The organism is Gelatiniphilus marinus (assembly GCF_042684345.1).
GTDB lineage: Bacteria > Bacteroidota > Bacteroidia > Flavobacteriales > Flavobacteriaceae > Gelatiniphilus > Gelatiniphilus marinus.
This window is the reverse complement of the sequence record NZ_JBHULK010000004.1, coordinates 230,687-288,357: the sequence shown is the minus strand read 5'-3', so window position 1 is coordinate 288,357 and position 57,671 is coordinate 230,687. Positions and strand designations below refer to the sequence as shown.

51 protein-coding genes and 1 tRNA gene (2 of these 52 running past the window's edge) are annotated in these 57,671 nt (G+C 36.6%); 22 read left to right on the top strand and 30 right to left on the bottom strand.

Annotation, left to right across the window (positions count from 1 at the left end; genetic code table 11):
* The 6 genes from ACFSQS_RS11960 to porU all read right to left on the bottom strand — a co-directional run.
* Positions 1-773, bottom strand: partial view of a M20/M25/M40 family metallo-hydrolase gene (locus ACFSQS_RS11960; protein ID WP_388019054.1) — the 5' portion only. 163 nt of this gene lie to the left of the window's left edge; only the first 773 of its 936 coding nucleotides appear in the window; its start codon is at positions 771-773; its stop codon lies beyond the left edge, outside the window.
* A gap of 100 nt (positions 774-873) precedes the next feature.
* Complete coding sequence (locus ACFSQS_RS11955; protein ID WP_388019051.1) at positions 874-2,496, bottom strand: pyruvate dehydrogenase complex dihydrolipoamide acetyltransferase; 1,623 nt, start codon at positions 2,494-2,496, stop codon at positions 874-876.
* 3 nt (positions 2,497-2,499) lie between these two features.
* Entirely contained in the window at positions 2,500-3,498 is a 999-nt protein-coding gene (gene pdhA, locus ACFSQS_RS11950; RefSeq protein ID WP_388019048.1) for a pyruvate dehydrogenase (acetyl-transferring) E1 component subunit alpha, read from the bottom strand.
* A 156-nt stretch (positions 3,499-3,654) separates the two neighbouring features.
* Entirely contained in the window at positions 3,655-4,137 is a 483-nt protein-coding gene (gene cdd, locus ACFSQS_RS11945; protein ID WP_388019045.1) for a cytidine deaminase, read from the bottom strand.
* A 165-nt stretch (positions 4,138-4,302) separates the two neighbouring features.
* Complete coding sequence (gene porV / locus ACFSQS_RS11940; RefSeq protein WP_388019042.1) at positions 4,303-5,538, bottom strand: type IX secretion system outer membrane channel protein PorV; 1,236 nt, start codon at positions 5,536-5,538, stop codon at positions 4,303-4,305.
* 94 nt (positions 5,539-5,632) lie between these two features.
* The gene (gene porU / locus ACFSQS_RS11935; RefSeq protein WP_388019039.1) at positions 5,633-9,514 is read right to left on the bottom strand and encodes a type IX secretion system sortase PorU; all 3,882 of its coding nucleotides are present in this window, start codon (positions 9,512-9,514) and stop codon (positions 5,633-5,635) included.
* A 263-nt stretch (positions 9,515-9,777) separates the two neighbouring features.
* Here porU and gldJ point away from each other — a divergent pair, with 263 nt between their 5' ends.
* Both gldJ and ACFSQS_RS11925 read left to right on the top strand, forming a co-directional pair.
* Positions 9,778-11,469, top strand: coding sequence for a gliding motility lipoprotein GldJ (gldJ, locus tag ACFSQS_RS11930; protein ID WP_388019036.1), 1,692 nt, complete (start codon positions 9,778-9,780; stop codon positions 11,467-11,469).
* 184 nt (positions 11,470-11,653) lie between these two features.
* Positions 11,654-12,940: a UDP-N-acetylmuramoyl-tripeptide--D-alanyl-D-alanine ligase gene (locus ACFSQS_RS11925; protein ID WP_388019033.1), complete on the top strand. Its 1,287-nt coding sequence runs from the start codon at positions 11,654-11,656 to the stop codon at positions 12,938-12,940.
* A gap of 183 nt (positions 12,941-13,123) precedes the next feature.
* On the opposite strand, the gene ACFSQS_RS11920 is transcribed toward ACFSQS_RS11925, so the two are convergent.
* From ACFSQS_RS11920 to ACFSQS_RS11880, 9 genes are all read right to left on the bottom strand, one after another.
* Entirely contained in the window at positions 13,124-13,894 is a 771-nt protein-coding gene (locus ACFSQS_RS11920; protein WP_388019030.1) for a response regulator transcription factor, read from the bottom strand.
* 112 nt (positions 13,895-14,006) lie between these two features.
* Positions 14,007-14,081: transfer RNA gene (locus ACFSQS_RS11915), tRNA-Val, on the bottom strand.
* Between the two features lie 107 nt (positions 14,082-14,188).
* The gene (locus tag ACFSQS_RS11910; RefSeq protein WP_388019027.1) at positions 14,189-14,929 is read right to left on the bottom strand and encodes a DUF6263 family protein; all 741 of its coding nucleotides are present in this window, start codon (positions 14,927-14,929) and stop codon (positions 14,189-14,191) included.
* A gap of 62 nt (positions 14,930-14,991) precedes the next feature.
* The gene (locus ACFSQS_RS11905; RefSeq protein WP_388019024.1) at positions 14,992-16,209 is read right to left on the bottom strand and encodes a bifunctional folylpolyglutamate synthase/dihydrofolate synthase; all 1,218 of its coding nucleotides are present in this window, start codon (positions 16,207-16,209) and stop codon (positions 14,992-14,994) included.
* On the bottom strand, positions 16,210-17,055 hold the full coding sequence (locus ACFSQS_RS11900; protein ID WP_388019021.1) for an energy transducer TonB: 846 nt from the start codon (positions 17,053-17,055) through the stop codon (positions 16,210-16,212).
* Positions 17,056-17,171: 116 nt separating this feature from the next.
* Positions 17,172-17,564: an ExbD/TolR family protein gene (locus tag ACFSQS_RS11895; RefSeq protein WP_237239051.1), complete on the bottom strand. Its 393-nt coding sequence runs from the start codon at positions 17,562-17,564 to the stop codon at positions 17,172-17,174.
* Between the two features lies 1 nt (position 17,565).
* Positions 17,566-18,264: a MotA/TolQ/ExbB proton channel family protein gene (locus ACFSQS_RS11890; protein WP_388019017.1), complete on the bottom strand. Its 699-nt coding sequence runs from the start codon at positions 18,262-18,264 to the stop codon at positions 17,566-17,568.
* 408 nt (positions 18,265-18,672) lie between these two features.
* Positions 18,673-19,899: a Glu/Leu/Phe/Val dehydrogenase dimerization domain-containing protein gene (locus tag ACFSQS_RS11885; protein ID WP_388019007.1), complete on the bottom strand. Its 1,227-nt coding sequence runs from the start codon at positions 19,897-19,899 to the stop codon at positions 18,673-18,675.
* Positions 19,900-19,982: 83 nt separating this feature from the next.
* Positions 19,983-21,050 (bottom strand): anhydro-N-acetylmuramic acid kinase, encoded by a 1,068-nt coding sequence (locus ACFSQS_RS11880; RefSeq protein ID WP_388019005.1) that lies wholly within the window; start codon positions 21,048-21,050, stop codon positions 19,983-19,985.
* Between the two features lie 130 nt (positions 21,051-21,180).
* Here ACFSQS_RS11880 and ACFSQS_RS11875 point away from each other — a divergent pair, with 130 nt between their 5' ends.
* Complete coding sequence (locus ACFSQS_RS11875) at positions 21,181-22,323, top strand: acyl-CoA dehydrogenase (protein WP_388019002.1); 1,143 nt, start codon at positions 21,181-21,183, stop codon at positions 22,321-22,323.
* Between the two features lie 20 nt (positions 22,324-22,343).
* On the opposite strand, the gene ACFSQS_RS11870 is transcribed toward ACFSQS_RS11875, so the two are convergent.
* Complete coding sequence (locus ACFSQS_RS11870; RefSeq protein WP_388019000.1) at positions 22,344-24,779, bottom strand: helix-turn-helix domain-containing protein; 2,436 nt, start codon at positions 24,777-24,779, stop codon at positions 22,344-22,346.
* Positions 24,780-24,902: 123 nt separating this feature from the next.
* Between ACFSQS_RS11870 and ACFSQS_RS11865 the strand changes: the two genes are divergently transcribed.
* The 9 genes from ACFSQS_RS11865 to ACFSQS_RS11825 all read left to right on the top strand — a co-directional run bounded on the left by ACFSQS_RS11865 (position 24,903) and on the right by ACFSQS_RS11825 (position 33,082).
* Positions 24,903-25,238 (top strand): arsenosugar biosynthesis-associated peroxidase-like protein, encoded by a 336-nt coding sequence (locus ACFSQS_RS11865; RefSeq protein ID WP_388018998.1) that lies wholly within the window; start codon positions 24,903-24,905, stop codon positions 25,236-25,238.
* Positions 25,239-25,669: 431 nt separating this feature from the next.
* On the top strand, positions 25,670-26,734 hold the full coding sequence (gene arsS / locus ACFSQS_RS11860) for an arsenosugar biosynthesis radical SAM (seleno)protein ArsS (protein ID WP_388018995.1): 1,065 nt from the start codon (positions 25,670-25,672) through the stop codon (positions 26,732-26,734).
* A 32-nt stretch (positions 26,735-26,766) separates the two neighbouring features.
* On the top strand, positions 26,767-27,258 hold the full coding sequence (locus tag ACFSQS_RS11855) for a rhodanese-like domain-containing protein (RefSeq protein ID WP_388018992.1): 492 nt from the start codon (positions 26,767-26,769) through the stop codon (positions 27,256-27,258).
* Positions 27,251-27,880, top strand: a complete 630-nt coding sequence (locus ACFSQS_RS11850; protein WP_388018989.1) for a TIGR04282 family arsenosugar biosynthesis glycosyltransferase — start codon at positions 27,251-27,253, stop codon at positions 27,878-27,880. Before ACFSQS_RS11855 ends, ACFSQS_RS11850 begins: the two co-directional genes overlap by 8 nt.
* A 115-nt stretch (positions 27,881-27,995) precedes the next feature.
* Positions 27,996-28,808, top strand: coding sequence for a purine-nucleoside phosphorylase (locus tag ACFSQS_RS11845; protein ID WP_388018986.1), 813 nt, complete (start codon positions 27,996-27,998; stop codon positions 28,806-28,808).
* 85 nt (positions 28,809-28,893) lie between these two features.
* Positions 28,894-29,862 (top strand): arsenosugar biosynthesis arsenite methyltransferase ArsM, encoded by a 969-nt coding sequence (gene arsM / locus ACFSQS_RS11840; protein ID WP_388018983.1) that lies wholly within the window; start codon positions 28,894-28,896, stop codon positions 29,860-29,862.
* Between the two features lie 97 nt (positions 29,863-29,959).
* Positions 29,960-30,646: a DUF547 domain-containing protein gene (locus ACFSQS_RS11835; RefSeq protein ID WP_388018980.1), complete on the top strand. Its 687-nt coding sequence runs from the start codon at positions 29,960-29,962 to the stop codon at positions 30,644-30,646.
* Between the two features lie 66 nt (positions 30,647-30,712).
* Entirely contained in the window at positions 30,713-31,474 is a 762-nt protein-coding gene (locus tag ACFSQS_RS11830) for a TIGR04283 family arsenosugar biosynthesis glycosyltransferase (RefSeq protein WP_388018977.1), read from the top strand.
* A gap of 78 nt (positions 31,475-31,552) precedes the next feature.
* Positions 31,553-33,082 carry a carboxypeptidase-like regulatory domain-containing protein gene (locus ACFSQS_RS11825; RefSeq protein ID WP_388018974.1) on the top strand — a complete coding sequence of 510 codons (1,530 nt, stop codon included), beginning with the start codon at positions 31,553-31,555 and terminating at the stop codon, positions 33,080-33,082.
* A gap of 90 nt (positions 33,083-33,172) precedes the next feature.
* Here ACFSQS_RS11825 and ACFSQS_RS11820 read toward each other — a convergent pair whose 3' ends face one another.
* The 5 genes from ACFSQS_RS11820 to ACFSQS_RS11800 form a co-directional block, all read right to left on the bottom strand.
* Entirely contained in the window at positions 33,173-33,904 is a 732-nt protein-coding gene (locus ACFSQS_RS11820) for a metallophosphoesterase family protein (protein WP_388018971.1), read from the bottom strand.
* A gap of 201 nt (positions 33,905-34,105) precedes the next feature.
* Positions 34,106-35,368: a POTRA domain-containing protein gene (locus ACFSQS_RS11815; protein WP_388018968.1), complete on the bottom strand. Its 1,263-nt coding sequence runs from the start codon at positions 35,366-35,368 to the stop codon at positions 34,106-34,108.
* Positions 35,365-36,096, bottom strand: coding sequence for a hypothetical protein (locus tag ACFSQS_RS11810; protein WP_388018965.1), 732 nt, complete (start codon positions 36,094-36,096; stop codon positions 35,365-35,367). The genes ACFSQS_RS11815 and ACFSQS_RS11810 overlap by 4 nt, the downstream gene beginning before the upstream one ends.
* A gap of 85 nt (positions 36,097-36,181) precedes the next feature.
* Entirely contained in the window at positions 36,182-37,048 is an 867-nt protein-coding gene (locus tag ACFSQS_RS11805) for a transporter (protein WP_388018962.1), read from the bottom strand.
* Between the two features lie 89 nt (positions 37,049-37,137).
* Positions 37,138-37,851 (bottom strand): DUF547 domain-containing protein, encoded by a 714-nt coding sequence (locus ACFSQS_RS11800; RefSeq protein ID WP_388018959.1) that lies wholly within the window; start codon positions 37,849-37,851, stop codon positions 37,138-37,140.
* Positions 37,852-38,055: 204 nt separating this feature from the next.
* Between ACFSQS_RS11800 and ACFSQS_RS11795 the strand changes: the two genes are divergently transcribed.
* From ACFSQS_RS11795 to ACFSQS_RS11770, 6 genes are all read left to right on the top strand, one after another.
* Positions 38,056-39,423, top strand: a complete 1,368-nt coding sequence (locus tag ACFSQS_RS11795) for an NAD(P)/FAD-dependent oxidoreductase (RefSeq protein WP_388018956.1) — start codon at positions 38,056-38,058, stop codon at positions 39,421-39,423.
* Between the two features lie 38 nt (positions 39,424-39,461).
* Positions 39,462-41,042, top strand: a complete 1,581-nt coding sequence (locus ACFSQS_RS11790) for a 4Fe-4S binding protein (RefSeq protein WP_388018953.1) — start codon at positions 39,462-39,464, stop codon at positions 41,040-41,042.
* Positions 41,043-41,187: 145 nt separating this feature from the next.
* On the top strand, positions 41,188-41,538 hold the full coding sequence (locus ACFSQS_RS11785) for a GIY-YIG nuclease family protein (RefSeq protein WP_388018950.1): 351 nt from the start codon (positions 41,188-41,190) through the stop codon (positions 41,536-41,538).
* A gap of 105 nt (positions 41,539-41,643) precedes the next feature.
* Positions 41,644-42,120: a toxin-antitoxin system YwqK family antitoxin gene (locus tag ACFSQS_RS11780; protein WP_388018947.1), complete on the top strand. Its 477-nt coding sequence runs from the start codon at positions 41,644-41,646 to the stop codon at positions 42,118-42,120.
* On the top strand, positions 42,117-42,833 hold the full coding sequence (locus ACFSQS_RS11775) for a glycosyltransferase family 2 protein (RefSeq protein WP_388018944.1): 717 nt from the start codon (positions 42,117-42,119) through the stop codon (positions 42,831-42,833). Before ACFSQS_RS11780 ends, ACFSQS_RS11775 begins: the two co-directional genes overlap by 4 nt.
* Positions 42,830-44,320, top strand: coding sequence for a cellulose synthase family protein (locus tag ACFSQS_RS11770; RefSeq protein ID WP_388018941.1), 1,491 nt, complete (start codon positions 42,830-42,832; stop codon positions 44,318-44,320). Before ACFSQS_RS11775 ends, ACFSQS_RS11770 begins: the two co-directional genes overlap by 4 nt.
* Before the next feature lie 219 nt (positions 44,321-44,539).
* On the opposite strand, the gene ACFSQS_RS11765 is transcribed toward ACFSQS_RS11770, so the two are convergent.
* Together ACFSQS_RS11765 and ACFSQS_RS11760 are read right to left on the bottom strand one after the other, a co-directional pair.
* Entirely contained in the window at positions 44,540-45,967 is a 1,428-nt protein-coding gene (locus ACFSQS_RS11765; protein ID WP_388018938.1) for a sulfatase, read from the bottom strand.
* 47 nt (positions 45,968-46,014) lie between these two features.
* Positions 46,015-47,061 (bottom strand): sugar-transfer associated ATP-grasp domain-containing protein, encoded by a 1,047-nt coding sequence (locus ACFSQS_RS11760; protein WP_388018935.1) that lies wholly within the window; start codon positions 47,059-47,061, stop codon positions 46,015-46,017.
* A gap of 196 nt (positions 47,062-47,257) precedes the next feature.
* On the opposite strand from ACFSQS_RS11760, the gene ACFSQS_RS11755 reads away from it, so the two are divergent.
* The gene (locus ACFSQS_RS11755) at positions 47,258-48,712 is read left to right on the top strand and encodes a mannosyltransferase (protein WP_388018932.1); all 1,455 of its coding nucleotides are present in this window, start codon (positions 47,258-47,260) and stop codon (positions 48,710-48,712) included.
* A 9-nt stretch (positions 48,713-48,721) separates the two neighbouring features.
* On the opposite strand, the gene ACFSQS_RS11750 is transcribed toward ACFSQS_RS11755, so the two are convergent.
* The 7 genes from ACFSQS_RS11750 to ACFSQS_RS11720 form a co-directional block, all read right to left on the bottom strand.
* On the bottom strand, positions 48,722-49,066 hold the full coding sequence (locus ACFSQS_RS11750) for a hypothetical protein (RefSeq protein ID WP_388018929.1): 345 nt from the start codon (positions 49,064-49,066) through the stop codon (positions 48,722-48,724).
* A 192-nt stretch (positions 49,067-49,258) separates the two neighbouring features.
* Positions 49,259-49,639, bottom strand: coding sequence for a hypothetical protein (locus ACFSQS_RS11745; RefSeq protein WP_388018926.1), 381 nt, complete (start codon positions 49,637-49,639; stop codon positions 49,259-49,261).
* A gap of 205 nt (positions 49,640-49,844) precedes the next feature.
* Positions 49,845-50,165, bottom strand: coding sequence for a hypothetical protein (locus tag ACFSQS_RS11740; protein WP_388018923.1), 321 nt, complete (start codon positions 50,163-50,165; stop codon positions 49,845-49,847).
* A 31-nt stretch (positions 50,166-50,196) separates the two neighbouring features.
* The gene (locus ACFSQS_RS11735) at positions 50,197-51,723 is read right to left on the bottom strand and encodes a bifunctional GNAT family N-acetyltransferase/carbon-nitrogen hydrolase family protein (RefSeq protein WP_388018920.1); all 1,527 of its coding nucleotides are present in this window, start codon (positions 51,721-51,723) and stop codon (positions 50,197-50,199) included.
* Positions 51,723-52,697, bottom strand: a complete 975-nt coding sequence (locus tag ACFSQS_RS11730; protein WP_311935084.1) for a deoxyhypusine synthase family protein — start codon at positions 52,695-52,697, stop codon at positions 51,723-51,725. Before ACFSQS_RS11730 ends, ACFSQS_RS11735 begins: the two co-directional genes overlap by 1 nt.
* Positions 52,687-53,625: an agmatinase gene (speB, locus tag ACFSQS_RS11725; RefSeq protein WP_388018917.1), complete on the bottom strand. Its 939-nt coding sequence runs from the start codon at positions 53,623-53,625 to the stop codon at positions 52,687-52,689. The genes ACFSQS_RS11730 and speB overlap by 11 nt, the downstream gene beginning before the upstream one ends.
* A 4-nt stretch (positions 53,626-53,629) precedes the next feature.
* Positions 53,630-55,093 carry an arginine decarboxylase gene (locus ACFSQS_RS11720; protein WP_388018914.1) on the bottom strand — a complete coding sequence of 488 codons (1,464 nt, stop codon included), beginning with the start codon at positions 55,091-55,093 and terminating at the stop codon, positions 53,630-53,632.
* A 488-nt stretch (positions 55,094-55,581) separates the two neighbouring features.
* Between ACFSQS_RS11720 and ACFSQS_RS11715 the strand changes: the two genes are divergently transcribed.
* The 3 genes from ACFSQS_RS11715 to ACFSQS_RS11705 all read left to right on the top strand — a co-directional run.
* Positions 55,582-56,154, top strand: a complete 573-nt coding sequence (locus tag ACFSQS_RS11715; RefSeq protein WP_388018911.1) for a Crp/Fnr family transcriptional regulator — start codon at positions 55,582-55,584, stop codon at positions 56,152-56,154.
* Between the two features lie 115 nt (positions 56,155-56,269).
* Positions 56,270-57,643: a TolC family protein gene (locus tag ACFSQS_RS11710; protein WP_388018907.1), complete on the top strand. Its 1,374-nt coding sequence runs from the start codon at positions 56,270-56,272 to the stop codon at positions 57,641-57,643.
* A 20-nt stretch (positions 57,644-57,663) separates the two neighbouring features.
* Positions 57,664-57,671, top strand: partial view of an HlyD family secretion protein gene (locus ACFSQS_RS11705; RefSeq protein WP_388018904.1) — the start only. 949 nt of this gene lie beyond the right edge of the window; the window shows 8 of its 957 coding nt (coding positions 1-8); its start codon is at positions 57,664-57,666; the stop codon falls past the right edge of the window.

Below are 57,671 nucleotides of genomic sequence, written 5' to 3'. Positions count from 1 at the left end.
ATGGCGTGGGCCGGAACATTGAAAGCTTGGTAAAACGGATAATTATCAGACCTTTTAAATAGCTGAAAACCTTTGGCTTTAGGGAAAAAACCAATAATTTCCTTTTGGGCGTAGTCGTTTAATTTTTTGCCCATACTGGATTTTTCGTAACCTGTAATATATGCCATTATTTCTTCCTCTGCCCTTGGCACACCAACCATTTCTAGATTAATCATGGTATATAAATTTAGGTTTTCTTTTTTTAGTCTTTTAGCCAAATGGCTTGAACCTTTTAACCCCATTTCTTCGGCCGAAAACAGAGTAAAAAGCAGGCTCCGTTTGTTGCTTTTTGCTTTTGAAAAGTATTTTGCCCATTCCATTACCGCTACCGTACCAGAAGCATCATCGTTTGCACCGTTGGCAATACTATCTCCATTAACTTCTTTACCTTTACCAATATGATCGTAATGTGCGCCGAGAATAACAAATTCGTTTTTAAGTTTTGGGTCGTTTCCTTCAATAAAACCAACAACGTTATAACCTACAATATCGTTTAAATTAAAACTATCTCGATAGGTTTTAAAATAAGGTTTTATGTTGTTTTTTTTGAAGTAATCCTCAATAAAAACGGCCGCTTTTTCTATGCCTTTGCTGCCTGTATTTCTACCTTCTAATTCATCTGAAGCTAAATAAGTCAAACTATTTTCAACATCAGAAAGCGTTGCAAGTTGAATTTTAGAAGATTTACATCCTATTACAAGCAATAAACTCAATACCAGTATAATATTTCTCATAAATTTATATTTAATTTTTAAAGATAAAAAAACCGATTTTAATCAATATAAAATCGGTTTTTATCTTATTTAAATAGTTTTTTTCGCTTACGCGGAAGTACTAAACCAACATAGTAACAGGATTCTCAATATACCCTTTTAAGGTTTGTAAAAACATAGCACCTGTTGCACCATCTACCGTTCTGTGGTCGCAGGCTAATGATAACTTCATGGTATGCCCAACCACAATTTGACCGTTTTTAACCACTGGTTTTTCAACAATATTCCCAACAGAAAGAATAGCAGAATTTGGTTGATTGATAATCGACGTAAACGTATCGATACCAAACATACCTAGGTTAGATACCGTAAAGGTACTGCCCTCCATTTCGGCTGGCGTTAATTTTTTGTTTCTTGCTTTTCCTGCAAGCTCTTTAACCGCTGCACCTATTTGTGGTAAGCTTTGCTCGTTAGCAAAACGTACAACAGGCACTACCAATCCATCAGGAACTGCAACAGCTACCCCAATATGTACATGATTATTTAAGCGCATTTTATCTGCAAACCATTGCGAGTTTACTTGCGGATGCTGCTTTAAAGCTAATGCACAAGCCTTAACTACAATATCGTTGTAAGAGATTTTGGTATCTGGAATGGAGTTGAATTGCTCGCGGAAGGCCATGGCATTTTCCATATCGAACTCTACACTTAAATAATAATGTGGTGCAGAGAATTTAGAGTTTGTTAATGCTTTGGCTATGGCTTTGCGCATTTGCGAATTATCAACATCATCAAAATCTTCTTGTCCGCTAGGAACAAATTTACCAACTGATGCTGCTCCCGCTGCAGGTTCGTAATTTTCTATGTCGCGCTTTATTATGCGTCCGTTTTCACCTGTGCCCTGTACTTTTGTTAGGTTAATGCCTTTTTCTTCGGCTAGTTTTTTAGCCAATGGCGACACGAAAACGCGTCCGTTTTCTGTAACTGGTGTTGGTTTTGGTGCTTGTTGTTTTGGTGTAGATTTTTCAGAAGTTGTAGATGTTTGCTTATTGTTTTCAACTTTTGGTGCTGCTTCCTTTTTAGCTGCTGTTGGAGCTGCTGAAAAGTTGGCCGCCACACCGGAAACATCGGTTCCTTCGGGTCCAATAATGGCCAATAACTCATCTACTTTTGCCGATTCTCCTTCTTGCAGACCTATTTCCAATAACGTTCCAGATTGGAAAGATTCGAATTCCATGGTTGCTTTATCGGTTTCTATTTCGGCTAAAATATCGCCTTCTTCAACCGTATCGCCTACTTTTTTCAACCATGTTGCCACAGTGCCTTCTTCCATGGTATCGCTTAAACGGGGCATGGTTACCACTATTACACCTTCTGGTAAACCTGCATTAGTTGAAGCCTCTTCTTTTGATTCTGTTCTAACTGGTGCTTCTTCTTGTTTTTCTTGGTTTTTCGCTTCCGCGGAAGCGTTATTACTTCCATTTAATAACTCCGAAATATCTTCTCCTTCATCGCCTATAATGGCTAAAAGGGCATCTACCTTGGTGGTTTCGCCTTCTTGAACGCCAATATGAAGCAGTGTGCCTTCGTTGAAGGATTCAAATTCCATTGTGGCTTTATCGGTTTCTATTTCGGCCAAAATATCGCCTTCTTCAACCTTGTCTCCTACTTTTTTTAACCAGGTTGCAACAGTCCCTTCTTCCATGGTGTCGCTTAAACGGGGCATATTTACTACTATTGCCATTGCTTATAATTTATGTTGTATAAATGGATAATCTTCTTGTTCGTAAACCACATCGTACATTACGTGCTTTTCCGGGAACGGTGATTCTTCAGCAAATTTCTCGCATTCTGAAACCAAGTCCTTAACACGTTTGTTTATAACTTTAATATCGTCTTCTGTGGCATAGTTTTTTTCGAGAATGGTAGCTTTAACCTGAGTGATTGGGTCTATTTTTTTATACTCTTCAACCTCTTCTTTGGTCCTGTAATGCTGCGCATCGCTCATAGAGTGCCCTCTGTAACGATAGGTTTTAAGCTCTAAGAATGTTGGGCCATCGCCACGGCGGGCGCGCTTTATGGCCTCATCAAAAGCTTCTGCTACCTTAACTGGATTCATGCCATCTACAGGACCACAGGGCATTTCGTAGCCTTTACCAAGTTTCCAAACATCGGTATGGTTTGCTGTACGCTCTACCGAAGTTCCCATGGCGTATCCGTTGTTTTCGCAAACAAATACTACGGGAAGTTTCCAAAGCATGGCTAAATTAAAGGTTTCGTGCAATGAGCCTTGTCTTGCGGCACCATCGCCAAAACAGCATAAGGTAACGCCATCTACACCATGGTATTTATCGCCAAAAGCAATACCTGCGCCCAAAGGGATTTGTCCGCCAACAATACCATGACCGCCATAAAAACGGTGTTCTTTAGAAAATATGTGCATAGAGCCACCTAAACCTTGGGAGGTGCCAGTAGCTTTACCGTATAGCTCTGCCATAACACGCCTAGGATCTACACCCATACCTATGGGCTGCACGTGGTTGCGATATGCCGTAATCATTTTATCCTTGGTTAAATCCATAGCGTGCAAAGCACCAGCTAAAACAGCTTCTTGACCATTATACAGATGAAGAAACCCTCGTACCTTTTGTTGTATATAAACTGCTGCTAATTTGTCTTCAAACTTTCTCCAGAACAGCATGTCTTCGTACCATTTTAGGTACACTTCTTTGGTTATTTTTTGCATTTAATTTAATTGTTTAATACTGTAATAACACACAAGAATAATCTTCTTGAGGTTTCATTATTAGGTTCCAATTTATAATTTGGATTAGCGGATAACAAAAGTAACACTTTAGTCACTAACGAAAAAACCGAAAATCGTAAATTTTATACTAAAACGTTATAGTACAGACTTATCGAACACTAGTGGCAATAAATTTGCCAAAGAATTAGACTTAGCCACTTTACCTGTTTCGCCCATAAAATAAATTTCTATGGGTGCATCTTGTTTAACCTCGTATTCTGCAATGGCTTGACGACATGCACCACAGGGCGGGATTGGACTTAGGGTTTTGTTTTTTTTAGAACCCGCTGTTATGGCCATTCGTACTATTTTGGCTTTGGGGTATTTTGCCCCAGCGTAATAAATGGCTGTTCGTTCTGCACATAAGCCCGATGGATACGAGGCGTTTTCTTGGTTACTTCCTGTAATTACCTGATTATTATCCAATAGAATCGCTGCACCTACATAAAAATTCGAGTATGGCGCATAGGCTTTTTCTCTGGCTTCTTTGGCCTTATGCATCAATTTTACAACATCTTTTGGCAATTCATTTAAATCTTCAAAAATATAAAGGGTAGATTCGATTTTTATTTCTTTCATAAAATATCTTTAATGTTCAAAAAATAGGATTTAAGCTAATGTAAATGTTTTTAAACAATAATTTACAAAACAGATGTAACGAATTTACAGACAGCCTATTGTTAACAAAAAAACTATTGCTTTTGGGCAATAGTTTTTTTGTTGATGAAGATTATTGAGCCTTTTTTAATACTCGCTGTATGTTTCTGCGCCTATATTGAAGGTTAACGAAAAACGCAAGGTGTTTTCCAACGGGCTTTGCACTTTTGAAGCAGAGAACAGGTATGATAAATCGATATTTACAACATTGTATTTAAAACCGGCACCGAGTGCTAAAAATTTTCTTGCGCCTTTTTCTTCACTTTCGTTGAAATAACCCGCTCTAAAAGCGAATGAATCTTGATATACATATTCTGCACCTAAGGACCATGTGAACTCTTTTAACTCTTCGCTAAACCCGCCCGGGGCATCGCCAAAGGATTGAAACATGCCTGATAGAAAGCTTACGTCTTGAGATTTTCCGCTAATAATAACATCGTCTTGAATTTTACTTCCTAAAACATCGATATCTTCTTCGTAAGTTCCGTTACCATTATTATCTGTAAAATTATACTCGTCGCCTAACGTTGGCGGTGTTGGCACCAATAGCTTTCCAACTTCGGCTGTTAGGGCAATTTTGTTGTACTCGTCGAAAATAAAATCGAATCCGGTACCTAAGCGCAGCATGGTGGGTTGAAAATTTTCTTGTCCGCCTTCGTCGTATTTAAACCTTGGCCCAATATTTTGGATGGCAAACCCCATTCTCCAACGCCCGTTAAAATCGTTATAGGCTTCTTCTTCACTTTGGTAAAACCCGGAAATATCTACGCCAAATGTATTTGCAGCCTCTGTATCACCATCAACTCCTGGCAGTCTTAAGTCTGAACGCAAATAGCGCATGGCCACAGACATGGCGAACTGATCGGTTAATCGTAAGGCGTAGGATGCATCAATAGTTAATTCGTTTGGTTTTTGAATGAGTGCTTCGGAAATTTCATCTGCCCTAAACTCGATGTCTCCAAGTGAAAAATACCTGAAACTTGCTGCAAATGCACTACGCTCATCCAAGCGGTTAAAATAGGTAACATTTCCTAAAAAAATATCGTTTACCAACTTGCTTAAATAAGGTGTGTAACTTACTGCTAATCCGGATTTGGTTTCAGAGAATGCGTATTTTGACGAGTTCCATTGTTGCGAAAAAGCATCGACCGATGTGGCAACGCCCATATCGCCCATTGAGGCTGCCCGGGCATCTGAGGCAATTAAAACAAATGGAAGCCCTGTTGTTATTACTCTTGAGTCATCATTTGGGATTACGGTAGTTTGAGCTTCAGTTTTAAAAAAAACAGCAAATGCTATTAGTATCAATATTCCGTTCTTCATGGGATAGTTTTAGTTAACAAATATAATTTTTATTTAAAAACTTTTTATAAATCTCTTTAAAATGTTAAATCTTCTATTAAACCACTGGCTTAAATTAAAGAATTACAAGTTTTTCTATTTTTTCTACTTTTTTGTTTAGCAAATTAGATTGCACCGTAAGCTTGTAAATATATACGCCTTTTCCTATTTTATCGCCAAAATCGTCGCGTCCGTCCCAAATTATATCCCTGGATAACGAACTTGTTGTTTTGGTCCCTGCGTTGGTTTGCCCGTTAAGGGTTTTAACCAATTTGCCCGAAACGGTGAATATCTGTATTGAAACGTTTAAAGGGTCTGAACTATTGTGATTAAACCAAAATTCTGTGTAATTAACAAACGGATTTGGGTAATTAAGTACATTGTTAATAACCAATTCTTTATCTTTATCGAATACAATAAATTGAATTTCGGTAACCGACGAATTATTGTAAACATCCCAAGCTTTAAGGGTTAAGGTGTGTAGCCCGGGCTCTAAATCCCTAAAAGGAAAGGAGAGGGTGCCTTTTTTATAATTGTCAACTTCGGTTTGATAATAATCGTTTAGTATAAACGGATTGGTTTCGTCTCCATCAATAATAGCCACAATATCGTGCCCAATACCACTTGCTGTGTTAATACCGTTTTCGTCTTCTAATTTAGCCAGTAGTGTTGGCGATTCGTTGGTTATGCCTCCGGAGACGAAGTTCTCATCGTTCATGAAAAGGGAAATAACGGGGCCTGTATTATCTTCAGGAGCATTTTGGTTTAATCCGCCAATTTTTAAGGTATTAAGGTTGGCTCCCGTTTGGTCTTGTAGCAGGGTTTCGTTTTTTGAATAAAAGCTAACCTTACCAAAACCTACGGGGATACCGATATCTTTGGGCACAACGAAATCGAACTCGAACTGCCCGTTTGTAACTGATGCTTGGCCTCTAAAAATAATTTCGCCCAAGGTTTCAAAATCCATTTTTACGAGTTGTCCGTTTAATCGTGTGCCATCGTTTGCCAGTGTTTGCCTATTTATATTTTTATCGTAAATGGTGGTTGAAAGTGTGCCGTTATAATCACTTATAACATTTCCTGCCAAATCGGTTACTTCGCCTGCAAGCTTTACATAGCTTAATGCCTTTAAAGTATCGGTAGCTTGGGTAATGGGCACATCGTTAATAGTTGTTAATCTGATATTGGGTTTTGGGAATGCCAATTTCATGGCAGGATCGCCAATAAAAAACACCAAACGCCTTTGGCTTTGGCTAGAAATAGACGGGTCGTTTTTTGTTAACCGTAAAGCTTCAGCCATTGATGGGTATTCGTGATCTTCAAAGGTGTCATTATTGCTAAATGAGAACAAATACTGTTCCAATTGATTGTTGAATGTAATTCCGAAGTTTACAAAAACCTGTCTTGTGGTGGTAATTAAACCAATGGCACCTGCTTTTTTGTTCCAATAGGTAAACTCGCCAGCGGTTTCCCTAAATGGGTTATCGAATTTGGTAAACTCGCAAGTTACGGTAACGAAGCAATTGAGCTTACAGAGGTTTTGAAAACCATCTACATCTAGTTTTGTTAAGATGCGCTCTTGCGCCAAGCCTTCTTCTCCGCCATGCCCAAAATAATTAACCACCAAGGCGCCATTATTTATGGCGTTAACCAAAGATTCTGTAACTTGCGGGTAGCGGTTTCCGCCGGCCGAGGCCTCTTGCTGGAAGGCATCGGTATGGATTTTAACAACGTTAATAAAAGGTTTTTCCTGGCTTACGCTATTGCCCACATTATCTGTGGTTTGCTGTAAAATGCCTTCCCAATCTTTATCGACATCATCTGAAACGACTACAAAATTATTGCGCCAGCTTCCAAAAGCTTCCTTGACGTAATAGCTTTCAATTTTATCGACCATCTCTTTGGCGCGTTGCGGGGTATCGGCCAATATTCGGCCCACTGCAACATCTAATTTATCGCTTGTGGCCATAGTGCCTTCGTTGGCATCCATCATACCGTAAAAATCGTCTGAAACAAACGAATTGGTTAAATTAAAACTATTGTACGAATACCACGAGGGCATAATATTGGTGTTATTGGGAATACGGTCTTTATAATCGAACGAGCCATCGCCAAACAAGCACAGGTATTTTATCCTGTTTTCTGGTGTACTGGCATTATTGTAAACATACCTTACTAAATTTCTAATGGCGCCAACGTCTTGATTACCTGTACTAAATTCGTTGTATATTTCGCTTAAACCAATGGCCTTTACATTTAAATTGTATTGCTTACGGTTTATTTGCGCTAAACGTTCTGCTTGGTCCAGCATATTGTTTGGTGCTACTATAATATAATCGACATCTTGGAATTGCCCGTTGCTACCTTGAAAAACAGTGCCTTTTATATTTTGATTGATCATGGTTTTATTGGCATCCATTTTTGGCTCGAAATAATCTAATGGTGTAAGGGCTACATAGGTTTTTAGCGTTCCTAGAGTTGATGTAAAAGAAAGGTTGCTGCTAGAGTCTGTGTTAGTAAAACTGGTAACATTATACAAATCGGTAACCTCCCAAACTTCTGCAATTTGTGAAGCATTTGCAATATTATACTGCCCAATGCCTGAAGCTGATGCTACTGCGCTATTTTTAAATTGAAATTGTTTGTCTGTAAAAGTTAACGCCCGGGTTGCTTCAATAGAAATATAATCTAGGTAGCCTAAACCGCCCGGGTTGCCTTGGTTGTCGTAAATAAGATTAACACTTATGTTAGTAGTGTTAACATTTACATTACCCATATAAGACGCCCCGTTTGCCAAACTAGGATTTGAGGATCCAGAGATGGAAATACTTGAAACCGCGTTGCCGTTAACCTGTATTTGCATGTTGCTTTGGGTTGAAGATGTAGAAGCTGCAAAAACCTTAAGATAAATTGGTGTGCTGGTTACCAGGTTGGGGAAGTCGAACTCAAATGTTTTATCGTTTTCAATATCAAAACGGTCTCCAAACCAGCGCCTTCCCAACAAGGCAATATTGTGTTCGTCAACTTCATGAAACTTATAATCTTCAAACGTATCAATTACCATGTCCACGGCACCTGTGGGTTGGCCCATGGGCTGTATGCGTTTGCCAAAACCAGAACTCACGTTAATATAATAATAGGTTTTATCGGTGTAACAATTAATATTGGTATTGCTTTCTGCATTATACCCATTTGGCCCTTGGGCGTAGAATAAAATATGGTCTTCGTTGTTAAAAATGCCGTCTTCTTCTCCAACAAATTTTATGGCATTTTCTGTAACGTCCATTGGGTAAGGCTCTGCATTGGAATACGGAATCATGCGACCGCCATTACCATATAATTTTATGGTTCTTGGGTCAACACTATTTACGTTAACGCCCAAATTTTGCAAAAAACTTTTGGATATTTTGAAAACGCCCGTAGTATCAACATAAAACCTAAACCACTCGCCAGAGCTTAAAACCGAATTTGAAATAACCCCAAAAGTTCGATTAAATTTGTTAACCGCAGCCAATCTATTGGCACTGGTATTGTAATTTATTTGAAAAGATTGCACTTTTTTATAAGTGCCGTTGGCATCTTTTATAATGGGCGTTAGTTGGAAAAAAGCATATTGTTGTTGTCTGGCTTTTGAATTTTTCAAGGTGAATTTCAACTCATTTCCAATGGTGTTAACATCTATATCTTTTAAATCGACTTTAGAAATTGGAGCATACGTAACATTACTAATTGTTATTGAAGACTCATTAATTGCGCTTGAAATTTTCCATTGCGCTACAAATAGTAAGCCATCATCAAAATTGTAACTAAAATTATCTGTATTAAAAGCCGGTATTTTTAAATTATAGTTGCCACCGGAAATGGTTTGATGGCCGTCCCATTTAATGGTAAACTTTTTTTGCTGCGAAAAGACGGCAGCAGAAATAAATAAAAACAAAAGTAAAATGCTCTCTTTCATCGCTAGAATAACGGCTTTTGTGTAATGTTATTATCAAAATAAATAACAAATTTAAAAACCGCATCAAAAATACAATAATAAATTAGTAAATCGTGCGTTTATTAATCACAAATCAACGATAAAAAACAGCAAAAACATCGTTGTAGTGTTTAAAAAATAGGGTGAAATGCATATTTTTTTGGTTAAAATGCAAAAAATTGCTTGTGTTATTGGGTTTAATTCTTATATTGCAGCACCAAAATATTATTAGCTTACTTAAACGTATGGATATGAAAAAAGTAGTAGCATTAAAAGTTATGGTAGTTTTAACACTAGCCATAACCGCTATTGGTTGTAAAAAATCTTCAAGCTCAAAAAACAGTTCCAGAGCAACAGGATGGCAAATCAACGACAGAGAAGGTGGTTTTCAATACAACACCAATTTTAAAGAACAAGAAACCGCCCCAGGTTTGGTTTTTATAGAAGGAGGAACTTTTACCAAAGGTAAAGTACAAGACGATGTGATGCACGATTGGAACAATACCCCAACACAGCAACATGTACAGTCGTTTTACATGGACGAAACCGAAGTAACCAACATTATGTACCTAGAGTACTTAGATTGGATTAAGCGCGTTTATCCGCCAACAGACGATAATTTTAGAGCCATTTACCACGGTGCTTTACCAGACACTCTAGTTTGGAGAAACCGTTTGGGTTTTAACGAAATTATGACTGAAAACTATCTACGCCACCCAGGTTATGCAGAATACCCTGTTGTTGGGGTAAGCTGGATTCAAGCCGTAGAATATGCCAATTGGAGGTCTGATCGTGTAAACGAATTTTATCTTGAAAGAGCAGGCTACCTAAAAAGAGACGCCAAAACCCTAGAGGTTAATGCCGACCAAACATTTAATACAGACACCTACATTAACGCGCCTACTTTAACTTACGGGGGCAACGAAGAAATTATAAATGGCGATGGCAGAGGCAGACGAAACGTAAGAACCGATGCCGATGGTAACGAAACCGGTATCTATGCCACCCGCGAAACAGGCATTATTTCGCCCAAATACAGGTTGCCTACAGAAACCGAGTGGGAATACGCCGCTTTGGGATTAAGCGAATTACGAAGCTACAACCTTTACAGAGGCCGAAAAAAATACCCTTGGGACGGACAATACACACGTTCTGGGAAACGTAAAGTTCGCGGCGACCAATTAGCCAACTTTAAACAAGGAAAAGGAGATTATGGCGGTATTGCAGGTTGGTCTGACGATGGTGCCGATATTACAAACCAAGTAAAATCTTATGAACCTAACGATTTTGGACTATACGATATGGCTGGCAACGTTGCAGAATGGGTAGCCGATGTTTACAGACCAATTATTGACGACGAGTACAACGATTTTAATTACTTCAGAGGAAACGTTTACACCAAAAACGCCATAAGCGAAGACGGTAGCGTGAAAATTGTAACAGCAGACGATATTGTTTACGACACACTATCAAACGGAAAAGTAATTGCCAGAAATTTACCCGGTGAGATTTTACAGGTTCCTGTTGACGAAAACGAAACTTACTTACGTACAAACTTCGATAAAAGCAACGCCATAAACTTTAGAGATGGCGACAGACGATCGTCTAGAAATTTTGAAAACTTTAATGATGATGAAGAAACAGAAGAGAGCACATCAAGCACAAGACAAATGTACAACTCGCCAAAGCACAACATCTCAAGGGATTCATTAGGAAATATTATTAGAGAGTACGATAAAAACAATAACCGATCGTCCCTAATTAACGATGAGGTTAGAGTGTACAAAGGAGGCTCGTGGAAAGACAGAGCCTATTGGTTAGACCCAGCACAAAGACGCTATTTCCCTCAAGATATGGCTACCGATTACATAGGATTTAGATGTGCCATGTCTCGTGTAGGATCTAAAAGCAAATCTAAAAACAAAACAAAAAACTAAACCTTATAAATATAACACCATTAAAAGTCCTAGCGTATTTTGTTAGGACTTTTTTTATACTTTTATTTGAATAAAAATATTCGACAACACTTGGTATTTAATATATAATTATAAACCCTGATAATCGCACGACTAAAGCTATCGGGCAAGTTGGCGGGAATGTAAAACATAAATCCAATTAATATTGAAAACAGAACAGCTACATAGCCTTTTCTTAACATGCCATTCGGTATGTACAGACACCAGAAAAATTAAAAAAGACGACATTTTTTTTGCTCTTAAAGGCGATAATTTTAACGGTAACACCTACGCAGAACAAGCCCTAAGCAAAGGAGCAAAATACGTAGTTATTGATGAAGCGCAGTACAAAACCTCAACCCGTGCGATTGTAGTTAAAAACGTGCTTGAAACGCTTCAAGAATTAGCCAGATTTCACAGAAGATTTCTAAATGTCCCCATTATCGCTTTAACCGGCAGCAACGGTAAAACAACTACTAAAGAATTAATAAATGCGGTGCTATCTCAAAAATATAAAACCACAGCAACTCGCGGTAATTTAAACAACCATATTGGGGTACCGTTAACCTTACTTGCCATGGGTTGTAATACCGATATTGGCATTGTAGAAATGGGTGCAAATCATTTAAAAGAAATTTCTTTTTTGTGCCATATCGCTACACCAGATTATGGCTACATCACTAATTTCGGGAAGGCGCATCTTGAAGGATTTGGTGGTGTTGAAGGGGTAATTAAAGGCAAAAGCGAAATGTACGATTATTTATCAACTAACAATAAAACCGTTTTTGTTAATGGAAATGACACCATTCAGCTTAACAAAACAAGTACATCTAAACGGTTTGTTTTTGGCAATAATGCTATTGCAGATGTTAATATTGATTTTACCGAAGCACAACCTTTTGTAATCTGCAAATACAATAATTTATATATTAAAAGCCAACTTATTGGCGACTACAACTTTAACAATATTGCCGCAGCCATTGCCATAGGGAATTATTTTAAAGTAGAAGATAAAGCAATAAAAACAGCTATTGAAAACTATATACCAAACAACAACAGGTCGCAAATCATAAAAAAAGGCACTATCAACATTATTTTAGATGCCTACAATGCAAACCCAACAAGCATGTATGCCGCCTTACTTAATTTTGAAAAACAACCCGGGCATAAAACAGCCATTCTAGGGGACATGTTCGAGTTGGGCGTTGACGCCAAAAAAGAACACCAAAGCATTACAGATTTAGCGATTTCAATAAATATAGATCGGGTGATTTTTATAGGCGATAATTTTCATCAATCTGAAATCCATTCTGATAAATCAATGAAATACAGTAATTTTGAAGATTTTAAAACCCAATTTGATTTTAGTGAAATAAAAAACACCACCTTGTTAATTAAAGGCTCGCGTGGCATGGCTTTAGAAAGGCTTATAGACCTGCTACCATCTCATTAAAGCCACAAAATTTTAAGGTAGTATTTTATATAATTTTTAATAAAGATATAACAAAAAAGGTGTTTGTTTATCTATTTGATAACAAACACCTTTAGTAATTCTCCCTAAGAACTAAATTAATAGCTTTACAAAGATGTTAGATTATCGGGCAATACACAATACTCAATTTGAGTAAATTGGCAATTATATGAAATTTTTATGCATTTTAAGCATGCCAATTAACTCTCCTGTAGAAGAAATATTAAGTTTTTTAAGTATGTTTCTTCTGTGGGTATCTACTGTATTAGGGCTAATGCTTAGCTTATCGGCTATCTGTTTACTGGTGTAACTTAAAACCAAAAGCCTAACAATATCGCGCTCCCTGTTGCTCAACCCTTCAGACAGTAGCTTCTGCGAGAAATTATTAAAATAAATCGTTTCGTATTCGTTTTTTTCATTTAGCAGTTTGGCAGAGGCACACACCTGTAGCTTTATTTCTGGCGACAGCACAGTATAGTGAGCCAGCCCTATTATGGGCTTAAAATCACTGTCAAAACCTAGTGGCGTGGTGTTCTGCACAATATTAACATAATCCTGGTTAGAATTCTTTAACCTGTAATTCCATGTATAACTCATTCTTCTCCGCTCGTCTATCTTAGTATTGTTAAGGGTAAATTCCATAAGTTCGTTTAAAGCCGTAAGCCAATGCTCAAGGTCTTTAGGATGCATTCTTCCCCAAAAAAAGCGCATACCCTGCCTCACTAAATCCTTTTTATCCAAGCCAAGACAAGCAGACATGTTTTTGCTTATATACTCGAAAGTTAGGGTTTGCGTGTTTGTTATACAGAAAAATGTTGAGCTGTAAGGTAAAAAAGTATCTAACTCAATAATTTTTTCGATATGCTTTTCTAGGGAAGGATTGTTGTATGATTTGAATATTTCTTTGTAAACATTTTTAATACTAGAACCATTCATAATGAGAGATTTACATAAAAGTAGAAAAAAAAAGTGTAAACCTAAAATATGAAGATGTTTATTTTTAGAATAAAAAAACCTGATAATGGGTTTATCAGGTTTTTTATTAGTGTGGGCGCGAAGGGATTCGAACCCCTGACCCCTTGGGTGTAAACCAAGTGCTCTGAACCAACTGAGCTACGCGCCCTCTAAATTGGACTGCAAATATAACCTAGTTTTTAATACTGCAAAAACTTTTTTAAAAAAAAATGAATAAATTTTAGTTCTTAAAAAAAGGCTTTGCAAAAAAGCAAACTATTCTGTTTTTTTCATAGTCATAACCATTTCAGTGTCAAGTTTTTGCCCCATTACCTCAATATTCATGTTAACAGTAGATAACATAGGGACACCAGAAGCCCTATCGATATTCATACTGCCAGATAGGTTTCCTTTGGACATACCTGTTATATCCCCGCTAAGGTTTAATACCACAACTTTATTATCAATGGATTTTACAGTATAAGTATTTTTTATTTTCATACCATTATTGTCTTTTTCCGAAACCCAGGAGTAACCAACAGTAACGGCTTCTTTGGGGTAAACTACACTTTCGGTTTGGCTTGTAAACTGATTTACATTTCCTGAGCCTTTAATCATTTTCATTTCCAAAACCTCTCCGTACATATTGGTTTTAGTTAGCAAAACGGTTTCTAGAATAGGTTGCATTTGAGAGCTCATCATTTTAGCAGTTTCATCTAAATTGGTTTCTTTAATGTTAGAATCGTAATTTATTTTATTACCTGCCTGTTCCATATCCATTTTAATACTTTTAAAGCTCATTTCGGCACTATAAATACCATCTTTAACACTGATAACTTTCATTGGCATTTCCATTGTCATATTCATGGTCATATTCCCGTTGCCCATATTTTGCTTCATATTCATCAGCATAACATAGTTTTCCCCTGTTTTATAATTCAGTCTTAAAAGTGTAGATTCTTGGGCAAAGGTTAATGCTGTTACAGCTAGTAACAAAAGTGTAAAAAGATTTTTCATAATGTTTAGTTTATAACTTATTTATTGTTTTTTCAAATATAATATCTATTGCTGGATGGTGTTCAAATTATTTCTGCAACTACAAAAGTGCTGCCGCCAACAAATATTAAATCGTTTAAATCCGCTTGCTTTAAGGCCATTTTATAAGCCTCGCTTACAGAATTATAAGCGTTTCCTTTTAAATTGAATTTACATAAGGCCTTTTGTAGCTTGTAGGCATCCATACCTCTTGGAATATCTGGTTTGCAAAAATAATAGCTGGCGTTTTTAGGCAATAAATCTGCAATGCTGCTTGTGTCTTTATCATTAACAACTCCAAAAACAATATGAAGCTGATTAAAATTTTCATTTAAAAGCTGATGCATCACATATTGTAGGCCTTCTCTATTGTGCCCCGTATCGCAAACTACTTTAGGTTTTTCGTTTAAAACTTGCCATCGCCCCAACAGGCCCGTGTTGTTAATTACTTTTAATAAACCTTGTTTTATGTTTTCTTCTGAAATTTTGTAGTCTTTATTTTTAAGCTCTTTAACCGCTTGAATGACTGTTTTAATATTTTTTGATTGATAGCTACCTAATAAGTCCGTTTTATAATTTTCGGAAATTTCCTGGTCTGCAAAAGTGATATTTGAGTTATTCTTTTTTGCTAAATCTTTAAAAACGGATTGTGTTTCTTTTTGGGTTTCGCCAATTACAACCGGAATATTGGGTTTAATGATGCCGCCTTTTTCAAAGGCAATAGCTTCTAGCGTGTTACCTAAAAATTGGCTATGGTCTATGCCAATGTTTGTAATTACCGATAGCTCTGGCGTAATAATATTAGTAGAATCCAATCGGCCACCTAAACCTACTTCTACAACAGCGATATCAACTTTTTCTTTTGAAAAATACTTGAAAGCCATACCTACGGTCATTTCAAAAAAAGACAATGCGTTGGCCTCAAAAAAAGCTTTATTTCGTTTTATAAAACCTATTACAAATTGTTTACCGACTTCTTTCCCGTTGATTTTAATGCGCTCTCTAAAATCTTTTAAATGCGGAGAAGTATAAAGTCCAACCTTATAGCCTGCCTCTTGTAAAACAGAAGCTAACATGTGGCTTGTTGAACCCTTGCCATTAGTACCTGCTACATGAATAGACTTGAATTTATGCTCTGGGCGATTTAAATGTTCGGCTAGTTTTAAGGTATTTGATAAATCTTTTTTGAATGCAGATTTTCCCTGCTTTTGATACATTGGGAGTTGCGAAAACATCCAATTGAGGGTCTCTTGATATGTCATTTATTGTCCTAAACTAAAGTTTACCTCTACCCAACCAATTTGTTTTACTGGCGCTTTAGAGTCTGCTGGCCATTTATGAGAAAGCGCTGTTTTTTTGGCTGCTTCAAATAAACAAGAGCCGCCGGTTGTTCCTTTTTTTCCTGGAATAGCTTTTATAACATTTCCAGATCTATTAACGTGTATTTCTACAACAACCCTACCTTCTTCTTGGCAATCGGGAATATTTTTCTTAAAAGATGCTTTTCCTCTACCACCTAAACCGTAACCAACACCGCCAGTACCAGAGCCTTTATCCCCAAAATAACTGGGAGCATAAGGGTTGCCATCCAATTGCCCTTTATCGCCTGCTTTATTATCGTTGCCTTCGCTTCCGGTTTCTGTACCTTCAGATTTGCTAACACCACCTATTAAGGCATCAAGTTTTTTCTTTTTTTCTTCCTGTTCTCTTTTTTCTTTGGCTATCCTATCGGCTTCTGCTTTAGCTTTGGCATCGGCAATAGCTTTGGCTTTAGCCTCGGCTTCTTTCTGTTTTTTTATGGCAATGGCTTCAGAATTGTCTTCTGTTAAAACCTCTTCTTTAGTTTCTGATGATGCTGTTGGTTCTGCTTTTGAAACCTCTGGCTGCGGCGGTTTATCAATTTCTTTTGGCTCGGATTTCACAGGTTTTTTAGGCTGCACGTTGCCTTTTCCGAAATCCGTTGTCCCAAAATTTACAGCAACGCCGTATTCTTCTGGCGGATCCATATAGGTTGTACCCACCACAAACAATAGCACCAAAAGAATTATGGCAATAAGTGCTGTGAGTCTAGCAGAATTCTTTTCGTGTATGGTTTCAAAATATTTCATTTTTATAATCTTTCTTTCTAATTATTGTCAGAAACAAAACCCTATTTCAATTAGAAAGATTAACACATTTCGACTGCGCTCAATGCAGGCTAGTATATTCTATTGTGACTTTCTGTTTATTTAGGTTTTACAGCTAAAATAACTTTAAACTTATTTCGGTTGGCTATGTCCATCACTTTTACAACATTTTCAACGGGCACCGATTTTTCGGCCCTTAAAACTATGGTTGGTTTTTCTTGAGACGACAATGCCGCCAACAATTCGTTTTCTAGAACACTAATGCCCACGCGCTTTTGGTCTATGTAGTACGTTAAGTCTTTTTTTATGCTTACTGCCACCGATCTTTTATTTTCGGTTTTTCCGCTAGCTTTTGGCAATATAATATCGATGGCGTTGGTGGTAACCAAGGTTGAAGCAATCATAAAAAAGATAAGCAGCAGAAATACAATATCTGTCATGGATGACATATTGAATTCTGGCGTAACCTTATTTCTTCCTCTAAAGTTCATATTACGTAGGTTCGTTTAAATGATCTAAGAACTCTAAAGAGTTGGCCTCCATTTGATATACCACTTTATCTGTTCTTACCACTAAATGGTTGTAAGCAATGTAGCCAATAATACCCACAATTAAACCAGCAACGGTAGTGGTCATTGCGGTATATAAACCACTGGCCAGCACATCCATTTCGATGGTGCCGCCGGCGTTGGCGAGCTCGAATATGGCTAATATCATACCAACTACCGTACCAAGAAACCCAATCATGGGTGCTGCACCAGATATGGTAGCAAGAACACTTACGTTTTTTTCCAATCCGTAAATTTCTAAACGGCCCGCGTTTTCTATGGCGGTGTTAATATCTGCAAGTGGTTTTCCTATTCTGGAAATACCCTTCCCTATTAATCTTGATACGGGTGAATTTACTTGTGCGCAAAGCATTTGTGCAGAATCAATTTTACCATTACTAACGTGATCTTTAATTTGATTCATAAAATTAGCATCTATTTTTGATGCCGCTTTAATGGCAAACAAGCGCTCAAAATAAATATAGCAAGCCACAATAAGCAGCAAAAACAATATAGCTATAATAACTTGTCCAGCTACGCCACCACTGCTTATTAATTGGATAATTGAAAGTGTTTTTTCGACCGATTCTTCAGGAAGCGCATCTGCCGCTTCTTGGGTGTTTAGTAATAAAATGTTAAGCATATAATAAAATTTATTGCAACTGTATAACGTGTTTTCTTTTGTTAAATTATATTTAAGAACTTCTAGCTGTTATAAATACACATGTTTTGGTTTAACTTGAATTTATTCTGTGCTTAAGTACTTAAAAACTTTAACCATGGCCTGTTTTTTTTATTCCTTTCATAAAAAACATTCCAAGAAGCAAAACTAATAAATCTGTCCAGACTTCTGATATAATTCTACTACTAATTATAGAAATGCGTTTTTATTGAGCCAGCCATTAACCACTTTAAAAAAACCAAAAAAAAACACGGTTAAAAACCTGACAAATAGATTAATAGAAACAATATTGTTGTTTTTTAAAGGAAAAAACAATCACTAATCCAATAAAACAATTACCGAAAAAAGAATGGTTATTTTAATATAGGCTTATACCAATTGGTTTAAGGCAATCTGGAAAGCAGAAGCACTTATTCCTGTTTTATTTTGATTTTTATTGTAAACATTTTGTAAGGCTTCTTTTATTCTATTTGAAGTATCGTTAAATATCGCTTGATCTGTCATTTGCACACGGCGCTCCATAAAATAAGCGAAAACCCTTGCCATACCACAATTTGAAATAAAATCTGGGATAAGACTCACTCTATAATCGGTATGTTCCATAATGGGGCCAAAAAAGATTTCTTTATCGGCAAAAGGCACATTGGCACCACAAGATACAACCTCTAAACCACTATCTATCATTTTATCAATTTGATGAATGGTTATTAACCTCGAGGCTGCACAAGGTGCAAAAATTTCTGTTTTAATGGCCCAAATTTTCTTGTTAGCTTCATTAAAAGGGGTTAAATTATCAGCGACTAAAGTATTTCCTTTTTTTGCTAAGAACAGGTTTGTAATCTCCTTAAAAGTAAAGCCTTCTTGATTAATTAATCCTCCAGTAACATCAATAATTCCAACTATTTTAACACCCATTTGAGACAAATAGAAAGCCGCTGCTGCACCTACATTACCAAAACCTTGAATTACAGCACGCTTTCCTGTGATATCGCCACCATAAATGTTGTAATAATGTTTTACAGATTCGGCAACGCCAAAGCCCGTAATCATATCTGCTACGGTGTATTTTCTTAAAACGCTCGGGGAATATATTGGGTTTTCAATTACCTTGATTACGCCTTGTCTTAGCTGCCCGATCCTATTTATTTTATCGGCTTCGGTAGGTTTAAAATGCCCGTTAAAAACTCCTTCTTGCGGATGCCAAACCCCGCTTTCTTCGGTAATGGGAATAACTTCGTGGGTTTCATCTACATTTAAATCGCCACCAGTACCGTAATAGCTTTTAAGCAGTGGAGATACAGCTGCATACCAACGTTCTAAAACGCCTTTTTTTCTGGGGTCTTTAGGATTGAAATTGATACCAGATTTAGCACCACCTATGGCTGGTCCGGATACGGTAAACTTAATTTCCATGGTTTTTGCCAAAGAGAGCACTTCGTTAATGTCCAATCCTTTTCGCATTCTTGTGCCACCGCCTGCTGCGCCTCCACGAAGCGAGTTTATAACTACCCAACCTTCGGCATCGGTTTCAGGGTCTTTCCAGTTAAAAACTATTTCAGGTTCCTTGTTTTCGTATTTTTTTAATAATGCTTTCATAAATAGTAATCGGTTTTAAAGCTTAGATCTCTATATTCATTTTTTTATTGCGAAGCCAACCTTAAGTCTCGTGATATTAAATTTTAGGGCAGATAAATTTTGCCCGAACTGTGGTTTTTTTTGGCGCCTGTTACGCTTTGCAAACAATTATTTTCGCCTCTTAATTTTAGCAATCCCAAAAATGCAAAAACCAAGGCTTCTTTAAACTCTACAATGGTTTTTATTGGTATTTCAATCTTGTTTTCAGAATGGTGTTTCACCCTTTTAATAAGATATTTATTGTATGCACCGCCTCCAGTAATAAGTGCCGTTTTTTGTATATCGCTACCAATTACATTGGAAATTTGAATGGCTGCGTGCTCTACAAAAGTTTGTAAAACATCCTTTATTTCTAAATTAAAAGAATCTATTAAAGGGAAAATATGCGTGTTTACCCATTCTAAGCCTAGCGATTTTGGTGGTGTTTCAGAATAAAAATCTAACGCATTCAATTGTTTTAATAATAAATTATTAACCGTTCCTTTTGAAGCTATTTTTCCTTCGTCATCATAATTAAACCCAAGTTGTTTTACATAATGGTTTAGCACAATGTTTACTGGACAAATATCGAAGGCAATCCGTTGGTTGCCATGTTCGAAAGACACATTGGCAAAACCACCTAAGTTGATGCAGTAATCGTACTCTGAAAACAATAATTTATCGCCAATAGGTACTAATGGCGCACCTTGGCCGCCAAACTCCACGTCTTGCTCTCTAAAATCGCAAACCACTTTAGTGTTTAATAAACTGGCAATATTTGGTAAATTGCCTATTTGATAGGTAAGTTTTTTGTGGGGTTGATGCAAAGCGGTATGGCCATGGGAACAGATAGCATCGATGTTTTTTATATTGTTTTTTTGAATGAAATTTTTGATAACTTTAGCTAAATAGATGGTATAATCTTTATCGATTTGCGATAATTCATCTTTAGAATACAACACCAAATCACCAAGAGTTTGATGCCATTCATTAGTATATGCCACAGTTTCGGCGTGTATAATTTCAAAATGCCAAACCTGTTTTCTGTAGTAAAACTTTACGTAAACCAAGTCTATCCCATCTAACGATGTACCAGACATAACGCCAATAAGGTTTAATTTTAATGCATCCATAATCAAGTAAAAGTAAGCATATTTCTCAAAGAATAAACAAGCGAAAAGTAAATTATATTTTTTAAGAATTCACAATTAAAAGCTATATTTGTAAATATTTTTTACGAAAACAAGATTTTATTTACGAATTATGGATTTCAGCCTTTCCGAAGAACACATTATGATACGCGATGCCGCTCGCGAATTTGCGCAAACCGAACTGCTACCGGGTGTAATTGAGCGCGATATCAAACAAGAATTCCCTGATGCATTGGTTAGAAAAATGGCAAACTTAGGGTTTATGGGCATTATGGTAGATCCTAAATACGGCGGCAGTGGTATGGATGCGATTTCGTATGTGCTGATTATGGAAGAATTATCGAAAATTGACGCCTCGGCTTCAGTAATTGTATCGGTCAATAATTCGTTGGTTTGTTACGGTATTGAAGCTTACGGGACCGAAGCCCAAAAAGAAAAATATTTAACCAAACTTGCCACGGGCGAAAGCATTGGCGCATTTTGTTTAAGCGAACCCGAAGCCGGTAGCGATGCCACATCGCAAAAAACAACTGCTATAGACAAAGGCGACCATTATATTATTAACGGTACAAAAAACTGGATAACTAGTGGTGGTCGTGCAGATGTTTATTTGGTAATTGCACAAACAGACCGCCACAAAGGGTCGCATGGTATTAATGCATTTATTGTTGAAAAAGGTACAGAAGGATTTCATACAGGCCCTAAAGAAGATAAATTAGGCATTCGCGGAAGCGACACCCATACCTTACAATTTAACGATGTAAAAGTTCCTAAAGAAAATCGCATTGGCGATGATGGTTTCGGATTCCGATTTGCAATGAAAACACTCTCTGGCGGCCGTATAGGTATCGCTGCCCAAGCTCTCGGAATTGCCCAAGGTGCTTATGAGTTGGCTTTAAAATACTCTAAAGAACGAAAAGCGTTTGGAACAGAAATTTGCAACCATCAAGCCATTGCTTTTAAACTCGCCGATATGCATACCGAAATTGCTGCGGCGCGCCATTTGGTAATGAAAGCAGCTTGGGACAAAGACCAAGGTAATAACTACGACATGTCAAGCGCGATGGCAAAATTATACGCCTCTAAAGTGGCGATGGAACACACCGTTGAAGCGGTACAAATTCATGGTGGCAATGGTTTTGTTAAAGAATACCACGTAGAGCGTTTAATGCGTGATGCAAAAATTACACAGATTTATGAAGGCACAAGCGAGATACAAAAAATTGTGATTTCTAGGAGTATTATTAGGGATTGAATGTCTTGCTGAGACTGCGACTACTCATTCAATTCCCCCAAAACCAAACGCAATTCGCCATAAGTATATTTATCATCCAATTGGTGTTTTAAATCTGAAAGCCCTTCGAATGTGTGTTTAGGAATAAGTTTTTTTAATTCTTTATAATGTGCTTCTGAAATTAAATCGGTTATTTTTACTTCGCCAGTAGGGATAAAATGCGCTAAATGCCCAGTAATTGTATTGGGATTCAGCTCCCTTTCGCCGGCTATTTCATCGATTGATTTTCCTGATTTGAACAACTTTAAAGATTCCTTTTTCGTATCGCCTCGTTTTTTCTTGGGTTTTTCTGCTTCAAAAACAGTAGGTTCTTTAGAAATTTCAATATTGTTTTCATCGCAATACGCATGTATCACTTTTAAGATGTCATTACCATATTTCTCAACTCTAACTTTCCCCATGCCGTTAACTTTTAACAGTTCTTTTTTGTTGGTGGGTAGCGTTTCGCAAATTTCGTAGAGTGCTTTTTGGGTAAAAATTTGATAATGGATTAAATCGTTTTCTTCAGCAATTTCATTTCTTAGTATTCGCAATAATTCAGCTAATTCTAAATTTGTAGTGCCATCTAATACAGATTTTCGTGGTTTTTTAGGTTTATCTTTAGCCAGAAAAACAGATTTTGCTCTTAATTCTAAAAATTTACGTGCATTAAACCCATCTTTTAAACCATTAAAATACAGGTTTTTAGATTTTATTAATTCTTCAATAGTATCTAAAAACTTATTAATATCCTTTTCAATGGTTTTATTATCTGTTGCAAATGCCAGAGTTTTAAAAGGCGCGCTGATGTTGGTTTGGGTTTGCTCGTTAAAATAACGGATAGCTTTTACAAAACGCTCTTGAATGTTTTTGTTTGTTTCTGGTGCTTCAGAAGATTGCGATAAGGCTTTAATTTGTGCGCTAAAACCCTTGCTAACCTTTAACAAATTGGCAACAGCTGCTTTAATAGTGTTTAACGGGGCTTCAACTTGCCCTTCTATAACTGTTCTGTTTTTGTAATAAATATCTAAAACTCGATTAACAGGATATAGAAACTGATAATATTCAAATAACTCAGATATCAAATGCAACTGAAATTCGGCTTTCGATTCATTTAATATACCAATATCGGGTTGGTTATCCTCTGCATTTTTAACAAACGATAGCACATTGCTGTCGCTAATAATTTGGCTGGAATCTATCTTGTTTTTCAGCACCAAACCTTCCAACGACTTGCAACGGCTTAAGGCCACATAAGTTTGCCCGTGCGCAAATGCACCCTGCGCATCAATAATGGCTTTTTCAAAGGTTAACCCCTGGCTTTTATGAATGGTTATCGCCCAAGCCAAACGCAACGGCATTTGGGTGTACGATCCTATTTTGTTTTCGGTTATGGCTTTGGTTTCGGCATCGACGGTGTAATTTATGTTTTCCCAAGTTTCGGGCGTGGTTATAATATTAAAATCGTCGTCGGGACATTTTACAACCACTTCATCTTTATCCAACAAAATCACTTTACCAATTTTGCCGTTGAAATAGCGTTTTTCAACAGAACTGTCATTTTTAATAAACATAACCTGCGCGCCAACCTTCAACTCTAATTTTTCGTCGTTCGGGCAAGCATAATCAGGAAACTTGCCCTCAATAGAAGCTTTATAAGTACGTGCCTTTGTTTGCAACTTATCCAGTTCTGCATTATTGATTTGTTCGGCTTTGTTATTGTGCGTCGTTAAAGCAACGTAACCTTCTTTTTCATCGGGCACAAAATTGGGTTGGTAGCATTTATTTAATTCATCTGCCGAGGCTTGGGTTAAGCAATTGTTTCTAATTTCGTTTAAAATATCAATAAACTTAGGATTGTCTTGCCGGTAAATATGCTTTAATTCTACTGTAATAGCGTTGCATTGTTGATAGGCACGACTGCTAAAAAAGAAAGCGTTTTTATAGTACGCCTTTAACAACTGCCATTCGTTGTCTTTAACCACCGGAGATAATTGCTGTAAATCGCCAATCATTAACAATTGCACGCCACCAAATACCTTGTTTTTGTTTTTATAGCGCCTTAGCGTTTTATCGATACCATCCAGTAAATCGGCGCGCACCATACTAATCTCGTCAATAACCAAAAGGTCTAAAGACTTGATAATATTGATTTTTGTTTTATTGAATTTTCTATTAAAACCAGAGGAAGCCCCCAAATCGGCATCGGGTAAAATAGGCCCAAAAGGCATCTGAAAAAACGAATGAATAGTAACCCCTTTAGCATTAATAGCAGCCACACCCGTTGGCGCCACAACAACCATACGCTTTAAAGATTTCATTCTTAACTTATGTAAAAAAGTGGTTTTACCCGTACCTGCTTTTCCTGTTAAAAACACATTCCTATCGGTAAGGTTAACAAAATCCCAAGCTAAATCCAATTCTTTATTTACATCCATTTACCATAAAACATTACAAAATAAAACGCTTAGCTAAAATAAAATTAAAAACACAATTTATGTTAAGTTACACCTATAATATCGACCAAAAACTTTTAGATTTATAGCATAAAACAAAAAAACATGCAAAAAACCTATTACGATCCGGCAGATTTAAAAAAATTTGGAAAAATAAGCGAGTGGAACAAAGAATTGGGCGATAAATTTTTCGATTATTACGGTAAAGTCTTCGAAGACGGTGCACTAACCGCCCGCGAAAAATCGTTAATCGCGCTAGCCGTTTCGCACACCGAGCAATGCCCGTACTGCATCGATGCCTATACCAAAGACGGTCTGCAACGCGGCATAACCAAAGAAGAAATGATGGAAGCCCTACACGTTGGCGCCGCCATAAAAAGCGGAGCAACCCTGGTACACGGTGTGCAAATGATGAATAAAGTAAATAAACTGGACGGGTAATTTTTTGGGCGTTACCCTGAGCTTCGAGTACCTCAGCGACCGTCGGGTCGGGCTTTCACTACTCGCTCCCTCCTGCGTCGGGGAGCTCAAACATTTAGCCTGCGGTGAGCGCAGTCGAACCGTTCAATCCCTAACGCAGGCCCGTTTGCAGTGGGCAATAACCGGCCTGTAGCCAGAGTTTATTTAAAAAGAATTTGGGGGAAAACAAAAAAACAAGTTAAAAACAGAAAAGAAACCAAACAAAAAGTCAAGCCCTAAATTCCGACGCTGTCGGGAAAGTCAATCTGTAGAAATAAAGAGCGAAGGAATGAAGATGCGTAGCGTAGCTTCAAGCACGTAATTCCGAAAGCGAATAATGCTTTAGCAATTTCCTCAGATTGACATGATTTTTTGGTTCGTTTTGCATCATGGCAAAATGAACAGAAAAAAAAATGAATATGACAAAAACACAATCCTTACATAAACGCCAAAGCGATTTAGCACAAAGCAACCGGCAACTGGAAATTTTATCGAACGGTATTTTTAAAAACGGCGAACTGCCCACCTTTAAAACCAAAATTGCCGAAACCAATCAGTTTCCGCTTAAAGCTAAAAAGCTGGAAATATTACAGATAAACGTTGGGTACATGTGCAACCAAGTTTGCGCCCATTGCCATGTCGATGCAGGTCCAGACCGCAAAGAAATAATGACGCGCGAAACCATGCAACAATGCTTAAACGTTATTAAAAGCTCGGGCGCGCACACTTTAGATTTAACAGGCGGCGCACCAGAAATGAACCCCAATTTCCGTTGGTTTGTTAAAGAAGCTTCAAAAGTGGGGATTAAAGATTTTATTGTACGCTCCAACCTTACCATTATTCGCGCCAACAAAAAATATCACGATTTACCCGAATTCTTTAAAAAACACAATGTGCACGTAGTTAGCTCTATGCCCCATTGGACCCGAGGAAAAACCGACAAACAACGTGGCGAAGGCGTATTCGATCAATCCATAAAAGCGTTACAAGAATTAAACGCAATAGGTTACGGCATGCCAAACAGCAACTTAAAATTAGATTTGGTTTACAATCCGTCGGGGGCATTTTTACCGGGAGACCAAATGGCCATGGAAAAGGATTTTAAAAAGGCTTTATTAGAGGATTTCAATATTCAATTCCATAATTTATTTGCTATTACCAATTTACCAATTTCGCGGTTTTTGGATTATTTAATCGCTTCAGAAAATTACGAAGATTACATGTATGCTCTCGTAGAAGCTTACAATCCTTCTGCAGTTGCAAACGTTATGTGCACTAATACACTTTCTGTAAGTTGGGACGGTTATTTATACGACTGCGATTTTAACCAAATGCTGAAATTGCCCGTAAACAGTAAAGCCAAACACATTTCAGAATACAACAAAGCACTATTAAAAGGCAGAAACATTGTAATTTCGCAACATTGTTACGGTTGTACTGCCGGTGCAGGAAGTAGCTGCCAAGGCGTTGTAGCTTAACCCAATTTTTGCGCAGGCAGAAATCTCATACTATGAAAAACAAAATTTTATACATACTTCTATTTTTTTCAAGCATTAGTTTCGCCCAAAAATCAATTGCAGAGGTGTTAAAAAAATACAACAAAGAAAGCATCACGTATATTACTGCCAAAGACGCTTCAAAACAACAAAACGTCGTTATTTTGGATGCCCGGGAATTTTCAGAACACAAAACCAGCCGATTAAAAAACGCTATTTATGTGGGTTACAACGATTTCAATCTTAAAAAAACCATCAAAAAACTCAAGAACAAACAGCAACCGGTAATCGTGTATTGCTCCATAGGAATTCGATCTGAAGACATTGCCGAAAAACTCAAAAAAGCAGGTTACACCAATATTTATAATTTATACGGTGGTATTTTTGAATGGAAAAACAACAATTTACCCGTTTATAATTCCGAAGAAAAAGAAACCGACAGCATACACACATTCAATAAAGCATGGAGCAAATGGCTAAAAAAAGGCATTAAAATTTATGACTAAAGCACTCATTATCGTTTTTGTAAAAAACATCAAACTGGGCAAGGTAAAAACACGACTCGCCAAAACCATTGGCAATCAAGCGGCTTTTGAGGTTTATAGCGAACTGGTTAAAATTACCGAAAAAGCTACTGAAAATATAGCAATTGATAAGCGTATTTATTTTTCTGATGCCATTATCGATTCCAAGTGGAAAAACCAGTATAAAGCCATTCAAAAAGGTAAGGATTTAGGCGAGCGCATGAAAAACGCTTTCATTAAAGGATTTGAAGACGGCTATGAAAACATTGTGCTAATCGGCTCCGATTTGCCCGACATTAATTACTCTTATATTGAAACCGCATTGCAAACCTTAAAAACCCATGATGTTGTTTTTGGCCCCGCGATTGATGGTGGATATTACCTTATTGGCATGAAAAAAACACAGCATTTAATTTTTGATGACAAACCCTGGAGCCAATCGAATTTATTAAAAGTTACTTTAAGCGAATTACAAAAAAATGCTATATCTTTCGGGTTACTTGAGCCTTTAAACGATATCGATACGTTTGAAGATTTACAAGCCTCGGCATTTTACAAATCGAATATTAAATTACAACACCGCATAGAACAATTAAATGATTAAACGAACGAAATTAAATTATTCTTTTTCTTTAATGATTTAATTTATTCCCAGAGAACAAAATGGTTACACAGGTTCTTAATTTTTTATTCAAATTTATATTTTAAAAAATTCAAACATGCTGAAATTTATAAACGAAACGGTCGAATACCTTCAAGGAAAAGGATTCGAAAACCCAGAAATTGGTATTATTTTAGGTACCGGATTGGGGCAACTCATTAATGAAATTGATATTTTGGTTGAGGCTAGCTACAACCATATACCTTACTTTCCAACCGCCACGGTCGAGTTTCATAAAGGCAAATTGATATATGGTAAACTCGCAGAAAAAAAGGTAGTTGTTATGCAAGGGCGTTTCCATTTATACGAAGGCTATACGCTACAAGATGTTACCTATCCGGTACGCATCATGGAAAAACTAGGCATAAAAACCTTGTTGGTTTCCAACGCCGCCGGTGCTATAAACCTAAACTTCAAAAAAGGCGAACTTATGCTTATTGAAGATCATATAAATTTACAAGGCAGCTCGCCATTGGCTTTTAACGGCGTAGAGAAATTGGGCGAACGCTTTACCGACATGAGTGCGCCGTACAACAAGAACATAAATTCAACATTTAAAACCATTGCCAAGACCCACAACATTAAACTGCACAAAGGCGTTTATGCCAGTGTGGTTGGCCCGCAATTGGAAACGCGCGCCGAATACCGTATGCTTAAAATTATTGGCGCCGATGCGGTTGGAATGAGCACGGTCCCAGAAGTTATTGTAGCCAATCATTTAAAATTAAAAGTCGCGGCGGTGTCAGTTTTAACCGATGAGTGCGACCCAGATAACTTGAAACCTGTAGTAATTTCAGAAATTATTGCCATGGCTGCAAAAGCAGAACCTAATATGATAACCTTGTTTAAGGAATTAATAGAAACACTTTAATTAGTTGGTAGTTTTCAGTCCGTAGTATTAAGTTATTCTGGGACTGCAAACTGAATAATGCAAACTGAAAAAAAATAAAAACAAAATGAGCTACCTAAAAACCACACACAACGTTTACAAAGAAGCCGCACTAACTCCCAATGTTGGGCTGTGTTGTACCACCAACCCGATTTGGGAATTACCAGGATTAAAAATCCCGAAAATCATGCAAGAAATGAACTATGGTTGCGGTTCAACCGTTCATGCGCGCGATTTAACCAACAACCCAAAAATGCTATATGTTGGTGTTGGTGGTGGCATGGAATTGCTGCAATTTGCTTACTTCAATCGTCAAAAAGGAGGTGTTATTGGTATTGATGTTGTCGATGAAATGTTAGAGGCTTCGCAAAAAAACTTCGTTGAAGCCGAAGCACTAAACCCTTGGTTTAAAAGTGAATTTGTTGATTTGAAAAAAGGTGATGCCATGAACCTTCCTGTAGAAGATAATAGCATCGATGTGGCCGCGCAAAACTGCTTGTTCAATATTTTTAAGGCAGACGATTTAAAAAAGGCCATTGCCGAAATGTACCGTGTTTTAAAACCGCACGGGCGTTTGGTTATGAGCGACCCCACTTGTGAGCAACCCATAAATGATGAACTGCGCAACGACGAACGTTTAAGAGCATTATGTTTAAGCGGTAGTTTGCCCATTGCAGAATATGTAAAAGCTTTAACCGATGCCGGTTTTGGCACCATTGAAGTACGGGCACGAAAACCATACCGTATTTTAGATCCTAAAAATTACCCAACAGACGAATTGATTTATATTGAATCCATAGAAGTTGCAGCCATTAAAGACCCAATGCCCGCCGATGGCCCATGTGTTTTTACAGGGAAAGCAGCTATTTATTATGGCGATAGTAATTATTTTGACGACAAAGCGGGGCATGTTTTACTAAAAAACCAACCCTTAGCGATATGCGACAAAACCGCTGCAGCGCTGCAAGCTTTAAATAGAGACGATATATATTTTTCAGAATCGACCTTTCATTACGATGGAGGCGGATGCTGTTAAGCAATAATCGCTCTTTAATCATTTTAACAAAATCATGTATCAAATAAACATCCTATTTTTACTGTTTTTTACGACATTATGTTTTGGTCAAAAAAAGGTGGATAATGATACTTTTATAAAGGAAACTGAATCCGTAAAAATTCATCAATTATGGGATGAATTATTAGCGAAACACGTTTCAGAAAATGGCAATGTTGATTACAAATCGTTTAAAACCGAACATAAAAAACTGCTCGACTATATTTACGTTTTAAGCTTATTTTATGCGAATGGTGCTTTTAACACTATTTCCAAAGAAGAAAAACTTGCTTTTTGGATCAACGCTTACAATGCTTTTACAATTGATTTAATTTTGCGAAACTACCCCCTAAAAAGCATTAAAAACATAAAAAAACCATGGCAGCAGCGTTTATGGAAAACAGTTAACATTGAGTATAACTTAAATGAGATTGAACATGAGATTTTACGTAAAATGAACGAACCCCGAATTCATTTTGCTATTGTTTGCGCCTCTGTTTCTTGTCCGAAATTATTAAACGAAGCTTTTACAGCTTCAAATTTAGATGAGCAACTTACTAAAGTTACAAAAGACTTTTTAAGCGATTCCGAAAGAAATTCAATTACAGAAAACAATTTAAAACTATCAAAAATATTTCAGTGGTTCGCTAAAGACTTTAAACAAAACGGAAGTTTGATTGACTTTTTAAACCAATATACAGACGTTATAATTTCCGCGAAAGCGAAAAAAAGCTACAAAAGCTATAATTGGGATTTGAATGAATAAAAATATTTAGACCTGTTAGGTTTTAATCCCGAAGCGTTGGGACTAACAGGTCTCTAAAAACATAACATGAAACGCCAAATCTCTATAATTATACCAACATTAAATGAAGCAGAACATATTGAAAAGCTGTTGAATCATTTATTGAAAAATGCTTCGAAAGAAAATATTGCAGATATTATTGTTGTTGATGGCGGCAGTACCGATGGCTCTGAAAATATAGTGCGCTTTTTTATTGAAAAACAAAAAAACCATAACACAGACCCTGAAACAAGTTCAGGATGTAGCCGCCATATTATAAAACTTATGGCGTCTCCAAAAGGTCGCGCAAAACAGATGAATTTGGGTGCTAAAAACGCCATTGGCAACATTCTGTATTTTTTGCACGCCGATTCTTTGCCACCTAAAAATTTTGATAAGCATATTATTGAACAGGTTAAAAAAAACAACAACGCCGGTTGTTTTATCATGAAATTTAACAGTACCCATTGGTGGTTAAAACTTGCTAGCCAATTAACGCGACTGCCTTTTAGGTCGTGTCGTGGTGGAGACCAAAGCCTGTTTATTACCAAATCGCTTTTTAATGCCATAGAAGGTTTTAATGAGGATTTTAAAATTTACGAAGACAACCATTTAATTGCAAAACTATACGCTCGCAAGCAATTTGTGGTAATTAAAAAATGGTTAACAACATCGGCAAGACACTATAAAACGCATGGTGTTTGGCGATTGCAATTTCATTATTGGACCATTCATTTAAAAAAACGGTTGGGTGCTTCGCCCGAAAAATTGAATCGATACTACCTAAAATATGTAAGTGTTAAAAAGTGATAAAATTCACTTAACAAAAGATTAAATGTTACATATGGGTTGCATAATCGTCTATTTTTATAGCAAACAGACTTTTTTATGAAGCCGAAATTACACCTAATTTTATTTGCCTTTTTAACGTTACAGTTATTTAATGCGCAAGAATCCATTCATGCAAAATTGATTGATTCTACAACACAAAAACCTATTGCTTTTGCCACGATAGAACTCAACAAAAAATCTGGGGTTATTAGCAATGAAAATGGGGTGTTTCAAATGTATTTGAATAAAAAAACATCTGAAAACGATTCGCTTTCCATCAATTGTTTGGGGTACGAAACCAAGCGTATTGCAGTAAAAAAATTAACGGATAGCATTATTGTATTACGCCAAAAATCTATTGAATTGGATGAGGTTTTGGTTTCCAACAAAAAATATACAGCAGGCGAAATAATAGAAAAAGCCAAAGAAAACTTAGCAACCAATTACAATTTCGAGTTTAGCAAAAACCGACTCTTTTACAGGCAATCAGACTACAACAACATGCTTAAAAACACAATTAAAATAAAAAAAACTACCATCCCAGAACTAAACCAAAAGTTTGTAGATAGTATTTTACATATTATGCCTAAAAAATCTGGTAATCATACAGAAATTTTAGGGGATTTATACCAAAAGCCCATTATTAAGGATGCCTTGAAATTAGACATAATAAAGGCCTCGAACCTTTACGATAAAAACAATGAAATCTCATTTGAAGGTTTAGAAGAAAAATTTAACAACATATTTAAAAAACACGTTAAAAGAGATTCTTATTTCAAGATTAAATCTGGGATTTTCGGCACCAAAGAGGACATAGACTCATCGCTTTTTGGCGACACAAAAACCGATAAAGACATTGAAAAAACCAAAGCTTTTATTGAAGCCCAAAAAAAGAAGGAGAGCGAACGCAAAAAAAACTTTTTAACATACAGAAAATGGGGGATTGCAAGTTTAGAAACCAGTAGTTTTATTTTTAAAGATTCGTTTTTAAACTTTCTTGAAAAACCCAACCGTTATAAATTCGAGCTTTTAGACTACCTTTTTTTAAATGGTGAATTTGTTTATAAAATAACATTTGCCCCAAAACGGAAAGAAAATTTTAAAGGTGTTTTATATATAAATACCGACGATTTTGCCATTGTAAGAGTGGACTACCAGAATGTAAAAAACCTGAAAAACTTCAGGCTTTTGGGCATCTCGTATAGCGAACACTTAAAAAAAGGCACCTTTATTTATGCTAAAAACACTTTAAACAAATATGCATTAAAATATGCCGAAGCTGAAAGCGGGAATAAATTTGGAATAAAACGCCCGTTAAAGATTATTGAAAAAAACAAGCATGTAAAAGGCCGAAGAAAACAGAATGAGATTTCTACCGATGTCCATTTTATCGTATCGAACATCACCAAAAAGGAACTTGTGGTTTTTGAAAACGAAACGATTACCGATACCGCATTTAACAACTTTACTGAAAAAGCCAAAGTTACCCCAACCTATTTGCCAAAATACGACCCCAGTTTTTGGAAAGGCTATAATGTTATGGAACCCAATCGAGCGATAAAGGATTTTAAGAGCATTGAGCAATAAAACACTTCGAGACAAGCCCACGAAGTATTAAAATTCTAAAAAAAAACAAAAACGCCAAACCCAAAAAAAACGAAACGAGGTTTGGGAGAGTTAATTCTTATTCCTCCCCTTTTCATTAGGGTATAAATGAGGTAAATTTTCGCTCTGAAAAAACGCTTTTGTATCGATATTTATCCCAGACAATTTCCCTGTAAAAGCAGCGCCCGTATCAATATTCCAAATATTTGCGGCTTGCATGGGCACGTTAACATTAAAATTAATGGTTGGCGTGTGCCCAATAAAAATTTCGCTATAATGCTGTAATCGTCTTGGATATAAAGTAGAATCTTTTTCAATACGCTTATCCATGCTTAAAGCCATTTCCCAAAGGGTTCTATCGAAATACAAACTTTCTTTAAAAACCTCTTTTTCTGCTCCGTGCATAGATGTAAATCCGGCATGTACGAACAACCTGTTTTTAGCATCGATATGGTAAAGCGGCATACTTTCAAAAAAGGCTAAATGCTGTTTCTTTATGCGTTCTGAAAAACAGGCATAACTATCCATTGTTTCTTTACCTCCGTGCATGTACCAAATGGGGTTAACGGTGTTATCTCGCAACCAATCTTGGGCCCAAACATCGTGGTTTCCTTTTATGAAAATACAGTTGAATTTTTGGGAAAGCTCGATTAAAAACTGAACAACCTGCGCCGATTCGCTCCAGCCATCAACGTAATCGCCCATAAAAACAAGGTTGTCCCCATCTTTAATTTCCATTTTATTAAAAAGCTGAATCAACGCTTTTAAGCCACCGTGTATATCGCCTATTGCATAAGTTTTCATATTACAATCGTTTTTTTCAAAAATAATTGTTTGTGTTTGAATTAACTAGACTTTGCGTTTTAAAACTTACTTTGGCAGATTGGTGCGTTAAGGATTGAGCATACTTAGACTGCGCTAAGCACAAGTTTGTTGGAGCTCCTCGCAGAGAGCGACTTGTGAAAGCCCGACCCCAAGGCACGAAGGGGTAACACCCTAAATACTTTAAAAATACTGCCCTATGCCAAACACAAAACCCTTGGTTGCGTTTTTGGTTAAACCGTAACCGTAATCGATTCTAAAAATGGCATTGTATATTTTTTTATGGATAAAGCGAAGCCCCAAACCTGGATATATTTTGATGTTTTCGTCTTTACTAAAATCGCCAAAATCGCCCCCTGGATTTCGCCACGAACCAGCATCAACAAAAGCATTGCTTTGTAAAACAAACCAATTTTTCTCGTAAATGGTATAGCGGAATTCGGTATTTAAAACAATAACACCTGTGCCTCTATCAATGGTGTTTCCTACGCCGCGAACATTCAAATTATTATCTACCGAGAAAGGTGCGAATGGGGTTTTATCGTTTTTAGAGAGCCCCAATCTCAATCGGTTTGCCCAATTACCTTTTGTTCCAAATCGTCTGAAATAAAAGAAGTCGTTCCAGCTTATAAAAAAATCGGGCAACATATCGTTGGTCGAGGTTACATATTGAAGGTTAAATTGGTTTTTTACACCGGACACATATTGATAAAAATAGTCCAGATTATTGTATTCGTAAATACTTTTAAGCAACCATTTATGTACATTTAATTGCTGCGGCACATTGGGGTTTGTAGCGCCAGATTTATATAAATAATCTTCAACAAAATAGTTGACTCCGAGTTCAAGTTTATTATTAAAATTAAACTCGTACAATCCTAAAATCTCTAAAGATTGGTTGTTATATTTATAATCGGCCGTCGTGTTATCAAAAAAAACGGGCTCTTGGGTTGTTAAATCTTGATAGTTTACGGCCAATCCCAATGCGTTGCAAAACAAATACGGCGCTCTAAAATTTATGGCGTAACTGCTGTAAATATCCTTTTGATAGAAACCGCCAAAACCAATGTTTCGCCCCAATAAGTTAAATTCGTGCAAGCCCAAACGGTACGCAAACTCATCATTATTGGTGGTATAAATATTTGCCGATGGTATTAAGGATAAGTTTTCCTCGATATTATAGAACACGTTGCAGGTATTATCATTAGAGTGAAATACTTGAAAATACGCGTGAGATACCGAGGGCAATCGTTTTAAGCGTTTTATATCTTGCTCGATAACCAGCGAATCCAACTTTTCTCCAGTTTTAATAGATGAAATTTTTTTGATGAAAGACGATTTAAGTTTTTTATTACCCTGAATTTTTAAATCGGCTACCGTATAATTCTGCGAAAACAAACCTGCGCTAAACAAACTTACCAATACAAAGGTTAGAGTTTTATTCATTGTGCTTCAAAGTTTTTTTGAATTACCCCATTTACCCAATTATCTTCACTAACATCCATTAATGTAAAGTTATAATTATTTCCCGTAACCAAAGCAAATGGTGTTTGCGTGGTGATATTTAAAACCACATTTGAGGTGTTGTAATATTGAAAATGATTCTCGTAAGTATAAGTGCCCGAAAGTAAATTGTTTTGCGCATTTGAAACCACTTGAAAATATATGGCATTATCGCCAAAGGCATCATCTTCCCATGTAAAATTAGGCATTCCTGAAACATTTTGATTTATAGAAACCTCATCGTTCCAAACGGTTGGTTTTGTGTTTTGTTTAGACCGGATTGGTTTTGAGATTTTTATTTCCCTATTCAACTCAAAGGTAACAATTATCCATTTTTCGTTAGCAGATAATTGCGTAAACTTGCCTAAATAACCATTAAAAAAAGGTTCGCTTTTAATAGCTATTTGCTTGTAATTTGAAAAATTGTTTTCATCAATTAGAGCGCTTCCAGTTTCATAAAACCGAATATTGGTTGCGCCAATTTCTGGGTAGTAAAAGGTTAAAACCTCGTTGGTGTTTGCATCGCTTGCCGCACAAGCAATAACCGCCCCCATTTCAAAAGATTTGTTTAAAATGTAAGCTTCTAAAGTATTGCACAGGTTATCATCTGCATCTTTAGAACAAGATACAAAAACCAAAAAGCTAACGAATATGCACTTTATTTTCTTCATTTAAAACCCTATAAAGCTAGCGTAAAAAAGTTACATCTGCTTAACTCATTTCAAGTAATGGCGATTAAGAAACTTCTATTATTAATTAAAATAGTGCGCGCAAACCTAAATTAAAAGATTGCCCCAAACCCGTAGTATTGCCTCTAACAAAATTGCTGTAAAGCACTTCTAGATTTAAGGTTTTGTTTAATTGATATTTTCCGCCAAAACCCAATGCCGTAAAATCTTGTTTAAAATCGCCAACACGTTGTTGGTGTTGTGCAAAGCCTAAAATGGTAAATTCCTGATTGGGGAAATAACTTAAAAACACACCTGGAGCCAACACAAATGTTTTATCGGCAAAACTGGTTTTCTCTCCAAAATTATACTCGGTATTCAACTCTGTAAACAGTTGCCAATCGCCACTCGGGAAGGTGTAATCGTAGAAAAAACGATTTTGAAATGTGTAAGCCGTTTGGTCTAAAAATACTGAATTTTCGGTTTCGTTATCAGCCAAAGGAATATGAAATGCGGTTTGAACTGTAAAGTTGCTCACATTTTTTAACGGATTGAATTTGATGGCGGGCGCAAAAGAAGTTATGCCCGAACGTGCCGTATTGGTTTGGCCATCAAACTTAAAAACATCGAGGGCTTTTCGGTTCCCAACCACGTTGGAGCGCATTTCAATAAGCAACCCAATATTTAATTTATTGTTTTCTGAAACACCCGTAAACACATCGATTGTTGATGTGAAATAGGTTTCCCGCGGTTCGTTTTTAAACACATCGCCACTACCGTTTGCCACTTTGGTTTGGGTGTATAAATTGTTGAAAAACTTAATGTCCCATTGCCCTTTCTTTAATAATTTTGATGGCGTATAGGTTTGAATGTTGCTTTTTTGCGTTTCTTCTTCTTGTGAAAACCCGGTAAATGCTATTACAGAAATTACGAGTAATGCTATTGTTTTTTTCATTTAAAATACTTTTTTTTATTTCCGTGAAAACGGAAATCTGTTATTATTTAGTTATAATTTAAAAGATTACCATTTTCATGGAAATGAGTTTATTGTTTGTTTAATGCCCAATCGTATTGAAAATAACTTAATTTGTACTTGCCTTCTAATTTTTTGGTTCGGTATTGGTTTATAAAATCGATTTCGGTTTTCCCGTTTAATGTAAAATCTTCTTTATACCATTCCATGATTTGAGATACCTGTGCACGCTTTTTCTTCGTATTCACTTTTAAAAAACTACCGTTTATGGCTTTTTTGGTCTGCATTTCCAATTGCGCATCAAAAGTATTTGGCAAATAGGCTTTATTTATTAATGGCGGACAACCAACGGCACCACAAACCAACACAAAATGAAAGCGGGCATCGTTAAATTGGGCTCTTAATAACTTGTTTTGAATATCGTCTAAAGTGATGTTTTTTCCAGCTAAACTATACGTTGTTTTATCGAAAAAACCAGCGTTATCCAAAGGCGATTTTGTGGGATAATTATCTATAATGCCTTTTATAACAGACAGGTTGTAAGCGTTAATCCAAAAGGCTTGATAGACTAAAGCATCTGCTTTTGAAACCGAAACAGCTTCGGCCAATTCCATCAATTCATTCAAGCTTCTTTGATTGTTGTAAATGCCAGAATAGGCTACTTTCCCCTCATCAACATAAGTTCTAAAAAAAGTATCAGCCTTACTAAAAAAAACATTCACATCTTGCGTAAACCCTTTTAAGCTCACTAAAATAATTGCTAAAATAATTGTTTGTTTTTTCATGTAATTCAATTTAATGTTTACAAAGTAACACCACCTAAGTCGTTTAAAATGTTAACTTACTTACATGGTTGAAAAAAAGTTTTTTGCGTCTTTAAAATTTTTAAATCCTTACAAAACCCTTATAATTTAAAGCAATTCTAAATTAACAACTTCCATATAAGTTATTATCTTTAACTTCGACCAACTACAACACAATCACTAAATATGGAGCACATTGTTATAATAGGAAATGGCATTTCGGGCGTTACCGCTGCGAGGCATATAAGAAAACTTTCCGATAAAAAAATCACTATCGTATCTGCCGAAACCGATTATTTCTTTTCCCGAACCGCGCTAATGTACGTGTATATGGGACATATGAAGTTCGAGCACACCCAACCCTACGAGAATTGGTTTTGGAAAAAAAATAAAATCGACCTTAAAAATGCTTATGTAAAAACTGTTGAAACAAAGGCCAAAACATTACATTTTGCCGATGGAGACACCTTGCAGTATGATAAACTAATAATTGCCACGGGCAGCAAACCCAATAAATTCGGGTGGCCAGGGCAAGATTTAAAAGGCGTTATGGGTATGTACCACAAACAGGATTTAGATAATCTTGAAAAATATGCGCCCAACAATAAAGTATGTAAACACGCCGTAATTGTTGGTGGCGGATTAATAGGTATTGAGCTTGCTGAAATGTTGCATTCGCGACATATTCCAGTGACTTTTTTAGTACGGGAACATAGTTTTTGGAATGGTGTTTTACCTCCAGGCGAAAGCGAAATGATTAACCGCGAAATTTTAAAAAACGGTATCGACTTACGATTAGGCGTGAATTTAAAAGAAATTAAAGCCGATGAAAACGGCCAGGTAAAATCGGTGATTATTGAAGAAACAGGCGAAGAAATTGACTGCAATGTGGTGGGATTAACTGCTGGTGTTTCACCGAATATTGATTTTTTAAAAGAATCTGAAACCCGTACTGAGCCTGGGCGAAGTATTGAAACGAATCGCGGTGTAAAAGTAAATCGGTTTTTAGAAACCAATATCCCCGATGTTTATGCCATTGGCGATTGCGCCGAACAACACGAAGGCATTGATCTACGCAGACCCATTGAAGCCGTTTGGTACACCGGACGCATGATGGGAGAAACCGTAGCGCAAACCATTTGCGGCAACCGCATTGCATACAAACCCGGGCATTGGTTTAACTCGGCCAAGTTTTTTGATATTGAATACCAAACCTACGGTTGGGTTTGGGCGCAACCAAAAGAAAACGAAGCCCGTTTTTATTGGGAACACCATAAAGGCAACAAATGCATTCATATAAATTACGATAAAAATACCCGTGAGTTTATTGGAATTAATACCTTCGGAATTAGAATGCGTCACGAGTTTTTCGATAAGGTTTTAACCGAAAAACGTTCAGTAGATTATGTTTTAGAACATTTGGCCGATGCAAATTTCGACCCCGAGTTTTACAAACTGTACGAACCGGAAATCGTTGCAAAATTCAACCACGAAAACAACACGAACATTCAACTGAAAAAGAAAAGTTGGAAACGTATTTTTCAAGCCTCATAAATAGTTTCCCTTCTTCAAGGGAATAAAAAAAGATTTTAATGAAGAACATTCAAAACATAGGACTTGGTTTATTTTTAACAGGTCTCGCTATATTTATCGCACTGATATTTTTGGGAAAATATGAGTTGACTTCAAAATCATTCAACAAAATAATTGCAAATAAAGAGATTAAAAGTGAGCTTTTTATTGATGATTTAAAAACGAACGTGGTTGAGAAGGAGTTTACAAACCCGTTTTCATTTTCATCTCAAATCACATCGGCATTAAAAACAGCAAACGAAACCCACAAACAAAATAGCGAATGGAATAAAGTTATTTGGGATAAGCCACACAGCTTTTCTTACCAAATAGCCAAAAGCGCCGGAAGCGGCATGGTTAAAGAAAACAAATGGCTGTTTTGGTGGCTCACTTTTGGTTTGGGCATTATTGGCGCGTTGTTATTTATTATTCCAAAGGTTATTACCTTAGGGCCTGCAGGCATTAAAAACAATGGTATTTATCATAGTGCAGCGACCAATCGCGGGTGGATTGGTTGGTTCGCCTTTATATTTTTGGTGGGTTTTTATATCCTGCTTTATTTCAGGCCCGATTATACTGTAAACTGGGTTTACCTTGTTGATCCCATAAGTGAAAGTTTAAACGGAAATCCAGCAAGCCAATGGTTTTTATACGGATTTTTGTATTGCGTGGTTATGGTAGTTATGGCGGTAAGAATGTACATAAAGTACCGACACAATAAATACCAAATATTACGAACCACATCGGTTTTGTTTTTTCAAATTGTGTTTGCCTTTTTAATTCCAGAGATTTTAGTGCGTTTTGAAAAACCTTGGTACGATTTTAAAAACGCCTTCCCGTTGGATTACGATTTCTTCTTTAAATGGAACCTTGATGAACTTATAAATAGCGGTGGCTTGGGCTTGTTTATTTTAATTTGGGGCATCGTATTAACCTTGGTTATTGTTCCGGTAATGGTGTATTTCTTTGGAAAACGCTGGTATTGTAGTTGGGTTTGCGGATGTGGTGGTTTAGCTGAAACCTTGGGCGACCCTTACAGACAACTCTCCGATAAATCGTTAAGCGCTTGGAAATTGGAACGTTGGTTGGTACATGGTATTCTGGTATTTGCTTTAGTAATGACAGGCTTTACACTTTACTCCTATTTTTCGGGAGCTGAGGCGGTATTGGGCATTAAAACACAAACCATACAAGATATTTACGGCTTTTTAATCGGTGCCATATTTGCCGGGGTTATCGGCACAGGCTTCTATCCCATTTTTGGCAATCGGGTCTGGTGCCGTTTCGGTTGTCCGTTAGCGGCTTATTTAGGTATAGTACAGCGTTTTAAATCGCGTTTTAGAATAACAACCAATGGCGGCCAATGTATTTCTTGTGGTAATTGTTCCACGTATTGTGAAATGGGAATCGATGTGCGCGCCTATGCACAAAAAGGCGAAAATATTATTAGAGCGAGTTGTGTTGGTTGTGGCATTTGTGCCGCTGTTTGCCCGCGAGGTGTTTTAAAACTGGAAAATGGCCCGGAAAAAGGACGTATCAATCCAACCGATGTTTTACTTGGGAACGATGTAAATTTAATGGATTTAGTGAATCAGGAATAAAAAGTATTCAACAAGCTCAGACCGACATCAGTTTTCATTATTGGCAAAAAAACATCAAATTTATTAGTAGATATTAAATTAATTATAAAGACAAATTGAAACTATAATGTCACGCTGAGCTTGTCGAAGCGCAAAAAAATAAAACATGGAATTTTATTACGTTTACATATTACTTTGCTCAGACAACACATTTTATACAGGAATGACAAACGATTTGGAAAGGAGAGTCAATCAACACAAATCGGGTTACAAAAAAGATAGTTATACATTCGAAAGACGACCAATTGAACTTGTTTGGTATTTAGAATGCACAAATCCAACAGAAGCCATTAAAATTGAAAAACAAATTAAAGGTTGGTCTCATAAGAAAAAAGAAGCTTTAATTAACGAAAACTGGAAAGACTTAATTGAGTTTTCAAAAAACTATACTGAATATGGGCATCCAAATACACGAGATCAGTCTTCGACAAGCTCAGACTTACATCAGTTTTCATAATTGTCTTTGTTCAAAGTGTTGATACATTGAACACAATTGACAACTACTTAAACAAAGCAAAAAAAATTACAATGTCTTGTTGAGCCCGTCGAAACAGCTATTCAAATGAAAAAAAACATAATCTTCATATTAATCTTAATCAGCATATCGGCTTCAGCTCAAAAAACCTATCAAAAAAATTATTTTGATAACGGCATTTTAAAATCTGAAGGCTGGATAAAAAGCAATCAAAAAAATGGTTATTGGAAATTCTTTTACAAAAACGGAAACATTGAAAAAGAAGGTCATTTTTCAGCAAACAAACCTATAAAATATTGGTATTTTTACACCGAAAACGGCACAAAACAAAGTGAAGGGCATTTTGCAAAAGGCGAAAAAACAAACTGGTGGTTATTCTATGATGCTTCAGAAAAAATAAACCATAAATGCCAACTTAAACGCAACAAAAAGAACGGCTATTGCTTAATGTATAAAAACGAAAAATTAGTCTCTGCCGCAAAATATAAAGCCGGTATAAAAATTAAAACATGGACAGATTTAAAATCATTTAAAAGAGAAAACAATTTACTAAACCTACAATGATAAAAACCTGCACCAAGCAAAACCTAAGTATAAAAGTCATTATTCCTGCCTATAACGAAGCAGACTCCATTACCCATGTTATTAATGATATTCCCAATATAGTTGATGAAATTATTGTGGTTAGCAATAACTCTACCGACAACACCGAAATAAACGCCAAAAAAGCAGGTGCAACCCTTTTAACCGAAACCCAAAAAGGCTACGGATACGCTTGTTTAAAAGGAATGGAATACATTGCAAATCAAAATAAAAAACCAGATGTAATAGTTTTTTTAGATGGCGATTACAGCGATTACCCGGATGAATTAACCAAAATTGTAGCCCCAATTATTGATGATGATATAGATTTTGTAATCGGTGCGCGTGTAAAACGACTGAGAGAACAGGGCGCTATGACGTTTCCCCAAATTTTCGGCAATTGGCTATCTACCAGGTTAATGACCTTGTTTTTTGGAGCAAAATTTACCGACTTGGGGCCATTTAGAGCCATTAAATACGAAAAGCTATTACATCTAAATATGGAGGACAAAACCTATGGTTGGACGGTAGAAATGCAACTAAAAGCTTTAAAGCAAAAACTAACATACACCGAAATACCCGTGAATTACAGAAACCGAATTGGCGTTTCAAAAGTTTCCGGAACCGTAAAAGGTGCTATATTTGCAGGCTTTAAAATATTAGGTTGGATTTTTAAATACAGTATTAAAAAATGATTTTAGAAACCATAATTATAGTTGTTTACACCATCGCGTTATTGCTTATATTTATGTATGCTTTGGCTCAACTAAACCTACTATTTAATTATTTATCTTCTAAAAAAAACAATACATCCTGCGAAACTTTCAATTTGTCAAACCCGGCAGAAATCCCTTTTGTAACCATACAATTACCCGTTTATAACGAAATGTATGTTATGGAGCGTTTGCTCGACAACATTGCCGAAATCGACTATCCAAAGAACAAATTGGAAATCCAAGTTTTAGACGACTCAACCGATGAGACTGTTGAAACCACAAAAAATCAAATCGATAAACTTAAAGCCAAAGGTTTAGACATTCAACATATTACCCGAACCAATAGGCAAGGCTTTAAGGCCGGTGCACTTAAAGAAGGGTTAAAAACAGCCAAAGGCGATTTTATTGCCATTTTCGATGCCGATTTTCTACCAAAAAAAGATTGGCTAAAACGCACCGTTCCTTATTTTAAAGACAACAATATTGGGGTTGTACAAACCCGTTGGGGGCACATTAATCGCAATTTTTCGGTGTTAACAAAAATTCAGGCCTTTGCTTTAGATGCGCATTTTACATTGGAGCAAGTAGGCCGAAACAGTAAAGGGCATTTTATAAATTTTAACGGAACCGCCGGCGTTTGGCGCAAAACCTGTATTATAGATGCTGGCAATTGGGAAGGCGACACCCTAACCGAAGACCTCGATTTAAGTTACCGCGCCCAATTAAAAAACTGGAAATTCAAATATCTTGAAGATGTAGAAACACCGGCAGAACTCCCCGTAGCCATTAGCGCAGCACGCTCGCAACAATTTAGGTGGAACAAAGGCGGCGCCGAAAACTTTAAGAAAATGCTCTGGAAAGTACTTAAAAACAAAAATATTTCGGTAAAAACCAAAATCCACGGCCTGCTGCATTTACTTAACAGCACCATGTTTTTAAACATCCTTATCGTAGCTGTTTTAAGCATCCCCATGCTTTATATAAAAAACGAATACACGCACTTAAAAGCCTATTTTTTAGTGATGAGCTTTTTTGTAATAAGCACCCTAATATTTTTTGTTTGCTATTGGATTATGTACCGCAGAATTTACGGCGGTGGTATAAAAAACTTTATGAATTACATAGGTTTGTTTTTTGTGTTTTTCTCCATAGCCATGGGATTTTCATTGCACAATTCCATTGCTGTTCTAGAAGGCCACTTGGGCAAAAAAAGCGAATTTATACGCACGCCAAAATTCAATATAAGCACGATAAAAGACGGTTGGAAAAACAACAAATACCTCAAAAAAACAATCTCGGTACACGTTATCTTTGAAGGTGCCCTCATGCTCTACTTCGCCTTTGGTATGTACAGCGCATTTGTGGTTGGCGACCAAGGTGGCGATTTCGGGCTGTTTCCCTTTCACCTCATGTTATTTCTAGGTTTTGGCTACGTGTTTATTAAATCGTTGACTTCAAAAATCTAAAATCTACCACAATTTGTAATGCAGTGATTGTTTCAGCAGAGCTTCACCATTATTTGGGCTTTCCACTATATCTTTCTTGAGCTTAACTTGTTTAAATATTTCATCAAGTTAGTTTTACAGATTTAACTATAAGTTACAAAAACAAAGTTAAAGTTAAGCATAAAAAAGGATGAGTTTACCCTAAGCTTATTGAAGCGCATCAATCTCTAATGCAAAGGCTTACTCGCATTTAGCTTTTAATTGTTGTTTAAGCTTTTCAACCCATTCGGGATGCTTTTCGGCTATATTCTGGGTTTCCTTTTTTGTGGTGGCGTGGTCGTAGAGTTCGGTAAAACCATCATCGTGCAACACCAATCGGTGCGTATTGGTTCTTAAAGTTACAGCACCAGATTTATAAGCCAAAGCGTTATGGCCAACGGTATCTTTTTTGTTCAAAACATTTTTTAACGAAACGCCTTGTGCAAATTCAGGCATTTCAATATCCGCTAAATCGCATAACGTTGGAAAAACATCCAAGGTTTCCACCATGGCATCTGTAGAAAAACCGCTTTGTTTTGCTCTAGGATCGTAAATTACCAATGGTGAGCGCAGCGATTCCTCAAATAAAGTATGCTTGCCCCAAATGGCGTGCTCGCCCAAATGCCAACCGTGGTCGCCCCAAAGCACTATAATGGTGTTTTTATAGGCTCCGGATTGCTTTAAAGCCTCGAGCACTTTAGCTATTTGGGCATCGGCGTAAGTAATGCAGGCCGCGTAATGGCGACGTATTTGGTATGCAAAATCGGCATCCTCGTTTGGGTTTTTGCCCCATCGGTTATACTGTTTAAATTCATTTGAATTATGCCATGTGGTTCGACCTTCTGGTTTTTTGGGGTGTTTAATTTCAGGAAAATCTGCATCTTCATAATCATCGTAATAATTCTTGGGTGCGCCAAAAGGCAAATGGGGTTTAATAAAACCAACCGCCAAAAAAAAAGGCTTTTTATTATTTAGGGCTAATTGTCTTAATTCATTTACTGCAACTTCAGTTATGGCGCCGTCTGGATAAATACTGTCATTGCCTTCAACAGATTGAAAAACGTCCATCTTGCTGGCGTTTACGCGAATTTCACCATGTGCCAATCCGTGCATGGCACCTTTTGGGTGCTGCCATTCTTTAACTGGCATAAGCTGTCTGTGCCACGCATTTGGCATTTCTATAATAGTACTATCATTCCAATTAGCACCACCTCTTCCGCCTGGGTGGTGAGATACCTTGCCTACCGAAACCGTTGTATATCCATGGGTTTTAAACCACTCGGGCATGCTAGGGTTTGTTTTTTTTTCTTTGGCAATTTGTTTTGCCCTTAAAAAAAGAGCGTTATTGTTGGGCGTACCGTACAGACCCGTTAGCAAAGTATAACGCGATGGCCCGCAACTTGGGGAATTAACATAGTGTTTTTTAAATAACACGCCTTGTTTGGCAAGCTTATCTATGTTTGGTGAAATGATATGCTCTGCACCAAAACTTTTTAAATCCGGCCTTAAATCGTCAACACAAATTAGGAGTATGTTTGGCTGCTGCTCTAGCGTATAATTTTTACAACCCACTGCAAATAAAACAGATAAAACAACACCAATAATAAAACCTGGTTTTCTGTTTTTCATTATGTTGCTTTAAATAATTTGTAAATATTGGCACAAAACTAAAAACGTTACTTTTTCCATAAATTTTCCCATCCTAAATCTGCGTAACAGGGACCTTGTGTGGCTTCGCCAAATTTTATATCGTTATGCCCGCCATTCCATTCCATTATTTTAACTTCGGTGTTCTCATCTACAATCAAGTCCCATCCTATGGTTCTGGAAAAAGGCATTAATTTGTGCAAGTTTGTTACCGAAGCTATGCATTTGTTAAAATGTGGTATTATGCTTTTGTTGAAAACATAATTGCTGTCCGGATGTTTTTCAATGGTGTGCATATTTGTATCATATCCTATTTTGCATATCTCCCCAGTTTCTGTATTTAAAGGCACTCTTAAATGAGTTAGGGATTTTACATGCGTATCTGTAGTTCTTCCCAATCGAAGAAACCCGGACCGGAGCGACACTTCTCCATCTTCATCAATATAAGTTGTTAGCCTTATGGTTGCTACAGAACCTGAAACAATTTCATTAAAAAAAGCGTGCTGCTTAATGTACTGTTGGGCTATGCCATTACCTAAGGCCATGACTTTATTAATTTCGAAATTATCTTTAGAAAAAAAATGCACCCCTAAGCCTCTCAATGAGTTATCTGTTTTGTAAACAATCTTTGGAGATGTTTTAAATAAAAATTCTGCTACTTTTTTTTGGGGGATAACAGCATAGTCTGCGGTTGTCCATAAACCATTAACATAATAGGCTCTGTCGGGGAAAAGTTTACTAGCAAAAATCTTGTTTTGAAGCGCGTTTAAATCGTCTAAATCTCCGTATTGGCCTTTAAGTGCCGGCACTACCACTTTGCCATAATAGTTGTCTGGAATCCATCCTTCTTTAAAACTGCCGCTAATGGCGCTATACACATAAAGCCAGGGCGAATAACCGACCCAACCAAACACATCTGCAGCATATTGATTGCTTAACTTTATAAACTTGGGGTTTGTTTTCCCTTTTTGAGCCTCGATTTTTTTAAGAAAATTAGTGGCTTCTTTTTTATGATTTGAATGATATAGCCTTAAAAGAACTTTATCAACAACTTTTTTTGCTTTGGTTCTAATCATATTATTTTATTTAGATTTTTGCTGATGTAATAAAAACATTGTTAATATTGCCCAATAAATTAAGACTTAACCCTGTAGCCAAGGACTTGCTTTAAAGGCTTTAGCTTAAAACACTAAATTAGTAAATTTTTCTCTCAAATCAATGTGTGCATTTCATATTTAAAAAACACAAAACAATTAGCGTTATATTTACTTCATGTTTTTAAAACTGTACAAGACACCATTGCTTTTAGTGCTAGCAAGCTTGCTATTTTATGCGGTTTTTGCTTACCATTTGCTACGTACAGATTACGTTAAGCTATTAATACTGTATGCGGGGTTGTTCTTTTTGTTCTACAAATTGGTCCTGCTTTTAAAAGGAAACATAAAACTTTTAAGCTGGTTTGCATTTGGCTTTAGGGTTGTGTTTATTTTGGCCATTCCCAATTTATCGCAAGATTTTTATCGTTTTATTTGGGATGGCAGAATGTTGTTGGAAGGCTATAACCCGTATTTGTTTACGGTTGCGTCTTTTATTGGCAATAATGAATTTCCTGTGGCGCAAGCACAAGAATTATATGAAGGCATGGGAGTTTTAAATGCGGGGCATTTTAGCAATTATCCGCCGTTAAACCAGCTTTGTTTTGTTATTGCCGGGGTATTTTCCGGGAGCAGTATTTTGGGTTCGGCAATGGTAATGCGTTTACTAATTATTGCTGCCGATTTTGGTACGCTTCACTTCGGAAAAAAACTGCTGGAAAAACTAAACCTGCCTGTTTACCTTATTTTCTGGTATGTGCTAAACCCTTTTATTATAATTGAATTAACGGGCAATCTTCATTTTGAAGGCGTTATGATTTTCTTTTTAATATGGAGTTTGTATTTACTGCATATTGGTAAATGGCAGTTTGCCGCTGTTGTTTTGGGCTTATCGGTTTCGGTTAAATTAATTCCTTTAATAATTTTGCCTTTATATTGGCAGTGGTTTACTTCGAAAAACAATGATGATGATGAGATGCTGAAACAAGTTCAGCATGACGAAAAAGAGATTGCCACGTCGCTTACTCCTCGCAATGACGCAATAAATGGAATGACAAAGTTAATTTCATTTTATGCAATCGTGTTTATTACAATAATCGCTTTATTTCTTCCTTTTTACTCTTCGGAATTTATAACCAACTATACCGATACTGTGGCATTATGGTTTAACAACTTCGAGTTTAATGCCAGTTTGTACTACATAGCCAGGGCTATTGGCTATACCTTTAGGGGCTATAACGAAATTGCCGTTATTGGGAGCGCAATACCCATTATTGTTATAGCCTTTGTGTTGTTGCTTACTTTTTTTAGAACGAACAGAAACACGGTTCAATTAATAACCGCAATGGTATTGGCCCTGTCGTTTTATTTTTTTACAACTACAACGGTGCACCCGTGGTACATTGCTACATTATTAATATTATCGGTTTTTACAACTTATAAGTTTCCGCTGGTGTGGAGTTTTGTAATTATACTTAGTTATCTGGCCTATGTAAATGTTGATAAAGCCGATAAATCTGAAAATTTATGGATTATTGCTTTAGAGTATGCCATAGTTTATGGTGTATTTATTTGGGAAGTATTTTTTAAAAAAAAGGAGGCTTTAAAAAAAACCTCCCTTTTTAATGGATAAATGGATTAATTAATAAACTGCTTCTCTAATTGTTTTTATAGTAAAAACCTCTACATCTTCTTCTTCACCATCACTGTTTACCAAGGTCTCTGTTGCAACGGTGTAGGTTATTGAAAAGTACTTACCTTTAAAGGCATCAGATTTTAAATCAAACTGTTTTAATATTTCGGCACTAACATCGTTAAATACTATGGTTTTGGCTTCTTCAGCACCTTTGGCCTGGGTTGTAAAAGAATACGATTCGCCATCGAATCCGTTAAAAACAGCTGTGGTTGCTACTTCGTCTTGTGCATCTAACGTGGTGGCAAAACTTAACGTAAAAAAGCTTACTAGTACTAAAAGATAATTTTTCATAATTGAAGGTATTATTTGTTTATAATAGATTTTGGATTAAGAGCATGCTCCTAAAATTAATAATTACATCCCTTGCGCAAGGTGTTATTGATTTGTACTATATACGCAGCTAATAACAGATTGGTTTACATGCTTGTAAAGATTAACACCTAATTAAGAAAAACATCGATGAACAGCTTGTTTTTTTAAAATTTAAAGCTTCTTTAACATAATTATGGTATTAATCTCGTTTTCATCATCATTACCCTGGTTGTCTTTAAAAACTTCAACTCTTGTTTTGTAGGTAATGCTAAAACTTTTACCAATAAAGGTTTCAGATTTTAAATTGAATTCTTTTAACAATTCTTCTTTTACTTCGTGAAATGTAATCGTATATTCCTCATCGTCTTTATCCTTTGCTATGAAATTATAGCCATAATCTTCATGCCCGTCGAAAACCGCGTTCACTACGATTTCTTCTTGAATGGCTAATGCATTTGAATTAGGGTTTAACTTTGGTGCAATTGTAAAGCTTGTAAGGGCAAAAACGGATAGAGAAAAACCGATTAGCTTTAATAAAAACTGTGTTTTCATGGGATTTAATTTTTTGTTTTTTTTGGGTAAGCTTTAACATTTAAAATCATCATTTTTATACATATCTTAACTTAGATAGTTCTGTTTCGTTCTTGTAGAGGTTTAAAAATAAATTGGGCCTTTTTATCGGAAAAACTCCCTTGCTCAAGCGCTAAATGCTTATGCCAATGTTAGCCAATACGCTATATACGTTTCTTTATTACAATTACAAATCCTCGGCATCATCATCAACCAAATCTGGGTCTTGCACTGCTTCTGGGTCATTATCATCAAAATCTTCGTAATCGTCTTCGTCGTAATTCTCCATGGTTACCTCTAATTTAGCGCTTACTTTTACTAAATATTTGGTATCTGCGGTAATTACCTCAACCGCTTCAATCAATTCGTTTTGGGCATTTCTAAAAGTTACTATTTGGTCGTCGTCGTAACCATCGGGATATTTTTCGACCAATAAGGCTAAAATTTCGGGTGTTAGCTTTTTAAAATCTACGATTACCCGTTTTAAATTATCGTTTCTGTTTTTCATATCATGTGTTTTTATAAAATAAAGATACTTGTTATTTAATTCTAATAACGTCGTAAAAATCTTTTCTTCTATCTTTTAAATTTTTTACAGCCCCAAAAGCATGCAGTTCTTTCAATAAGCTTAAATCTACATCGGCCACCAAAATCATTTCTGTATTTGTAGTGGCTTCAGCTTTAATGCCGTTACTGGGGAACGAAAAATCGCAGGGCGTAAACACAGCAGATTGCGCATATTGAATGTCCATATTATTTACGTTGGGCAAATTGCCAACGCTTCCAGAAATGGCCACATAACATTCGTTTTCTATGGCACGCGCTTGAGAACATAAGCGCACACGGGAATAACCGTTTTGGGTGTCGGTTAAAAACGGAACAAACAGAATTTCCATACCTTCATCGGCCAACAAACGCGACAACTCCGGAAACTCGGAATCGTAACAAATCAATATGCCTATTTTACCGGCATCTGTTTGAAATGTTTTCAGTTTATTTCCTTTTTGCATGCCCCAAACCTTAGCTTCGTCTGGGGTTACGTGTATTTTCTCGTAGCGTTCCGTACTGCCGTCTCTTCGGCATAAATAACCAACATTATACAGCTTATCTGCGACAACTTCGGGCATACTGCCAGAAATAATATTGATGTTATATGAAATAGACAGTTGCTTTAATTTATCGACAATCGTTTCGGTAAATTTTGCCAGTTCCCTAATGGCATCCGGTTCTTTCATAGAATTGAAATCTGCCATTAATGGCGCGTTGAAAAACTCTGGAAATACGGCAAAATCTGATTTATAGGCCGCAACGCTATCAATAAAATACTCCACCTGTTGCATTAAATCGTCCAAACCTTTGTACGGGCGCATTTGCCATTGGATAAGCCCCAGCCTAACAATGGTTTTAACGGTACTCGCCTTTTTATTTGGTTTGGTATAGTAGATATTGTCCCACTCCATTAAAACGGCATATTCGTTGGATGCGGTGTCGCCCTCCAAATAGCCTTTTAAAATACGAACGGGATGGAAATCGTTGGAAATCTGAAAGTTTAAAACTGGGTCGTGTATTTCCTTACGCTTAACTTTTTCAATATATTGTTTAGGTGTAAGCTGTTTGTGTTTGTAGTAATTGGGCATTCTTCCGCCAAAAACAATACCTTTTAAATTCAGGGTTTCGCAAACTTCCTTTCTGTAATCGTACAACCGTCGCCCCAAGCGCAAACCTCTGTATTGTGGTTTAATAAACACATCAATTCCATACAGTACATCGCCATTTGGGTCGTGGTTTTTAAATGATTTTCCGCCAATAATATCCTGATAAGTATGCTCATCTTCAATACTATTATAATCTACAATAAGCGACAAGGCACAACCCGCAATATCGCCATCTATTTTAATAACGACTTGACCTTCTGGAAACAGTGAGGTTAAATCTTCAATATGATGTTTTTTCCAATACGAATTGAGCACGCCTCCGTAAGATTGTAACGTGGCTTCCTTTAGCTCTTTAAAGTCATCTACCGTAAGGTACTTAAGCTCAATATTATCAATTTTATTTGGCTCCATTATTGCCCTAAAAGATAAGCAAAAATTAATGGCGCAACTATAGTGGCATCGCTTTCAATAATGAATTTAGGCGTATCGATATCCAATTTTCCCCAAGTGATTTTCTCATTTGGTACAGCACCGGAGTACGAACCATAACTTGTTGTTGAATCGCTAATCTGACAAAAATAACTCCAGAACGGTGTTTCAGGGCGCTCCATATCTTGATATAACATGGGCACAACACAGATTGGAAAATCGCCTGCAATCCCGCCACCTATTTGAAAGAAACCAATGCCATTCTTTGAATTTTCGGTGTACCAATCGGCTAAAAAGGTCATGTATTCAATACCGGATTTCATGGTGCTGGCTTTTAATTCGCCTTTAAGTACGTAGCTTGCAAAAATATTCCCCATGGTACTATCTTCCCATCCCGGGCATACAATTGGTAGGTTTTTTTCCGCAGCAGCGTACATCCACGAATCTTTTACATCAATCTCGTAGTATTGCTCTAAAACCCCAGACAGCAACATTTTGTACATGTACTCATGTGGCAAATAGCGTTCGCCTTTGGCTTCGGCATCCTTCCATATTTTATGGATGTGTTTTTGCAAACGACGGAAGGCTTCGTGTTCTGGAATACATGTATCGGTTACCCGATTTAATCCTTTTTCCAGCAAATCCCATTCGTCTTGAGGTGTTAAATCGCGATAGTTAGGCACGCGTTTGTAATGCGAGTGCGCCACTAAATTCATGATGTCTTCCTCAAGATTTGCGCCTGTACAAGAAATGATTTGCACTTTATCCTGACGAATCATTTCTGCAAAACTTTTACCAAGCTCTGCAGTACTCATAGCGCCTGCCAACGACACTAGCATTTTGGCGCCAGAATCTAATTGGGCCTCGTAGCCTTTTGCTGCATCAACTAAAGCTGCCGCATTAAAATGTAAATAATGGGTTTCAATAAATTGAGAGATTGGTCCTTTAGTAGTCATCGTTATTGTTGTATTTTGAATTGTTTTTGTTTATTTGGTCGCTATCAAAAGCATTGTCGTATTCATCCTCAGCTTCATTATTTTTAAACTTATAGCTCAGCATTTTATAGTATAATTTTGCTGCTAAAAAATCAGAGGATTTGTCTTTTTCATTCGGGCATAATTCAACTATATCAAACCCTACCACGTTTTTTTCTTCGAAAACCTGCTTTAAAAATTCTAAGGTTTCGTACCATAACAATCCACCAGGTTCGGGCGTTCCTGTACTTGGTAGTATTGAAGGGTCGAAAGCATCTAAATCGAAAGTAATGAAAACGTTATCTGTCATTTGGTCGATTGCAGAATCCATCCACGAATCATCAACAGCCATGTCGTGCGCAAAATAGGTTTTATCTGCGTCCATCACGGTTTTTTCAATGGCATCCATAGAACGAATACCAACTTGAATGAGGTTGGTACTTTGGCTCGCTTCGTAAACGGCACAGGCGTGATTGCATTTAGAGCCGTCGTACGATTTGCGTAAATCGGCATGCGCATCAATATGCAATACGGTTAAGCTGGGATACATCTCATTGAACGCACGAATGGTACCAATTGAAATGGAGTGTTCGCCACCAAAAATAGTTACAAATTTGTTCTTTTTAATATACTTCTTTACCGTTTGATGCACAGCTTCTACCATAGTTTCCGGCGAACTGTTTTCAGTTACGGGCTCAACCAAATGTATGCCTTGTTTATAAACTTCGGTATCGGTTTCAATGTCGTAAAGCTCCATGTTTTCCGAAGCGTTTAAAAAAGCCTCGGGCCCTTTGTCTGCGCCTTTTTGCCATGTACTTGTGCCATCGTAAGGCACAGGGATTAATACAATTTTTGCGCTTTCTAATTTTGCGAATTCTTCTGGAATTCCAGCGTAAGTTTTTGTTTTCATTGTTTTATTTAACTGCTAATGGTAAATCAGCTTCTGTATTTTTTATTGTTTGTGTTGTATTTGTTTCAGGTTTTTTATGGTAACCCAAAATTTTAAGTAAGTCTTCACTTTTTTGTTGTTCGGAAAACAATTCTGTGGTTATATTTCCATCGGCATCTTTATTTATTAAAATATGCTTTGGCGAAGGGATTAAGCAATGCTGTAAACCACCAAATCCGCCTATGGTTTCTTGATAGGCCCCTGTATTGAAAAAGCCAATGTACAAGGGTTTTTCTTTGTTGTATTTTGGCAAATAAATAGCATTCATGTGCTGCTCGCTGTTGTAGTAATCGTCGCTATCGCAGGTTAGGCCGCCAAGTAAAACACGCTCGTAAGTATCGTTCCAGCGGTTAACCGGCAACATTATAAAGCGTTTGTTAATGGCCCAAGTATCAGGAAGCGTTGTGATGAACGATGAGTTGATCATATTCCATTTTTCACGATCGTTTTGTTGTTTTTGGTACAGTATTTCGTAAATCGCTCCGCCACTTTCACCCACTGTAAAGCTACCAAATTCCGTAAAAATATTGGGCACATCTACGCCTTCTTCTTCACAGGTTAGCTTAATTTGATTAACGATTTCGTCTACCAAATACTCGTAATCAAATTCGAATGCCAACGAGTTTTTTATAGGAAACCCACCGCCAATATTCAAGCTATCCAAACTTGGGCAAATCTTTTTCAAACTGGTATAAACCTTTAAACATTTTAAAAGCTCGTTCCAATAATACGCATTATCGCGAATGCCGGTATTAATAAAAAAGTGAAGCATTTTAAGTTCTACTTTCTTATTGTTCTGAATTTGATTTTTATAAAAAGGCACAATGTTTTTATAGCCAATGCCCAAACGTGAGGTGTAGAACTCGAACTTTGGTTCTTCCTCTGAAGCGATACGGATACCCACATTAAACTTCCCGTTTATCTCTTGCGAAAGCAAATTGATTTCTTCGTAATTATCAATAATCGGGATGCAATTTTTATGTCCGCTGTTAATTAACCTTGCAATATTGGTTATGTATTGCGCACGCTTAAACCCATTGCTAATAATAAAGGTTTCATTGGTTATTTTGCCTTCTTCTTTAAGGTTTTCAACAATATCAATATCAAAAGCCGAAGAGGTTTCAATATGAATATCATTTTTTAAAGCCTCGTTTAACACATGTTTAAAATGTGAGCTTTTAGTACAATAGCAATAGTTGTAATTACCTTTATAATCGTGCTTTTCAATGGCATCTGAAAACCATTTTTTGGCACGTTGAATATTGTTGGATATTTGTGGCGAATAGGTGAATTTTAAGGGTGCACCGTACTGCTCTACCAATTGCATGAGGTTAATATCATGGAAGTTTAATTTATTGTTTTCTAGTGTAAATTCTTCTTGTGGAAAATCGAAAGTTTGATTGATTAAATCAATATATTTAGTATTCATTTTTTAGTTTTTAACGGTCTGTTACAACGTTCTAGAAAAATATTTTATCCTATGATAAAACATATCTTGAAAATGATAACATAATTTTAATAAAAATATAGTAATTATTTATGAAACAGCGCAATTATCGCTGTAATAACAAATTTTTAAGAATAAATCAAACTTGTATTTTTCGCTCAGTAGTAGGAACAAAGCCGTAGTTATGCTGGCTAGCATAGATAGGTAAAACGGAAGTTAGCTTTAAAATTCGGTCGCTCATCCTATAAGCTGCTTTTGAATATGACTTCCTAATTTTCAAAAGCCCGAACATAGAAACAGGGTTCAATTTGTTCAGCTAAATGCGATGCAAATGAAATACTTTTTTTTGAATTACAAAATTTTTTTTTTGAAATTTTTATCGCTCTGTTTTTAGCGTTTTTTAAGACTTGATATTGCGAAGGAAATACAGTAAATTTGGTACTTAACCTTATTTTGAGCCGAACATATTTATGAGCATATCCGACTTTTTAGTATCATTGGTTCCGTTTACCCAAACCGAGTTGCAGGACATTCTTGCTCATTTTAAGAAAGAATCTGTTTCGAAAAATCAAATTCTTGTTCGTCAAGGCCAAATTTGTAATGCTTTATATTTTGTTGAACACGGCATGGGCAGAAGCTACTACCTTAATGAAGGCGGAAAGGAAATTACACAATGGTTTTTTGGCGTGGGTAAATTTATGACTAGTGTTGATAGCTTTTTTCAACAAAGTCCGAGTTTGTATTATTTAGAGGTTTTAGAAGATTCTGTTTTATACCGCATTTCTAAAAGTGACTTAGATGCACTATTCTATAAATACCCAAAAATGGAAAAAATGGGCAGATTGGCAAGCACCGAAATGCTAACCAGAGTCGTTAATAAACTCAATGCCATTCAGTTTCAAACCGCCAGAGAACGTTACGACTATATGCTTAGTGAATTTCCAGATATTGCCTATCGTGTTCCGCTAGGCCATATTGCTTCCTATTTGGGAATGACCCAAGAAACTTTAAGCAGAATTAGAAAAAACGGCTCGAGAACTTAATTAGTACCACCTATCAAACCATCTTAATTTCAACAACTTACACTATTTGATTTAAGTCAAAAGAAAAAACCCCATACATGCTTATCTTTACATTGTATTTATAAATTTATTTACAATGAACAGAAACAAAACCGCGATAAAGGTCTTGATGATTGCGCTTTTAGCCATAGCTCCGTCTATAACTTTGGCGCAAGAATTAGACCCTGTATTAAAAGACTTGATTCATAAAGGACTTGAAAAAAACCATCAAATCAACACCAATCGATTAGACTCCGAACAAGCTAAAGTAGACCAGCAATTGGCTAAGTCTGTTTTCTTGCCCAAGATTACCTTTAATGGAAGTTATGCTCGATTAAATGACGATATTACTTTTGATGATGCCACACAAACCTTATTAATTGAGACTCAAAAACTCATTATTAAGGACGCTGTGGGTTTGCCTTTTAACTCCCCTTTTCCAGACCATATTCCGTTGCAAGACGCACCTAATCTTCAAGATAAAAACATCTTGAAAACATCGGTGGATTTGGATTGGGTATTATTTAGCGGACTGGAAGCCAGCAATGCCTTAAAAGCGAGCAAGCATAAAGAGACCTCTTTAAATTTTGTAGGCATGGCAGAAAAAGATAAAGTGGCTTTGCAAATTATTGAGGCCTATGACAAACTCGCCTTGGTAAAAGCATCAAAAAAAGTGCTTACCAACACCGAAAACTACTTGAACGAACAAGCTTTTTATGTTAAAAAGGCGATTGAAAATGGTTTGGCAACGCCCATAAGTCGCAAAAAAATTGAGCTTGCCCAACAACAATTAGAAGCAAAAAAACTGGAATTTGATCATAATAACATCTTATTAATTGAAGTGCTTCACCAACTTACTGGCGAAACCAAAGAAAACTTAAGAAAGCTCAATCCGCAGTTGGAATCATTTTCGGTTGTTTCCCATTCCAATAGTGAAAAACGCAACGAGGTTAAAGCTTTGGAAGAAGCCGAAAAAGCAACACGTTATCAAGCCAAAATGGAAAAAAGCAATTTTATCCCTAAGGTTGCTGTTAAGGGACATTATGAATTTATTGAAGATGATTTATCGCTGCTAGACCCTAAGTGGTTTATTGGAGTTGGCGTACAATGGCGTGTTTTTGACGGAAATACTTCTAGGCTGAAAAGTAAAAAAACAGAATTGGAAAGCCTGAAATACCAAGAAAAAATAAACGAAGCCCAAGAAATGATTGGCTTGAGCATTATAAAATCGGAGTTGGCTTATCAAGCATCTCAACAAAACACCAATATCGTTCAAAAAGAAATAGAGCTGGCTAACGATACCTACGATATGGTTAATAAGCAATACAAAAACAATCTGGCATCCATCACGGAATTGCTAGATGCCCTAAACGATGTGGAAAAAGCCAATTTTAAATTACAGGAATCCTACTATAACGAAAGACGTGCAGTTGCAAATCTGCTTCATGCCAAAGGCATACTGACTTACTAACTTAAAAAACACATTACGAAATGAAAAC

Coding starts and splice junctions, on each gene's coding strand:
- ACFSQS_RS11825 (WP_388018974.1), top strand. CDS start 31,553: ATGAAGCCGAAATTACACCTAATTTTATTTGCCTTTTTAACGTTACAG.
- ACFSQS_RS11765 (WP_388018938.1), bottom strand. CDS start 45,967: ATGAAAAACAGAAAACCAGGTTTTATTATTGGTGTTGTTTTATCTGTT.
- ACFSQS_RS11780 (WP_388018947.1), top strand. CDS start 41,644: ATGAAAAAAAACATAATCTTCATATTAATCTTAATCAGCATATCGGCT.
- ACFSQS_RS11875 (WP_388019002.1), top strand. CDS start 21,181: ATGGATTTCAGCCTTTCCGAAGAACACATTATGATACGCGATGCCGCT.
- ACFSQS_RS11760 (WP_388018935.1), bottom strand. CDS start 47,061: ATGATTAGAACCAAAGCAAAAAAAGTTGTTGATAAAGTTCTTTTAAGG.
- ACFSQS_RS11880 (WP_388019005.1), bottom strand. CDS start 21,050: ATGGATGCATTAAAATTAAACCTTATTGGCGTTATGTCTGGTACATCG.
- ACFSQS_RS11800 (WP_388018959.1), bottom strand. CDS start 37,851: ATGAAAAAACAAACAATTATTTTAGCAATTATTTTAGTGAGCTTAAAA.
- ACFSQS_RS11785 (WP_388018950.1), top strand. CDS start 41,188: ATGGAATTTTATTACGTTTACATATTACTTTGCTCAGACAACACATTT.
- ACFSQS_RS11790 (WP_388018953.1), top strand. CDS start 39,462: ATGAAGAACATTCAAAACATAGGACTTGGTTTATTTTTAACAGGTCTC.
- ACFSQS_RS11735 (WP_388018920.1), bottom strand. CDS start 51,723: ATGGAGCCAAATAAAATTGATAATATTGAGCTTAAGTACCTTACGGTA.
- ACFSQS_RS11775 (WP_388018944.1), top strand. CDS start 42,117: ATGATAAAAACCTGCACCAAGCAAAACCTAAGTATAAAAGTCATTATT.
- ACFSQS_RS11910 (WP_388019027.1), bottom strand. CDS start 14,929: ATGAAAAATCTTTTTACACTTTTGTTACTAGCTGTAACAGCATTAACC.
- ACFSQS_RS11755 (WP_388018932.1), top strand. CDS start 47,258: ATGTTTTTAAAACTGTACAAGACACCATTGCTTTTAGTGCTAGCAAGC.
- porV (WP_388019042.1), bottom strand. CDS start 5,538: ATGAAGAACGGAATATTGATACTAATAGCATTTGCTGTTTTTTTTAAA.
- ACFSQS_RS11730 (WP_311935084.1), bottom strand. CDS start 52,697: ATGACTACTAAAGGACCAATCTCTCAATTTATTGAAACCCATTATTTA.
- ACFSQS_RS11740 (WP_388018923.1), bottom strand. CDS start 50,165: ATGAAAAACAGAAACGATAATTTAAAACGGGTAATCGTAGATTTTAAA.
- porU (WP_388019039.1), bottom strand. CDS start 9,514: ATGAAAGAGAGCATTTTACTTTTGTTTTTATTTATTTCTGCTGCCGTC.
- ACFSQS_RS11750 (WP_388018929.1), bottom strand. CDS start 49,066: ATGAAAAATTATCTTTTAGTACTAGTAAGCTTTTTTACGTTAAGTTTT.
- ACFSQS_RS11720 (WP_388018914.1), bottom strand. CDS start 55,093: ATGAATACTAAATATATTGATTTAATCAATCAAACTTTCGATTTTCCA.
- ACFSQS_RS11955 (WP_388019051.1), bottom strand. CDS start 2,496: ATGGCAATAGTAGTAAATATGCCCCGTTTAAGCGACACCATGGAAGAA.
- ACFSQS_RS11870 (WP_388019000.1), bottom strand. CDS start 24,779: ATGGATGTAAATAAAGAATTGGATTTAGCTTGGGATTTTGTTAACCTT.
- ACFSQS_RS11885 (WP_388019007.1), bottom strand. CDS start 19,899: ATGAAAGCATTATTAAAAAAATACGAAAACAAGGAACCTGAAATAGTT.
- ACFSQS_RS11770 (WP_388018941.1), top strand. CDS start 42,830: ATGATTTTAGAAACCATAATTATAGTTGTTTACACCATCGCGTTATTG.
- ACFSQS_RS11795 (WP_388018956.1), top strand. CDS start 38,056: ATGGAGCACATTGTTATAATAGGAAATGGCATTTCGGGCGTTACCGCT.
- ACFSQS_RS11745 (WP_388018926.1), bottom strand. CDS start 49,639: ATGAAAACACAGTTTTTATTAAAGCTAATCGGTTTTTCTCTATCCGTT.
- ACFSQS_RS11895 (WP_237239051.1), bottom strand. CDS start 17,564: ATGAACTTTAGAGGAAGAAATAAGGTTACGCCAGAATTCAATATGTCA.
- ACFSQS_RS11865 (WP_388018998.1), top strand. CDS start 24,903: ATGCAAAAAACCTATTACGATCCGGCAGATTTAAAAAAATTTGGAAAA.
- arsS (WP_388018995.1), top strand. CDS start 25,670: ATGAATATGACAAAAACACAATCCTTACATAAACGCCAAAGCGATTTA.
- ACFSQS_RS11710 (WP_388018907.1), top strand. CDS start 56,270: ATGAACAGAAACAAAACCGCGATAAAGGTCTTGATGATTGCGCTTTTA.
- ACFSQS_RS11820 (WP_388018971.1), bottom strand. CDS start 33,904: ATGAAAACTTATGCAATAGGCGATATACACGGTGGCTTAAAAGCGTTG.
- ACFSQS_RS11850 (WP_388018989.1), top strand. CDS start 27,251: ATGACTAAAGCACTCATTATCGTTTTTGTAAAAAACATCAAACTGGGC.
- arsM (WP_388018983.1), top strand. CDS start 28,894: ATGAGCTACCTAAAAACCACACACAACGTTTACAAAGAAGCCGCACTA.
- ACFSQS_RS11905 (WP_388019024.1), bottom strand. CDS start 16,209: ATGACATATCAAGAGACCCTCAATTGGATGTTTTCGCAACTCCCAATG.
- ACFSQS_RS11890 (WP_388019017.1), bottom strand. CDS start 18,264: ATGCTTAACATTTTATTACTAAACACCCAAGAAGCGGCAGATGCGCTT.
- cdd (WP_388019045.1), bottom strand. CDS start 4,137: ATGAAAGAAATAAAAATCGAATCTACCCTTTATATTTTTGAAGATTTA.
- ACFSQS_RS11845 (WP_388018986.1), top strand. CDS start 27,996: ATGCTGAAATTTATAAACGAAACGGTCGAATACCTTCAAGGAAAAGGA.
- ACFSQS_RS11805 (WP_388018962.1), bottom strand. CDS start 37,048: ATGAAAAAAACAATAGCATTACTCGTAATTTCTGTAATAGCATTTACC.
- pdhA (WP_388019048.1), bottom strand. CDS start 3,498: ATGCAAAAAATAACCAAAGAAGTGTACCTAAAATGGTACGAAGACATG.
- ACFSQS_RS11855 (WP_388018992.1), top strand. CDS start 26,767: ATGAAAAACAAAATTTTATACATACTTCTATTTTTTTCAAGCATTAGT.
- ACFSQS_RS11715 (WP_388018911.1), top strand. CDS start 55,582: ATGAGCATATCCGACTTTTTAGTATCATTGGTTCCGTTTACCCAAACC.
- speB (WP_388018917.1), bottom strand. CDS start 53,625: ATGAAAACAAAAACTTACGCTGGAATTCCAGAAGAATTCGCAAAATTA.
- ACFSQS_RS11810 (WP_388018965.1), bottom strand. CDS start 36,096: ATGAAGAAAATAAAGTGCATATTCGTTAGCTTTTTGGTTTTTGTATCT.
- ACFSQS_RS11815 (WP_388018968.1), bottom strand. CDS start 35,368: ATGAATAAAACTCTAACCTTTGTATTGGTAAGTTTGTTTAGCGCAGGT.
- ACFSQS_RS11830 (WP_388018977.1), top strand. CDS start 30,713: ATGAAACGCCAAATCTCTATAATTATACCAACATTAAATGAAGCAGAA.
- ACFSQS_RS11900 (WP_388019021.1), bottom strand. CDS start 17,055: ATGAAATATTTTGAAACCATACACGAAAAGAATTCTGCTAGACTCACA.
- gldJ (WP_388019036.1), top strand. CDS start 9,778: ATGGATATGAAAAAAGTAGTAGCATTAAAAGTTATGGTAGTTTTAACA.
- ACFSQS_RS11920 (WP_388019030.1), bottom strand. CDS start 13,894: ATGAATGGTTCTAGTATTAAAAATGTTTACAAAGAAATATTCAAATCA.